This is a genomic window from Nocardioides segetis (assembly GCF_051390595.1).
Taxonomy (GTDB): Bacteria; Actinomycetota; Actinomycetes; order Propionibacteriales; family Nocardioidaceae; genus Nocardioides.
The window spans coordinates 227,687-285,028 of sequence record NZ_JBNINR010000003.1 but is presented as its reverse complement, the minus strand read 5'-3'; the positions used below and the strand labels follow the sequence as shown (position 1 = coordinate 285,028).

General features: G+C 71.6%; 48 protein-coding genes and 1 tRNA gene (2 of these 49 only partly in view). 31 read left to right on the top strand and 18 right to left on the bottom strand.

Features of this window, described 5'->3' with window-relative positions; genetic code table 11:
• The 16 genes from ACPZVR_RS07605 to ACPZVR_RS07530 form a co-directional block, all read left to right on the top strand.
• A protein-coding gene (locus ACPZVR_RS07605; protein ID WP_436698971.1) for an ATP-binding protein crosses the window boundary here: on the top strand, window positions 1-78 show its 3' end. The gene continues 741 nt to the left of window position 1, outside the view; the window shows 78 of its 819 coding nt (coding positions 742-819); the start codon falls outside the window, past its left edge; the stop codon is at window positions 76-78.
• 195 nt (window positions 79-273) lie between these two features.
• Window positions 274-630, top strand: a complete 357-nt coding sequence (locus tag ACPZVR_RS07600; RefSeq protein WP_436698970.1) for an NADH-quinone oxidoreductase subunit A — start codon at window positions 274-276, stop codon at window positions 628-630.
• Window positions 631-679: 49 nt separating this feature from the next.
• On the top strand, window positions 680-1,234 hold the full coding sequence (locus ACPZVR_RS07595) for a NuoB/complex I 20 kDa subunit family protein (protein WP_436698968.1): 555 nt from the start codon (window positions 680-682) through the stop codon (window positions 1,232-1,234).
• Between the two features lie 28 nt (window positions 1,235-1,262).
• Entirely contained in the window at window positions 1,263-2,009 is a 747-nt protein-coding gene (locus ACPZVR_RS07590) for an NADH-quinone oxidoreductase subunit C (protein ID WP_436698967.1), read from the top strand.
• Entirely contained in the window at window positions 2,009-3,367 is a 1,359-nt protein-coding gene (locus tag ACPZVR_RS07585) for an NADH-quinone oxidoreductase subunit D (protein ID WP_436698966.1), read from the top strand. Before ACPZVR_RS07590 ends, ACPZVR_RS07585 begins: the two co-directional genes overlap by 1 nt.
• Window positions 3,364-4,074 carry an NADH-quinone oxidoreductase subunit NuoE gene (gene nuoE, locus ACPZVR_RS07580; protein WP_436698965.1) on the top strand — a complete coding sequence of 237 codons (711 nt, stop codon included), beginning with the start codon at window positions 3,364-3,366 and terminating at the stop codon, window positions 4,072-4,074. Before ACPZVR_RS07585 ends, nuoE begins: the two co-directional genes overlap by 4 nt.
• Window positions 4,071-5,381 (top strand): NADH-quinone oxidoreductase subunit NuoF, encoded by a 1,311-nt coding sequence (gene nuoF, locus ACPZVR_RS07575; protein WP_436698964.1) that lies wholly within the window; start codon window positions 4,071-4,073, stop codon window positions 5,379-5,381. Before nuoE ends, nuoF begins: the two co-directional genes overlap by 4 nt.
• Window positions 5,378-7,858: an NADH-quinone oxidoreductase subunit G gene (locus ACPZVR_RS07570; protein WP_436698963.1), complete on the top strand. Its 2,481-nt coding sequence runs from the start codon at window positions 5,378-5,380 to the stop codon at window positions 7,856-7,858. Before nuoF ends, ACPZVR_RS07570 begins: the two co-directional genes overlap by 4 nt.
• Complete coding sequence (gene nuoH / locus ACPZVR_RS07565) at window positions 7,855-9,180, top strand: NADH-quinone oxidoreductase subunit NuoH (protein WP_436698962.1); 1,326 nt, start codon at window positions 7,855-7,857, stop codon at window positions 9,178-9,180. The genes ACPZVR_RS07570 and nuoH overlap by 4 nt, the downstream gene beginning before the upstream one ends.
• Window positions 9,173-9,790 (top strand): NADH-quinone oxidoreductase subunit NuoI, encoded by a 618-nt coding sequence (nuoI, locus tag ACPZVR_RS07560; RefSeq protein ID WP_436698961.1) that lies wholly within the window; start codon window positions 9,173-9,175, stop codon window positions 9,788-9,790. Before nuoH ends, nuoI begins: the two co-directional genes overlap by 8 nt.
• Entirely contained in the window at window positions 9,787-10,599 is an 813-nt protein-coding gene (locus tag ACPZVR_RS07555) for an NADH-quinone oxidoreductase subunit J (protein ID WP_436698960.1), read from the top strand. Before nuoI ends, ACPZVR_RS07555 begins: the two co-directional genes overlap by 4 nt.
• Window positions 10,596-10,889 (top strand): NADH-quinone oxidoreductase subunit NuoK, encoded by a 294-nt coding sequence (gene nuoK, locus ACPZVR_RS07550; protein ID WP_436698959.1) that lies wholly within the window; start codon window positions 10,596-10,598, stop codon window positions 10,887-10,889. Before ACPZVR_RS07555 ends, nuoK begins: the two co-directional genes overlap by 4 nt.
• Window positions 10,890-10,899: 10 nt before the next feature.
• Window positions 10,900-12,843, top strand: coding sequence for an NADH-quinone oxidoreductase subunit L (gene nuoL / locus ACPZVR_RS07545; RefSeq protein WP_436698958.1), 1,944 nt, complete (start codon window positions 10,900-10,902; stop codon window positions 12,841-12,843).
• Window positions 12,843-14,363 (top strand): NADH-quinone oxidoreductase subunit M, encoded by a 1,521-nt coding sequence (locus ACPZVR_RS07540; RefSeq protein ID WP_436698957.1) that lies wholly within the window; start codon window positions 12,843-12,845, stop codon window positions 14,361-14,363. The genes nuoL and ACPZVR_RS07540 overlap by 1 nt, the downstream gene beginning before the upstream one ends.
• Window positions 14,363-15,964 (top strand): NADH-quinone oxidoreductase subunit NuoN, encoded by a 1,602-nt coding sequence (gene nuoN / locus ACPZVR_RS07535; RefSeq protein ID WP_436698956.1) that lies wholly within the window; start codon window positions 14,363-14,365, stop codon window positions 15,962-15,964. Before ACPZVR_RS07540 ends, nuoN begins: the two co-directional genes overlap by 1 nt.
• Window positions 15,961-16,983, top strand: a complete 1,023-nt coding sequence (locus tag ACPZVR_RS07530) for a polyprenyl synthetase family protein (protein WP_436698955.1) — start codon at window positions 15,961-15,963, stop codon at window positions 16,981-16,983. The genes nuoN and ACPZVR_RS07530 overlap by 4 nt, the downstream gene beginning before the upstream one ends.
• A gap of 37 nt (window positions 16,984-17,020) precedes the next feature.
• Here the strand turns inward: ACPZVR_RS07530 and rarD are convergent, their stop codons facing one another.
• Entirely contained in the window at window positions 17,021-17,929 is a 909-nt protein-coding gene (gene rarD, locus ACPZVR_RS07525) for an EamA family transporter RarD (RefSeq protein WP_436698954.1), read from the bottom strand.
• 115 nt (window positions 17,930-18,044) lie between these two features.
• Here rarD and ACPZVR_RS07520 point away from each other — a divergent pair, with 115 nt between their 5' ends.
• On the top strand, window positions 18,045-18,482 hold the full coding sequence (locus ACPZVR_RS07520) for a hypothetical protein (RefSeq protein ID WP_436698953.1): 438 nt from the start codon (window positions 18,045-18,047) through the stop codon (window positions 18,480-18,482).
• Window positions 18,483-18,575: 93 nt separating this feature from the next.
• Here the strand turns inward: ACPZVR_RS07520 and ACPZVR_RS07515 are convergent, their stop codons facing one another.
• Window positions 18,576-19,658, bottom strand: a complete 1,083-nt coding sequence (locus ACPZVR_RS07515; RefSeq protein WP_436699126.1) for a 2-oxoacid:ferredoxin oxidoreductase subunit beta — start codon at window positions 19,656-19,658, stop codon at window positions 18,576-18,578.
• A 26-nt stretch (window positions 19,659-19,684) separates the two neighbouring features.
• Window positions 19,685-21,637, bottom strand: a complete 1,953-nt coding sequence (locus ACPZVR_RS07510; protein ID WP_436698952.1) for a 2-oxoacid:acceptor oxidoreductase subunit alpha — start codon at window positions 21,635-21,637, stop codon at window positions 19,685-19,687.
• Window positions 21,638-22,084: 447 nt separating this feature from the next.
• On the opposite strand from ACPZVR_RS07510, the gene ACPZVR_RS07505 reads away from it, so the two are divergent.
• From ACPZVR_RS07505 to ACPZVR_RS07485, 5 genes are all read left to right on the top strand, one after another.
• Window positions 22,085-23,119, top strand: coding sequence for an extracellular solute-binding protein (locus ACPZVR_RS07505; protein ID WP_436698951.1), 1,035 nt, complete (start codon window positions 22,085-22,087; stop codon window positions 23,117-23,119).
• Window positions 23,116-23,964: a sulfate ABC transporter permease subunit CysT gene (cysT, locus tag ACPZVR_RS07500; RefSeq protein WP_436698950.1), complete on the top strand. Its 849-nt coding sequence runs from the start codon at window positions 23,116-23,118 to the stop codon at window positions 23,962-23,964. Before ACPZVR_RS07505 ends, cysT begins: the two co-directional genes overlap by 4 nt.
• Window positions 23,957-24,805: a sulfate ABC transporter permease gene (locus ACPZVR_RS07495; protein WP_436698949.1), complete on the top strand. Its 849-nt coding sequence runs from the start codon at window positions 23,957-23,959 to the stop codon at window positions 24,803-24,805. Before cysT ends, ACPZVR_RS07495 begins: the two co-directional genes overlap by 8 nt.
• The gene (locus ACPZVR_RS07490) at window positions 24,802-25,785 is read left to right on the top strand and encodes a sulfate/molybdate ABC transporter ATP-binding protein (RefSeq protein ID WP_436698948.1); all 984 of its coding nucleotides are present in this window, start codon (window positions 24,802-24,804) and stop codon (window positions 25,783-25,785) included. The genes ACPZVR_RS07495 and ACPZVR_RS07490 overlap by 4 nt, the downstream gene beginning before the upstream one ends.
• 145 nt (window positions 25,786-25,930) lie before the next feature.
• On the top strand, window positions 25,931-26,383 hold the full coding sequence (locus tag ACPZVR_RS07485; RefSeq protein WP_436698947.1) for a hypothetical protein: 453 nt from the start codon (window positions 25,931-25,933) through the stop codon (window positions 26,381-26,383).
• Here the strand turns inward: ACPZVR_RS07485 and ACPZVR_RS07480 are convergent.
• The gene (locus ACPZVR_RS07480; protein ID WP_436698946.1) at window positions 26,337-26,822 is read right to left on the bottom strand and encodes an SRPBCC domain-containing protein; all 486 of its coding nucleotides are present in this window, start codon (window positions 26,820-26,822) and stop codon (window positions 26,337-26,339) included. The two genes, ACPZVR_RS07485 and ACPZVR_RS07480, sit on opposite strands and share 47 nt — an antisense overlap.
• Before the next feature lie 43 nt (window positions 26,823-26,865).
• On the opposite strand from ACPZVR_RS07480, the gene lhgO reads away from it, so the two are divergent.
• On the top strand, window positions 26,866-28,068 hold the full coding sequence (gene lhgO / locus ACPZVR_RS07475; protein WP_436698945.1) for an L-2-hydroxyglutarate oxidase: 1,203 nt from the start codon (window positions 26,866-26,868) through the stop codon (window positions 28,066-28,068).
• On the opposite strand, the gene ACPZVR_RS07470 is transcribed toward lhgO, so the two are convergent.
• Both ACPZVR_RS07470 and ACPZVR_RS07465 read right to left on the bottom strand, forming a co-directional pair.
• Window positions 28,044-28,814: a lytic transglycosylase domain-containing protein gene (locus ACPZVR_RS07470; protein ID WP_436698944.1), complete on the bottom strand. Its 771-nt coding sequence runs from the start codon at window positions 28,812-28,814 to the stop codon at window positions 28,044-28,046. The two genes, lhgO and ACPZVR_RS07470, sit on opposite strands and share 25 nt — an antisense overlap.
• 12 nt (window positions 28,815-28,826) lie before the next feature.
• Window positions 28,827-29,318: a YajQ family cyclic di-GMP-binding protein gene (locus ACPZVR_RS07465; protein ID WP_436698943.1), complete on the bottom strand. Its 492-nt coding sequence runs from the start codon at window positions 29,316-29,318 to the stop codon at window positions 28,827-28,829.
• A 118-nt stretch (window positions 29,319-29,436) separates the two neighbouring features.
• Between ACPZVR_RS07465 and ACPZVR_RS07460 the strand changes: the two genes are divergently transcribed.
• Together ACPZVR_RS07460 and ACPZVR_RS07455 are read left to right on the top strand one after the other, a co-directional pair.
• Window positions 29,437-29,518 (top strand) — tRNA-Tyr (locus tag ACPZVR_RS07460).
• Window positions 29,519-29,733: 215 nt separating this feature from the next.
• Complete coding sequence (locus ACPZVR_RS07455) at window positions 29,734-30,309, top strand: hypothetical protein (RefSeq protein ID WP_436698942.1); 576 nt, start codon at window positions 29,734-29,736, stop codon at window positions 30,307-30,309.
• A 197-nt stretch (window positions 30,310-30,506) separates the two neighbouring features.
• Here ACPZVR_RS07455 and ACPZVR_RS07450 read toward each other — a convergent pair whose 3' ends face one another.
• The 8 genes from ACPZVR_RS07450 to ACPZVR_RS07415 form a co-directional block, all read right to left on the bottom strand.
• Entirely contained in the window at window positions 30,507-32,210 is a 1,704-nt protein-coding gene (locus ACPZVR_RS07450; RefSeq protein WP_436698941.1) for a DNA glycosylase AlkZ-like family protein, read from the bottom strand.
• A gap of 229 nt (window positions 32,211-32,439) precedes the next feature.
• Complete coding sequence (locus ACPZVR_RS07445) at window positions 32,440-34,404, bottom strand: hypothetical protein (protein ID WP_436698940.1); 1,965 nt, start codon at window positions 34,402-34,404, stop codon at window positions 32,440-32,442.
• Between the two features lie 128 nt (window positions 34,405-34,532).
• The gene (locus ACPZVR_RS07440; RefSeq protein WP_436698939.1) at window positions 34,533-35,969 is read right to left on the bottom strand and encodes an exopolysaccharide biosynthesis polyprenyl glycosylphosphotransferase; all 1,437 of its coding nucleotides are present in this window, start codon (window positions 35,967-35,969) and stop codon (window positions 34,533-34,535) included.
• Window positions 35,966-36,466 carry a glycosyltransferase gene (locus ACPZVR_RS07435; protein ID WP_436698938.1) on the bottom strand — a complete coding sequence of 167 codons (501 nt, stop codon included), beginning with the start codon at window positions 36,464-36,466 and terminating at the stop codon, window positions 35,966-35,968. The genes ACPZVR_RS07440 and ACPZVR_RS07435 overlap by 4 nt, the downstream gene beginning before the upstream one ends.
• Window positions 36,463-36,912, bottom strand: a complete 450-nt coding sequence (locus ACPZVR_RS07430) for a UDP-N-acetylglucosamine--LPS N-acetylglucosamine transferase (protein WP_436698937.1) — start codon at window positions 36,910-36,912, stop codon at window positions 36,463-36,465. The genes ACPZVR_RS07435 and ACPZVR_RS07430 overlap by 4 nt, the downstream gene beginning before the upstream one ends.
• A gap of 109 nt (window positions 36,913-37,021) precedes the next feature.
• Window positions 37,022-37,684, bottom strand: a complete 663-nt coding sequence (locus ACPZVR_RS07425; protein WP_436698936.1) for a response regulator transcription factor — start codon at window positions 37,682-37,684, stop codon at window positions 37,022-37,024.
• Between the two features lie 23 nt (window positions 37,685-37,707).
• Window positions 37,708-39,180 carry a sensor histidine kinase gene (locus tag ACPZVR_RS07420; protein ID WP_436698935.1) on the bottom strand — a complete coding sequence of 491 codons (1,473 nt, stop codon included), beginning with the start codon at window positions 39,178-39,180 and terminating at the stop codon, window positions 37,708-37,710.
• Between the two features lie 249 nt (window positions 39,181-39,429).
• On the bottom strand, window positions 39,430-44,847 hold the full coding sequence (locus tag ACPZVR_RS07415) for a PKD domain-containing protein (RefSeq protein WP_436698934.1): 5,418 nt from the start codon (window positions 44,845-44,847) through the stop codon (window positions 39,430-39,432).
• Window positions 44,848-45,192: 345 nt separating this feature from the next.
• Between ACPZVR_RS07415 and ACPZVR_RS07410 the strand changes: the two genes are divergently transcribed.
• Genes ACPZVR_RS07410 through ACPZVR_RS07390 form a run of 5 tightly spaced genes read left to right on the top strand, consistent with a single transcriptional unit; the run spans window position 45,193 to window position 51,431 of the window.
• Window positions 45,193-46,581 (top strand): hypothetical protein, encoded by a 1,389-nt coding sequence (locus ACPZVR_RS07410; protein ID WP_436698933.1) that lies wholly within the window; start codon window positions 45,193-45,195, stop codon window positions 46,579-46,581.
• Window positions 46,578-48,104, top strand: a complete 1,527-nt coding sequence (locus tag ACPZVR_RS07405) for a lipopolysaccharide biosynthesis protein (protein ID WP_436698932.1) — start codon at window positions 46,578-46,580, stop codon at window positions 48,102-48,104. Before ACPZVR_RS07410 ends, ACPZVR_RS07405 begins: the two co-directional genes overlap by 4 nt.
• Complete coding sequence (locus tag ACPZVR_RS07400; RefSeq protein WP_436698931.1) at window positions 48,101-48,976, top strand: sulfotransferase domain-containing protein; 876 nt, start codon at window positions 48,101-48,103, stop codon at window positions 48,974-48,976. Before ACPZVR_RS07405 ends, ACPZVR_RS07400 begins: the two co-directional genes overlap by 4 nt.
• A complete protein-coding gene (locus ACPZVR_RS07395) occupies window positions 48,973-50,250 on the top strand; it encodes a hypothetical protein (protein WP_436698930.1) in 1,278 nt (425 codons plus the stop codon). The genes ACPZVR_RS07400 and ACPZVR_RS07395 overlap by 4 nt, the downstream gene beginning before the upstream one ends.
• Complete coding sequence (locus ACPZVR_RS07390; protein WP_436698929.1) at window positions 50,247-51,431, top strand: hypothetical protein; 1,185 nt, start codon at window positions 50,247-50,249, stop codon at window positions 51,429-51,431. The genes ACPZVR_RS07395 and ACPZVR_RS07390 overlap by 4 nt, the downstream gene beginning before the upstream one ends.
• Window positions 51,432-51,544: 113 nt before the next feature.
• Here the strand turns inward: ACPZVR_RS07390 and ACPZVR_RS07385 are convergent, their stop codons facing one another.
• From ACPZVR_RS07385 to ACPZVR_RS07370, 4 genes are all read right to left on the bottom strand, one after another.
• Entirely contained in the window at window positions 51,545-52,909 is a 1,365-nt protein-coding gene (locus tag ACPZVR_RS07385; protein ID WP_436698928.1) for a carbohydrate binding domain-containing protein, read from the bottom strand.
• Between the two features lie 308 nt (window positions 52,910-53,217).
• Window positions 53,218-54,141 (bottom strand): glycosyltransferase family 2 protein, encoded by a 924-nt coding sequence (locus ACPZVR_RS07380; protein ID WP_436698927.1) that lies wholly within the window; start codon window positions 54,139-54,141, stop codon window positions 53,218-53,220.
• Complete coding sequence (locus ACPZVR_RS07375; RefSeq protein ID WP_436698926.1) at window positions 54,138-54,869, bottom strand: CDP-alcohol phosphatidyltransferase family protein; 732 nt, start codon at window positions 54,867-54,869, stop codon at window positions 54,138-54,140. Before ACPZVR_RS07375 ends, ACPZVR_RS07380 begins: the two co-directional genes overlap by 4 nt.
• Window positions 54,866-57,016, bottom strand: a complete 2,151-nt coding sequence (locus ACPZVR_RS07370) for a hypothetical protein (RefSeq protein WP_436698925.1) — start codon at window positions 57,014-57,016, stop codon at window positions 54,866-54,868. The genes ACPZVR_RS07375 and ACPZVR_RS07370 overlap by 4 nt, the downstream gene beginning before the upstream one ends.
• Window positions 57,017-57,304: 288 nt before the next feature.
• On the opposite strand from ACPZVR_RS07370, the gene ACPZVR_RS07365 reads away from it, so the two are divergent.
• Window positions 57,305-57,342: the 5' portion of a hypothetical protein gene (locus ACPZVR_RS07365; RefSeq protein ID WP_436698924.1), read on the top strand. It continues 775 nt past the right edge of the window; only the first 38 of its 813 coding nucleotides appear in the window; it begins with the start codon at window positions 57,305-57,307; its stop codon lies off the right edge, out of view.

The following is a 57,342-nucleotide window of genomic DNA, read 5'->3' as shown; positions in this document are numbered from 1 at the left end:
GTCCTGCACCGGGGCGAGGCGACCTTCGAGTTGGTGGACGGTGTGTGGGCGGTCCCGATCACCTCGTTCTGGACCTGACCGAGGCTGATCCCGCCGAGCGTCAATTACGCAATCCCCGCGTGCGCTAAATGCGCAGGTCAGCGGCGGTTTTGGCCTCGGCAGGCGGGCTGGCGACCGCTTTGCCGACCCCCCTGTGACGCGGCCCCACCCGGGTGGCAATATGTGCTCCACGCCACTAGTGATTCTGTTCACAAGATCACGAGAGGGAGGCTCATGGAGCTCTACACGCCGGTACTGGTGCTGGCGGCGCTGGCCGCGCTGTTCGCGGTCGGGTCGGTCGCGATGAGCGCCGTGGTCGGGCCGCGGCGCTACAACCGCGCCAAGTACGACTCCTACGAGTGCGGCATCGAGCCGACGCCCCAGGCGCTGACCGGCCGCTTCCCGGTGAAGTACTACATCACCGCGATGCTCTTCATCGTCTTCGACATCGAGATCATCTTCCTCTACCCGTGGGCCGTGCGCTTCGACGCGATGGCCTGGTTCGGGCTGATCGAGATGGTCCTGTTCATCGCCACCGTCTTCGTCGCCTACGCCTACGTCTGGCGCCGCGGCGGGCTCGACTGGGATTGAGGACCACGATGCACTGCGGCGGATCGCGACCCTCAACGGGAGGAAACTGATGGGTGTCGAGGAGAAGCTCCCGAGCGGAGTCCTGCTGAGCACGGTCGAGGGGCTGGCCGGCTACATGCGCAAGGCCAGCTTCTGGCCGGCGACCTTCGGCCTCGCCTGCTGCGCGATCGAGATGATGACCTCGGGCGGCCCGAAGTACGACCTCGCCCGCTTCGGCATGGAGGTCTTCCGGGCCAGCCCGCGTCAGGCCGACCTGATGATCGTGGCCGGCCGGGTCAGCCAGAAGATGGCCCCGGTCCTGCGCCAGATCTACGACCAGATGGCCGAGCCCAAGTGGGTGCTGGCCATGGGCGTGTGCGCCAGCAGTGGCGGCATGTTCAACAACTACGCGATCGTCCAGGGTGTCGACCACGTGGTCCCCGTCGACATGTACCTCCCCGGCTGCCCGCCGCGCCCGGAGATGCTCATCGACGCGATCCTCAAGCTCCACGACAAGGTCCAGGCCACTCCGTTCGGCGTCAACCGCCAGGCCCAGATCCGCGAGCTCGAGGCCGAGGGGCTCGCCGCGCTGCCGACCAGCGACATGAGGGGGATGCTCCGGTGAAGCGCCTGACGACCTCGAGGGGACCGCGATGAGCGACGAGAAGGCCGAGAAGCCGGAGCCCGCCGTCGAGCAGCCCGCCGTCGAGCAGCCCGCCGTCGAGCAGTCGCCCGAGAACGCCCCCGAGGCCCTCGGGGAGCCGGCCCTGGAGGTCCGTGCGGTCGGCGAGCGCCAGGGCATGTTCGGCGTGAAGGGCACCGGCGACACCAGCGGGTACGGCGGCCTGGTGGCCCCGGTCGTGCTGCCCGGCGCCGCGCAGCGGCCCTACGGCGGCTGGTTCGACGCCGTGGCCGACCGGCTCGACCCGCTGATCGAGCAGGTCGTCATCCACCGCGGCGAGATCACCTTCCACATCCACCGCGACAACCTGGTGGCCGCGGCCCGCAAGCTCCGCGACGACCCCGACCTGCGCTTCGAGCTGCTCTCCGGCGTCAGCGGCGTGCACTATCCGGGCGACGCCGGCCGCGAGCTGCACGCCGTCTATCACCTGATGTCCTTCACCTGGAACCGCCGGATCCGCGTCGAGACCGCGGTGCCCGACAGCGACCCGCACGTCCCCAGCCTGGTCCCGGTCTACCCCGCGGCCGACTGGCACGAGCGCGAGACCTGGGACATGTTCGGCATCCAGTTCGACGGCCACCCGGCGCTGACCCGGATCCTGATGCCCGACGACTGGCCGGGCCACCCCCAGCGCAAGGACTACCCGTTGGGCGGCATCCCCGTCGAGTACAAGGGCGCCAGCGTGCCGCCGCCGGACCAGCGGAGGAGCTACAACTGATGGTTTCGACAAGCTCAACCACCAACGAGGACTTCTACGCCGACGCCAGCGAGACCGCCGAGGGCAGGGTCTTCACCGTCACCGGCCAGGACTGGGACGAGATCGCCGCCGACATGGGCGACAGCGACGCCGCGGAGCGGATCGTCGTCAACATGGGCCCCCAGCACCCCTCGACCCACGGCGTGCTCCGGCTGATCCTCGAGATCGAGGGCGAGACGGTCACCGAGGCCCGGTGCGGCATCGGCTACCTCCACACCGGCATCGAGAAGAACATGGAGTACCGCTCCTGGACGCAGGGCGTCACGTTCTGCACCCGGATGGACTACCTCAGCCCGTTCTTCAACGAGATGACCTACGTGCTCGGCGTCGAGCGCCTGCTCGACATCGAGGACGACATCCCGGAGAAGGCCCAGATCATGCGGGTCCTGCTCATGGAGCTCAACCGGATCTCCTCCCACCTGGTCTGCATCGCGACCGGCGGCATGGAGATCGGCGCGCTGACGGTCATGACGATCGGCTTCCGCGAGCGGGAGCTGGTGCTCGACCTCTTCGAGCTGATCACCGGCCTGCGGATGAACCACGCGTTCATCCGCCCCGGCGGCGTCGCGCAGGACCTGCCGCCCGGCGCCCTCGATGAGATCCGCTCCTTCGTCGCGCTGATGAAGAAGCGCCTGCCCGAGTACGCCGCCCTGTGCAACGCGAACCCGATCTTCAAGGCCCGCTTGGAGAACGTCGGTCACCTCGACCTCGAGGGCTGCATGGCGCTGGGCCTCACCGGACCGGTCCTGCGCAGCACCGGCTACGGCTTCGACCTGCGCAAGGCGCAGCCCTACTGCGGCTACGAGACCTACGACTTCGACGTGCAGACGTGGGACACCGCCGACTCGTACGGACGCTTCCGGCTCCGCCTCAACGAGATGCACGAGTCGCTGAAGATCATCGAGCAGGCGGCCGACCGGCTGGCCAAGCTCGAGGGCGCGCCGGTGATGGTGGCCGACAAGAAGGTCGCCTGGCCCAGCCAGCTGTCCATCGGCAGCGACGGCATGGGCAACAGCCTCGACCACATCCGCCACATCATGGGCGAGTCGATGGAGGCCCTGATCCACCACTTCAAGCTGGTCACCGAGGGCTTCCGGGTCCCGGCCGGCCAGGCGTACGTGCCGGTCGAGTCGCCGCGCGGCGAGCTCGGCGCCCACGTCGTCTCCGACGGGGGCACCCGTCCCTTCCGGGCGCACTTCCGTGACCCGTCGTTCAACAACCTCCAGGCGATGGGCGTGATGAGCGAGGGCGGCCAGATCGCCGACGTCATCGTCGCCATCGCGAGCATCGACCCCGTGATGGGAGGCGTCGACCGATGAGCACCACCGCCCCGTTGGACGACAAGACGATCGCCGAGCTCCGTGAGATCGCGGCCCGCTACCCCGAGCCGCGCTCGGGCCTGCTCCCGATGCTCCACCTCGTGCAGTCCGCCCAGGGCCGGATCACACCCGAGGGCATCGAGACCTGCGCCGCGATCCTCGAGATCAGCGCCGCCGAGGTCAACGGCGTCGCGACCTTCTACACGATGTACAAGCGCCACGGCGTCGGCGACTACCACGTCGGCGTGTGCACCAACACCCTGTGCGCGGTGATGGGCGGCGACGCCATCTTCGCCCGGCTCAAGGACCACCTCGAGATCGGCAACGACGAGGTCGCGGTGCAGCGCCAGGGCGACTCGCACACGGTGAGCCTCGAGCACATCGAGTGCAACGCCGCCTGCGACTACGCGCCGGTGATGATGGTCAACTGGGAGTTCATGGACAACCAGACCCCCGAGTCGGCGGTCCAGCTGGTCGAGGCGCTGCGCGCCGGCCACGAGGTCAGCTCGACGCGCGGTCCGAAGCTGTGCACGTGGCGGGAGGCCGAGCGCGTGCTCGCCGGCTTCCCCGACGGCCGGGTCGACGAGGGCCCGTCCGCGGGCCCCGCCTCGTTGGCGGGCCTCGAGATCGCGCGCGAGCGCGGCTGGAGTGCGCCGGACCCGGCCGCGACGCCCGCGGTCGAGGCGCGGAAGGAGAGCGAGGCGTGAGCGACGTGCTGACCCCGGTCCTGACCGACATCTGGGACGCGGAGCAGTCCTGGAAGCTGGCCACCTACGCCGCCAGGGGCGGGTACGCCGCCCTCGACGCCGCCTTCGCGATGAGCCCCGACGACGTGATCGCGGCCGTCAAGGACAGCGGCCTGCGCGGCCGCGGTGGCGCGGGCTTCCCGACCGGGATGAAGTGGTCCTTCATCCCGCAGGACAACCCCAAGCCGAAGTACCTCGTCGTCAACGCCGACGAGTCCGAGCCGGGGACCTGCAAGGACATCCCGCTGATGATGGGCAACCCCCACGTGCTCGTCGAGGGCGTCATCGTCAGCTCCTACGCCATCCGCGCCAACAAGGCCTTCATCTACATCCGTGGCGAGGTCGTCCACGTGATCCGCCGGGTGCAGGCCGCGGTCGAGGAGGCGTACGCCGCGGGCCACCTCGGCAAGGACATCCACGGCTCGGGCTACGACCTCGACGTCGTCGTCCACGCCGGCGCCGGTGCCTACATCTGCGGCGAGGAGACCGCGCTGCTCGAGGGCCTCGAGGGCCGCCGCGGCCAGCCGCGGCTGCGACCGCCGTTCCCCGCCGTCGCCGGCCTCTACGCCAGCCCGACGGTCATCAACAACGTCGAGTCCATCGCCTCGGTGCCCGCGATCGTCAAGAACGGCGCCGCCTGGTTCGGCGCGATGGGCACCGAGAAGTCCAAGGGCCACGGCATCTTCTCGCTCTCGGGCCACGTCGCGAGGCCGGGGCAGTACGAAGCGCCGCTCGGCATCACCCTGCGTGAGCTGCTCGACCTGGCCGGTGGGGTCCGTGAGGGCCACCAGCTGAAGTTCTGGACGCCCGGCGGCTCCAGCACGCCGCTGCTGACGGCCGAGCACCTCGACGTGCCGCTCGACTTCGAGGGCGTCGGCGCCGCGGGCTCGATGCTCGGCACCCGCGCCCTGCAGATCTTCGACGAGACGGTCTGCGTGGTGCGCGCGGTGCTGCGCTGGACGGAGTTCTACAAGCACGAATCCTGCGGCAAGTGCACGCCCTGTCGCGAGGGCACCTGGTGGCTGGTGCAGGCGCTGAGCCGGCTCGAGAACGGGCAGGGGGCCGAGGACGACCTCGACCAGCTGCTCGACCAGTGCGACAACATCCTGGGTCGCTCGTTCTGCGCGCTCGGAGACGGCGCGACGAGCCCGATCTCCAGCTCGATCCAGTACTTCCGCGACGAGTACCTCGCGCACCTGCAGCACGGCGGCTGCCCGTTCGATCCGGCGCGGTCGACTGCCTGGGCCGGGCAGGAGGTGTCGGCATGACGGCCTCGACCGGCTCGACCGGCACGAGCGTCGAGCGGACCGACCTGGTCACCGTCACCATCGACGGCGTACAGGTCAGCGTCCCCAAGGACACCCTGGTGATCCGCGCGGCCGAGCAGATCGGCGTGCAGATCCCGCGCTTCTGCGACCACCCGCTGCTCGCACCGGCCGGTGCCTGCCGGCAGTGCCTGGTCGACGTACCCGACGCCGGCAACGGACGCGGCTTCCCCAAGCCGCAGGCCTCGTGCACGCTGCCGGTCGCCGAGGGGATGGTCGTCGAGACCCAGGTGACCAGCCCGGTCGCCGACAAGGCGCAGCAGGGCGTGATGGAGCTGCTGCTGATCAACCACCCGCTCGACTGCCCGGTCTGCGACAAGGGTGGCGAGTGCCCGCTGCAGAACCAGGCGATGTCCAACGGCCGGGGCGAGTCGCGCTTCTCCGACGAGCGCAACCGCGGCGTGAAGCGGACCTTCCCCAAGCCGATCAACCTCTCGCCGACCGTGCTGCTCGACCGGGAGCGCTGCATCGTGTGCCAGCGCTGCACGCGCTTCGCCGACGAGATCGCCGGCGACCCGTTCATCGCGCTCGTCGAGCGCGGCGCGCAGCAGCAGATCGGCATCGCCGAGGATGCGCCCTTCCTGTCGTACTTCTCGGGCAACGTCATCCAGATCTGCCCGGTCGGCGCGCTGACCTCCGAGCAGTACCGCTTCCGCTCCCGGCCCTTCGACCTGGTCTCCACACCGGGCGTGGCCGAGCACGACGCGTGCGGCGCGGCGATCCGGATCGACCACCGCCGCGGCACGGTGCTGCGCCGCCAGTCCGGCGACGACCCGGCGGTCAACGAGGAGTGGATCAGCGACAAGGACCGGTTCGCCTTCGCCTACGCGCAGGCCGACGACCGGCTGACCTATCCGCAGGTCCGCGACACCGACGGCGCCCTGCGGCCCGCGTCGTGGCCCGAGGCCTTCGCGGTCGCCGCCCGCGGGCTGGCCGCCGCCACGCAGGCCGGCGGCGTCGGCGTCCTGACCGGGGGCCGGATCAGCGCCGAGGACGCCTACGCCTACAGCAAGTTCGCGCGGGTCGCTCTCGGCACCAACGACATCGACTTCCGCGCCCGGCCGCTCTCGTCGGAGGAGACGGGCTTCCTGGCCGGCTCCGTCGTGCTGACCGGCCCCGAGGCCGGCGCGGTGACGTACGACGACCTGGAGTCGGCTGCCAAGGTCGTGCTCGTCGGGCTGGAGCCCGAGGACGAGGCCGGCACCATCTTCCTGCGCCTGCGCAAGTCGGTCCGCGCCGGAGGCACCGAGGTCGTCGCGCTCGCCCCGTTCACCACCCGCGGGCTGGGGAAGCTGGCGGGTCGCCTGATCCCGACGGCGCCCGGCGACGAGCCGGCCGCGCTGCGTGCGCTCGCCGGTGAGCTGGACGCCACCGCCGTGCTCCTGGTCGGCGAGCGGATGGCCACCGTCCCCGGCGCGCTCGGTGCCGCCGCCGAGGTGGCCGCGACCAGCGGCGCCCGGCTGGCCTGGGTTCCGCGGCGAGCCGGCGACCGCGGTGCGCTCGAGGCCGGCTGCCTGCCGACGCTGCTGCCCGGCGGCCGCCCGGTCGCCGATGCCGGCGCCCGGGTCGACATCGCCACCGCCTGGGGCGTGCCGGGGCTGCCCGAGACGCCCGGGCGGGACGCCGACGCGATCGTCGCCGCCCTCGGTGCCGGCGAGCTCGCGGGACTGGTCATCGGCGGCGTCGACCCCGACGACACCGCGGACCCGGCCGCGACCCGGGCCGCGATCGACGCGGCCGGCTTCGTGGTCGCCTTCGACCTGCGCCGCACGGAGGTGACCGACCGGGCCGACGTGGTCTTCCCGGTCGCGCCGACCACCGACAAGTCCGGGACCTTCGTCAACTGGGAGGGCCGGGTCCGCACCTGGGAGGCCGCCTTGCACAACCCGGCCTCGCTGCCGGAGCTGCGCGCGCTCGCCGGCGTCGCCGACGAGCTGGCCCGACTCGGTCAGGGGAGCCCGCTCGGGTTCCGCACGGTCGACGAGGTCCGGGCCGAGATGGTCCAGCTGGGGCCGTGGGACCGGACAGACCGTGAGCGGAGCGAGGCTGGTCCGTCCGGAGCAGAAGGGCGCCCGAGCGCAGCGAGGGACGACGCACGTGGCGCCGAAGGCGCGAGGCGGCTCGCGACCTGGAAGCAGCTGCTCGACAACGGCTCCATGCAGGACGGCGACAAGTACCTCAAGGCGACCGCACGGACGCCCGTCGCCCTGGTCACCGCGGCCGACTACGACCGCTACGGGCCGACGGTCACCCTCACCGGCGACCGAGGATCGATGACGCTGCCGGCCGAGATCGGCGACGACCTCGTCGCCGGCGTCGTCTGGGTGCCGGCCAACTCCGTCGGCAACGGCGTCCTCGCCGACCTGGCCTCACCGGGCACCACGGTCACGATCGCGGGAGCGGAAGGAGTGCACGGATGAGCAATCCGCTGAGCATGTTCGGCAACGACCCGTGGTGGGTCGTCGGCCTCAAGACGCTGCTGATCTTCGTCCTCCTCGTGCTGCTGACCCTCTTCAACATCTGGTGGGAGCGCCGCGTCGTCGCCCGGATGCAGCACCGGATCGGGCCCAACGTCAACGGCCCCTTCGGCCTGCTGCAGTCGCTGGCGGACGGCGTCAAGCTGGCGTTCAAGGAGGACCTGATCCCCAAGGCCGCCGACAAGGTGGTCTTCATCCTGGCGCCCGTCATCGTCGTGGTGCCCGCGTTCGTGACCTTCAGCGTCATCCCGTTCGGGCCCGAGGTGAACTTCTTCGGGCACCAGACGCCCATGCAGCTGACGGACATGCCGGTGGCGGTGCTCTTCGTCATGGCGATCGCGTCCATCGGCATCTACGGCATCGTGCTCGGCGGCTGGTCCAGCGGCTCGACGTACTCGCTCCTCGGCGGGCTGCGCTCGAGCGCGCAGATGATCTCCTACGAGGTCGCCATGGGCCTCGCCCTCGTCGCGGTGTTCATGTACGCCGGCTCGATGTCCACCAGCGAGATCGTCGCGGCTCAGGACGACCTGTGGTTCGGGCTGATCCTGCTGCCGTCCTTCGTGATCTACGCGATCGCCATGGTCGGTGAGACCAACCGCGCGCCGTTCGACCTCCCCGAGGCCGAGGGCGAGCTCGTCGGTGGCTTCCACACGGAGTACTCCAGCCTGAAGTTCGCGCTGTTCTTCCTCGCCGAGTACATCAACATGGCCACCGTCTCGGCCCTGGCCACCACGCTGTTCCTCGGTGGCTGGCACGCGCCGTTCTGGATCGACGAGGTCTGGGCCGGCGCCAACGAGGGCTACTGGCCGGTGCTGTGGTTCTTCGGCAAGGTGCTGTTCTTCATCTTCCTCTTCATCTGGCTGCGCGGCTCGCTGCCGCGGCTGCGCTACGACCAGTTCATGGCGTTCGGGTGGAAGCGGCTCATCCCGATCTCGCTCGTGTGGATCGTCGCCGTCGCCACGATGCGGGCCGCCCGCAACGAGGGCGTCTTCGACGAGGGCTTCAGCGGGAACCCGCAGTTCTGGCTGATCGTCGTCGGCGTCGTCCTCGCGGTCCTGCTGCTGACCTTCCTCGTCCCCGAGAAGGGTTCGAAGGAGGCCGGCGAGGAGGACCTCGCGACCGCCACGCCGCGCACCGGGGGATTCCCCGTCCCGCCGATGCCGGCCGGGGGTGCGGTCCGGGGGGCCGCCGCGCCGCTCGTGTTCCGTTCGGCCCAGGACACCGTCAGTGAGACCGTCCGCGATTCAGGGGTGAGCAATGGCTGACCAGCAGGGTTCGTCGAGGGCAGGGGACAAGGGCCCGTCCCTCAAGGAGCAGCTCTGGGACCCGGTCGCCGGGTTCGGGGTGACCTTCCGGACCATGTTCCGCAAGGTCGTCACCGAGCAGTACCCCAAGGAGAAGCTGCCCACGGCACCGCGCTTCCACGGACGTCACCAGCTCAACCGCTGGCCCGACGGCCTGGAGAAGTGCGTCGGCTGTGAGCTGTGTGCCTGGGCCTGCCCGGCCGACGCGATCTACGTCGAGGGCGCCGAGAACCGCGACGACCTCCCCGACGGCGAGTCGGGCCGCTACTCGGCGGGCGAGCGCTACGGCCGCGTCTACCAGATCAACTACCTGCGCTGCATCCTGTGCGGACTCTGCATCGAGGCCTGCCCCACCCGGGCGCTCACGATGACCAACGAGTACGAGCTTGCCGACGACAGCCGCGCCAGCCTGATCTACGAGAAGTCCGACCTGCTCGCTCCGCTGCTGCCGGGCATGGAGCAGCCGCCGCACCCGCAGCTGCTCGGCAGCGACGACGACTACTACCGCGGCACCCACGGCGGCTCGGCCCCCGTGGACTCCCGGACCGCGGGCACCGGTGGTGAGGCATGACCGCCTTCTGGATCCTGGCCCCGATCATGGTGATCGCCGCCCTCGGCCTGCTGTTCGTCCGCAAGGCGGTCCATGCCGCGCTGCTGCTGGCGGTCGTGATGATCAGCCTCGCCGTGCTGTACGCCGTCCTCGAGGCGCCCTTCCTCTTCGCGGTCCAGATCATCGTCTACACCGGCGCGATCTTGATGCTCTTCCTGTTCGTGCTGATGCTGGTCGGCGTCGATGCCTCCGACTCGCTGGTCGAGACGATCAAGGGCCAGCGGGCGCTGGCCTGGCTGATCGGCCTGGCGTTCGTCGTGGTGCTCGTCGTCGGCCTGTCCCAGCTGACGCTGGGCACGGCCGTCGGTCTCGACGAGGCCAACCGGGGCGGCAACGTCCAGGCACTCGCCGACCTGCTCTTCTCGCGCTATGTCTTCATCTTCGAGGCCGCCAGCGCCCTGCTCATCACCGCCGCGGTCGGCGCGATGGTGCTGACCCACCGCGAGCGGCTCACGCCGAAGCGCACCCAGCCGGTCCTCGCGGCCGAGCGGGTCCGGGCCTACGGCGAGACCGGGGCCCACCTGGGTCCGCTGCCGCCGCCGGGTGTCTACGCGCGGCACAACGCGGTCGACACGCCGGCGCTGCTGCCCGACGGCAGCCCGGCGGCCGCCTCGGTCTCCCGGGTGCTCGCGGCGCGCGGCACCATGCGCCCGGCCGGTCTCACCGACATCGAGGCGATCAAGGAGCAGCTCGGCGTGGATCCCGCGGAGATGCCCGAGGAGGCCGGGAAGTCCGGCGCCACCGCATCCAGCGAGGAGGATGTGAAGTGACCGAGTACGTCGTCCTCTCCGCGATCCTCTTCACCATCGGCGGCATCGGGGTGCTCACCCGTCGCAACGCGATCGTGGTGTTCATGTGCGTCGAGCTGATGCTCAACGCCTGCAACCTCGCGTTCATCGCGTTCGCCCGCCAGCACGGCAACCTCGACGGTCAGGTGGCCGCCTTCTTCGTGATGGTGGTCGCCGCCGCCGAGGTCGTGGTCGGGCTCGCGATCATCATGACCATCTTCCGGACCCGCCGGTCGGCCTCGGTCGACGACGTGAGCCTGCTGAAGTTCTGAGGACGAGACGATGAACGCACTCACCGCGCTGACCCTCAAGGCCAGCGAGACCACCGTCCCCGTCGTCACGCCGACCGACGCCGACGGCCCGTTCACCCTGTTGTGGCTGATCATCGCGCTGCCGCTGCTCGGTGCCGCCGTCCTGCTGCTCGGCGGCCGCTACACCGACAGGTGGGGCCACCTCCTCGGCACCGCGACCTCCGCGACGTCGTTCGTGATCAGCCTGGTCCTCTTCGTCAACCTGCTCGGCCGTGACGAGGGCGAGCGCCAGATCAGCCAGCACCTCTACGACTGGATCGAGGCCGGCGGCCTCCACATCGAGCTGGACCTGCTCTACGACCCCCTGTCGGCGCTGTTCCTGCTGCTGATCACCGGCGTCGGCTCGCTGATCCACGTCTACTCGATCGGCTACATGGCCCACGACCCGCGCCGCCGCAGGTTCTTCGCCTACCTGAACCTGTTCGTCGCGGCGATGCTCATGCTGATCCTCTCGGAGAACTACGTCGGCCTGTTCCTGGGCTGGGAGGGCGTCGGCCTCGCGTCGTACCTCCTCATCGGCTTCTGGCAGCACAAGCCGTCCGCGGCCGCCGCCGCCAAGAAGGCGTTCGTCATCAACCGGGTCGGCGACATGGGCCTGGGGCTCGCCATCTTCTTGATGATCGTCACCTTCGGCACGACCAGCTTCAGCGGCATCAGCGCGCTCTCGGGCGGCGCGACCGAGACGACGCTCAACTGGATCGGCGTGCTGCTGCTCGTGGGTGCCTGTGGCAAGTCGGCCCAGGTCCCGCTCCAGGCCTGGCTCCTGGACGCGATGGAGGGTCCGACGCCGGTGTCGGCGCTCATCCACGCCGCGACGATGGTGACCGCCGGCGTCTACCTGATCACCCGCTCCAACTTCGTCTTCGAGCTGGCCCCGACCGCCCAGACCGCGGTCGTCATCGTCGCCACCGTCACGCTCCTGTGGGGCGCGATCATCGGGTGCGCCAAGGACGACATCAAGAAGGGCCTGGCCGGCTCGACGATGAGCCAGATCGGCTACATGATGCTGGGCGCCGGTCTCGGCGTCGCGGGCTACGCCTTCGCGATCTTCCACCTGCTGACCCACGGCTTCTTCAAGGCCAACATGTTCCTCGGGGCCGGCTCGGTGATGCACGCGATGGACGACGACGTCGACATGCGGCACTACGGCGCGCTCAACAAGATGCTCCCGGTCACCTTCTTGACCTTCGCGATGGGCTACCTCGCCATCATCGGCTTCCCCGGCTTCTCCGGCTTCTGGTCCAAGGACAAGATCATCGAGACCGCGCTGGTCGAGAACCCGATCGTCGGCGTGTGCGCCCTCCTGGGTGCGGGCATCACCGGCTTCTACATGACCCGGATGATGCTGATGACCTTCTTCACCGACAAGCGCTGGGAGAAGGGCGTCCACCCCCACGAGAGCCCGAAGGTGATGACGATCCCGCTGATCGTCCTCGCCGCGCTGTCGGTCCTCGGCGGCCTGATGCTCGCCGGCGACTGGATCGTCGACTGGCTGAGCCCGGTCGTCGGCCACGCCGACCACCACGAGCCGCCGGTGCCGGTCATCGTCCTCACCCTGCTCACGGTCGCGGTGGTCGCCGTCGGCGTCGCGGCGGCCTGGCTCCTCGTCGGCAAGCGGGAGGTGCCGCGCGTCGCCCCCACGGACGTCTCGATCGCGACGAGAGCCGCCCGCGCCGACCTCTACGGCGACGCCATCAACGAGGGCCTCGTCGTCACGCCCGGCAGGGCCGCGGTCAGCGGCCTCACCGCCGGTGACCGCTCGATCGTCGACGGCCTCTTCACCGGCGGCACGACCGTCCTGGCCGGCACCGGCGAGCTGCTGCGGCGGCTCCAGAACGGCTACGTCCGGTCCTACGCGCTCGGCATCCTCGGTGGCGCACTGCTCGTCGTCCTGACCCTGGTGGTGGTGAACTGATGGTGTTGTCGCTGCTCGTCTGGCTGCCGATCGCCGGCGCGGTCGCGGTCGCGCTGCTGCCCCGCACGCTCAGCAAGACCGTCGGCCTCGGTGTCGCGCTCGCGACCCTCGTCGTCGGCGTGGTCGTCGCGGCGTCGTACGAGCTCGACGGTGGGCGACAGCTGACCGAGGAGCACGAGTGGATCGAGGCGTTCGGGGTCCACTACGCCCTGGGCGTCGACGGTCTCGGCCTGCTGCTGGTGCTGCTGACGGTGCTGCTCGTCCCGCTCGTGCTCGGCGCCGAGTGGTTCAAGTCCGACGCCCCGGGCTCGGCGGGCGCGCGCTCGTTCGTCGCCTGGACGCTGGCGCTGGAGGGCCTCTCGCTCGCGGTGTTCTGCGCGACCGACGTCTTCTTGTTCTACGTCGTGTTCGAGGCGACGCTGATCCCGGCGTACTTCCTGGTCGGTGGCTTCGGCCGCGACGGCCGCGGGGCCGCCGCGCTCAAGTTCTTGATGTTCCAGCTCGCGGGCGGGCTGGTCCTGCTGGCGTCGGTGATCGGGCTGTACGTCGTCTCCGCCCAGCAGGGCGAGCCGTCGTACCTGCTCTCCGACCTCGAGAAGCTCGACATCGGCACCGAGGCCGGGCGCTGGCTGTTCTTCGGCTTCTTCATCGCCTTCGCGGTCAAGGCGCCGTTGTTCCCGCTGCACACCTGGCTGGCCGACACGACCGAGAAGGCGACGCCCGGCACCGGGGTGCTGCTCGTCTGCATCCTCGACAAGATCGGCACCTTCGGGATGATGCGGTTCTGCCTCGGCATCTTCCCCGAGGCCTCGCAGTGGGCGACGCCGCTCGTGATCACGCTCGCGCTGATCTCCGTGGTCTACGGCGCGCTCGTCGCGATCGGGCAGGACGACATCTTCCGCCTGATCGGTCTGACCTCGCTGAGCCACTTCGGTCTGATCACGCTCGGCGTCTTCACGATGACCAGTCAGGGCGGCACCGGCGCGATCCTCTACATGGTCAACCACGGACTCGGCACCGCCGCGCTGTTCCTCGTGGCCGGGTACCTCTACGACCGAAGCGGCACCGCGTCGATCCGGGAGATGCGCGGCGTCGAGAAGGTCGCCCCGATCCTGGCCGGCCTGCTCCTCGTCGCCGGCCTGGCCACGCTGGGCCTGCCCGGCCTGTCGCCCTTCATCAGCGAGTTCCTGGTGTTCGTCGCGGCCTTCGACTACGGCTGGTGGGTCGGTGCGATCGCCGTCACCGCGGTCGTGCTCTCCGCGATCTACGTGCTGTGGATGTACCAGCGCACCATGACCGGCCCGACGCCTCCGGAGATCGAGGGCACCCGTGACCTCGGCGTCCGCGAGATCGCCGCGGTCGCCCCGCTCATGGTCGCGCTGGTGTTCTTCGGGTTCTTCCCCGCGCCGCTGCTCGACGTGAGCAACCCGATGGTGGGCGACCTGATGCAGCAGGTCGGGGTGCACGACGAGGCGCCGACGGTCGTCCATGCCGGGTCCGAGGGAGAAGGTGACCACTGATGGAGTTCGTGAAGCCCGAGCTCGAGTACGCCGAGCTGCTGCCGCTCCTCATCGTCTTCGGCGGCGCCTGCATCGGTGTCGCGCTGGAGGCCTTCCTGCCCCGCGGGGCCCGTCGGGTGCCGCAGGTGGGCCTGGCCCTGGTCACCGTGGTCGCGGCGCTCGTCGCCACGGTGGTCGTCGGCATGAACCTCGACGAGCACACCGGCGCGGCCGGCGCCGAGGGACGTGGCCTGGTCGGTGCGATGGGCAGCGTCGTGGTCGACGGACCGACCGTCTACCTGTGGGGCCTGCTGCTGGTCTTCGCCCTGGGCGGCGTCGCCCTCTTCGGCGAGCAGCGCCTCGAGGGCGGCGTCTCGGCCTTCACGGGCCAGGCGGCCGCGCTGCCCGGCACCGAGGGGGAGCGGGCCGCCTCGACCCGCGGCCTGGAGCACACCGAGGTCTACCCGCTGCTGCTGTTCGCCGTCTTCGGCATGCTGCTCTTCCCGGCCTCCGGCGACCTGCTCACCATGTTCGTCGCGCTCGAGGTGCTCTCCCTGCCGCTCTACCTGCTCTGCGGCCTGGCCCGCCGCCGTCGCCTGCTGAGCCAGGAGGCGGCGATGAAGTACTTCCTCCTCGGGGCGTTCGCGTCCGGCTTCTTCCTCTACGGCGCCGCGCTGGTCTACGGCTACGCCGGCTCGGTGAGCTTCGCCGGCATCAACGAGGCGGTCCGTGCGGGAGCGGCCAACCACGGCCTGCTGCTGGCCGGCATCGGTCTGCTCGCGGTCGGCCTGCTGTTCAAGGTCGGTGCCGCGCCGTTCCAGGCCTGGACCCCGGACGTCTACCAGGGCGCACCCACCGCGGTGACCGCGTTCATGGCGGCGGGCACGAAGGTGGCCGCCTTCGGTGCGCTGCTGCGCCTGCTCTACGTCGCGTTCGGCGGGGAGCGGTGGAGCTGGCAGCCGATGCTCTGGGTGATCGCGATCGCGTCGATGATCCTCGGCGCGGTCCTGGCCATCGTCCAGAACGACGTGAAGCGGATGCTGGCCTACTCCTCCGTGGCCCACACCGGGTTCATCCTGGTCGGCGTGCTCGGAGTGCAGAGCGCCGGTGAGCTCGCCGACGGGCAGTACACCTCGCTCGAGGGCGTTCTCTTCTACCTCACCACCTACGGCTTCGCCATGATCGGCGCCTTCGCGATCGTCACGCTGGTGCGCGACGCGGGCGGCGAGGCGACGGCGTACGAACGCTGGGCCGGACTCGGGCGGACCTCGCCGCTGGTCGCGGGCGCGTTCGCCTTCTTCCTGCTGTCGATGGCCGGGATCCCGCTCACCGCGGGCTTCATCGGCAAGTGGGCGGTGTTCACCTCGGCACTCTCGGCCGGAGCCTGGCCGGTGGTCCTGGTGGCGATCGCCTGCAGCATCCTGGCGATCACGTTCTACGTGCGCCACATCCGGCTGATGTTCTTCACCGAGCCCAGCCAGGACGGCGCCGGCGTCGTCACCCGGTCCTCGCTGCTGACGTCCGGCACCATCGTGGTGTGCCTGGTGGCGACGCTCGTCCTGGGCGTCGTGCCGGGCCCGGTTCTCGATCTCGTCACCGGTGCGGGAGACTTCATCAGGTGACCTCCGCTGCGCGTCCCGCCGACCTGGCCCTGCCGATCGACGACCCTGCCCTGGCCGACCGGCTGAGGGCTCGGATGGCCACGGTCGAGGAAGCGCTCTACGCCCACGCGTCGAGCCGCGCGCCGTACGTCACGGAGGCGGCGCGCCACCTGCTGGCCGCCGGAGGCAAGCGGTTCCGGCCGCTGCTGGTCCTGCTGGCGGCCGAGGCGGGACCCAGGCCCGACGCCGAGGAGGTGCTCACCGCCGCCTGCGTCGTGGAGATCACCCATGTCGGCTCGCTCTACCACGACGACGTCATGGACGAGGCCGCGCTGCGCCGCGGCGAGGACTCGGCCAACGCCCGCTACGACAACCTGGTCGCGATCCTCACCGGCGACTGGCTGTTCGCCAAGTCGTCGGAGCTGACCTCCCAGCTCGGCCCGGAGGCCGTGCGCATCCAGGCCGAGACCTTCACCCGGCTGGTCGAGGGGCAGATCCTCGAGACCGTCGAGCCGGGACCCGAGGACGACGCGCTCGCCCACCACCTCGAGGTGGTCGCGGGCAAGACCGGATCCCTGATCGCGACGTCCGCCCACTACGGCGCCCTGTTCTCCGGTGCCTCGCCCGAGGTCGTCGCCGCCCTGACGGCGTACGGCGAGCTGGTCGGCACGGCGTTCCAGCTCTCCGACGACATCCTCGACATCGCCTCCGAGAGCGAGGAGTCGGGCAAGACCCCGGGCACCGACCTCAAGGAGGGCGTCCCGACGCTGCCGGTGCTGATGGCGCGCGCCTCCACGGACCCCGCCGACGCCCGGCTGCGCGAGCTCCTCGACCCCGCCCGCACGGACCTCGCCACGGACGCGGGTCTCCACGCCGAGGCGCTCGACCTGCTCCGCAAGCATCCCGCCATGGAGCAGGCGCGGGCCTATGTCGTCGCGCGCGCCCAGGAGGCCAAGCGGCTGCTCGAGGCGCTGCCCGAGGGCTCGGTACGCTCCGCGCTCGAGGCCTTCGCCGACGTCGTGGCGATCCGGTCCGCCTGATCTCACGGACCTGGGCCGGGCCGCGGTGCCGGCCTCCTCAGACGGCGCAGGACTCCGCGGCGAGGGCGAGCTGGCGGCGGCGGTGACGCAGGGCGTCGACGGTGAACGCGACGAGCGCCAGCCAGACGAGCCCGAACCCGACCCACCGCCCGGCCGGCATCGCCTCGCCCACGACCGTGATGCCGAGCGCGAACTGCAGGATCGGGGTGAGGTACTGCAGCAGCCCGAGACTGGTCATCGACACTCGGGTCGCCGCGGCGCTGAAGCACAGCAACGGTACGGCGGTGACGATGCCGCTCGCGACCAGGAGCGCGACGTGGCCGGCCCCCTCGCCGGCGAAGTGCCCGCGCCCGGCCGCGCCCAGCCACACGAGGTAGGACAGGGCGACGGGCGCGATCACCGTGATCTCGAAGGCCAGGCTCTCGATCGCGCCGACGCCGGCGGACTTCTTCGCGAGGCCGTAGGTGCCGAACGACATCGCCAACGCGAGCGCGATCACCGGTGGCCGGCCGTAGTCCACGGTCAGGACGACGACCGCGACGGCCCCGACGGCGAGTGCCGCCCACTGGACCGGCCGGAGCCGCTCCCCGAGCACCAGCACGCCCAGCAACACGGTCACGAGGGGGTTGATGAAGTAGCCCAGGGATCCCTCGACGACGCGGTCGCTGTTGACCGCGTAGATGTAGATGCCCCAGTTGCCGGTGATCACGACGGCCGCGGCGAGGAGCAGAGCGGTCCGGCGCCGGTCGCGCAGGACGGCGCGCAGGGCGGACCCTCGGCGCAGGGCCAGGACGAGCAGTCCCATCACGACCACCGACCAGACGATGCGATGGGCGAGGATCTCCACCGCCCCACTGGGTTTGAGCAGGGGCCAGTAGAGGGGAAAGGCACCCCAGAGCAGGTAGGCGAGGAACCCGAGAGCGAGCCCGCGACGCTGATCCGTCACACTGGGACCCTAGCGGCGTGTTCCGGCTCGTTGAGGGTGAGGTGGTTTCAGGCCGCGCCCACGCGGGCACGAAGGCCGTGTCCACCAACGATCCTGATCACGAGGGGGAGTCCCTATGCGATTCGTTCGCACCATCTCCGTCCTGGTGGCCGCCTTCACGGCTGCCCTGCTGGGACTGACGCTCGCACCGACGGCCGCCCAGGCCGATTCCATCCAGGTCCAGCCGGGCCAGGTCGTCGCCGCCAAGGGCGTCACGCCGCGCACCGTCCTGATCGGCGACTGCGGCCCGCACCCCGAGGCCGGCTGCTACGGCAAGCGTCTCTGGGCGAAGTTCGCGACCGACCCGCTCGCCGCGGGCGTCAAGATGAAGGTCTACGTCAAGCGCAACGGCCGCTGGGTCCGCATCGCCAAGGTCAAGACCAAGGGCGACGGTCTCACCAAGAAGGTCTTCGTGCGCGCCGAGAAGGGCAAGAAGACCAAGTACAAGGTCGTCGCCAAGGGCGACGCGGTCTACGCCAAGGCCAGCTTCAAGTTCACCGTCACCCGCCGCTGACCGCGGTGACACACGAAGCGCCGCCGAGCAGCTGCTCGGCGGCGCTTCGTCTTTTGTCCGCTGGTGGCGGGACCGGCCCGCCGGCCCGCACCGTCAGTCGACGGTCCAGGTGTCACCGGCGCCGATGAGCGCGGCGAGACGCTCCTCCGGGGTGCCTCGGTCGGCGACGGCGTCGGTTGCGGCGCTGACCTGGGCGCGGGCCTGGTCGTCGTAGGTGGGGCGGTCGACCTGGCGGAAGATGCCGATGGGGCTGCGGTTGAGGTAGCCGGCGTCGGTGAGTCGGCTGATGGCGAAGGCGGTCGAGGGGTCGGGGTGGTGGGCGTCGTGGACGAGGATCGCCTCGCGTGCGACGGAGGCCGTCTCGACGACCTCGACGCCGCCGGTGGCGGCGCGGACCAGGGCCTTGTCGCCCAGGCCGGTGGCCTCGTCGCGGGTGCCGAAGGTGATCGGCTCGCCGTGGACCAGCGGGATGATGGCGTGGGCCTTGGTGTCGTTGTCCTTGATCGCGTCGAACGCGCCGTCGTTGAAGATGGGGCAGTTCTGGTAGATCTCGACGAGCGAGGTGCCGCGATGGGCGGCGGCCGCGGCGAGCACCGCGGTCAGGTGCTTGCGGTCGGAGTCGATGGTGCGCGCGACGAACGTCGCCTCGGCGCCGAGGGCCAGCGAGACCGGGTTGAACGGGTGGTCGATCGAGCCCACCGGGGTGGACTTGGTGACCTTGCCGGTCTCGGAGGTGGGGGAGTACTGACCCTTGGTGAGTCCGTAGATCCGATTGTTGAACAGCAGGATCGTCATGTTCACGTTGCGGCGCAGCGCGTGGATCAGGTGGTTGCCGCCGATGGACAGCGCGTCGCCGTCGCCGGTGACGACCCAGACCGAGAGGTCCTCGCGAGCCGTGGCGATGCCGGTGGCGATCGACGGCGCGCGGCCGTGGATCGAGTGCATGCCGTAGGTGTCGAGGTAGTACGGGAAGCGGCTGGAGCAGCCGATGCCGGAGACGAAGACGATGTTCTCGCGGCGCAGGCCCAGGTCGGGGAGGAAGGACTGGACGGCTTTGAGGACGGCGTAGTCACCGCAGCCGGGGCACCAGCGGACCTCCTGGTCGCTGGAGAAGTCCTTGCCGGTCTGGGTCTCGCCCTCACCGAGCGAGGGGACCAGTTCGGTGCCGGAGCGCAGGGACGGGTTTCCGAGGTCGATGGTGGTCACTTGACCGGAGCCTCCTCGTGGTCGGCGGGGGCGTTGGTTCCGTGCTCGCCGAGGTCGACGTCGCGACCCTCGGCCTGGCCGACCAGGGCGCCGACGGCCTCGGCCAGCTCGGCGGCCTTGAGGGGCAGGCCGTAGACGTGGTTGTAGCCGATGGCGTCGACGAGGTACTCCGCGCGCAGCATCTTGGAGAGCTGGCCGAGGTTCATCTCCGGGACCAGCACCTTGTCGTAGCCCTTGAGGATCTCGCCGAGGTCCTTGGGGAACGGGTTGAGGTGGCGCAGGTGCACCTGGGCCACGTTGTAGCCGGCGCGCCGCACGCGGCGGCAGGCGGCGCCGATCGGGCCGTAGGTGGAGCCCCAGCCGATGACGAGGACCTTCGCCTCACCCGAGGGGTCGTCGACCTCGAGCGGGGGGAGGGAGTCGGCGATGCGCTGCACCTTCTCCTGGCGGATCCGCACCATCTTGTCGTGGTTGGCAGGGTCGTAGGAGATGTTCCCGTGCCCGTCGCCCTTCTCGAGCCCGCCGATGCGGTGCTCGAGGCCGGCGGTGCCCGGGATCGCCCAGGGGCGGGCGAGGGTGTCCTCGTCACGCAGGTAGGGCCAGAACTCCGCGCCCTTCGCGCCCTCGTGGTTGGTCTCGGTGGCGAAGTTCGCCTCGATCTTCGGCAGCTCGTCGACCGACGGGATGGCCCACGGCTCCGAGCCGTTGGCGAGGTAGCCGTCGGAGAGCAGGAAGACGGGGGTGCGATAGGTGATCGCGATCCGGGCGGCCTCGACCGCCGCGGCGAAGCAGTCGCCCGGCGACTGGGGCGCCACGATCGGGACCGGCGCCTCGCCGTTGCGGCCGTACATCGCCTGCAACAGGTCGGCCTGCTCGGTCTTGGTGGGCAGGCCCGTCGAGGGGCCGCCGCGCTGGACGTTGACCACGACGAGCGGCAGCTCGGTCATGACGGCCAGGCCGATGGCCTCGGACTTGAGCGCGATGCCGGGCCCGGAGGTGGTGGTGACGGCGAGCTGGCCGGCGAACGCGGCGCCGATCGCGGCACCGATGCCGGCGATCTCGTCCTCGGCCTGGAGGGTGGTGACGCCGAACCCCTTGTGCTTGGACAGCTCGTGGAGGATGTCGGAGGCCGGGGTGATCGGGTAGGAGCCCAGGAACACGGGCAGCTCGGAGCGCACGCCCGCGGCCACGAGGCCGTACGACAGGGCCAGGTTGCCGGTGATGTTGCGGTAGGTGCCCGCCTGCATGCGGGCAGGCTTGATCTCGTACTGGACGACGAAGGTCTCGGTGGTCTCGCCGTAGTTCCAGCCGGCCTTGAAGGCGGCGATGTTGGCGCCGAGGATGTCGGCGACCTTGGCGAACTTCCTCTCCAGGAACGCGATGGTCGGCTCGGTCGGCCGGCCGTACATCCACGACAGCAGGCCGAGCGCGAACATGTTCTTCGCGCGCGCGGCGTCCTTGCGGGAGAGGCCGAAGTCCTTGACCGCCTCGACGGTGATGCCGGTCAGGTCGACGGGCTGCACCTGGAAGCCGGCCAGGATGTCGTCGACCTCGCCGAGCTTGTCGAGGGGGTTGGAGGAGTAGCCGGCCTTGTCGAGGTTGCGCTTGGTGAAGTCGTGGGTGTCGACGATGATCGTCGCGCCCTTGGGCAGGTCGCCCAGGTTGGCCTTCAGCGCCGCGGGGTTCATCGCCACGAGCACGTCGGGGCGGTCGCCCGCGGTGAGGATGTCGTGGTCGGCGAAGTGGATCTGGAACGACGAGACACCGGGGATGGTGCCCTGGGGCGCCCGGATCTCGGCGGGGAAGTTGGGCAGCGTCACCAGGTCGTTGCCGAACACGGCCGACTCCTGCGTGAACCGGTCACCGGTCAGCTGCATTCCGTCGCCGGAGTCCCCGGCGAACCGGATGATCACCCGGTCCAGCTGCTTGACCTGCTTGGTCTGGCTCACACCTGCTCCACTTCTCTCGACATCGACCGCGATCGCGCGGGCGATGACAGCCTCAGGTGGGCCGATTCTAGAGCGAATCTAGAACACGTTCCACTTTTGGCCGGACGCCTGTCCCGTTCGCGCCGACCGCGCTGGACGACGCGGCTCGACGAACGCTCACCACGATAGTCCGCCGCCGTGAGGACGCGGCGGCTGAGCCGCCTGATGGGCGCCCTCGGCCGGTCGGGTCGGCGCCGCCGCGCTTGTAACTACCTGTTCGTGCCACTGCCGTACCGGTAGACGGGTGAGGTAGTGGCGCGAACAAGTAGTTGCAGGCGCCGCCTCGCTCGGTGACTCGTCGATTTGTCTGAGAGCGAGTCTCCTAACTCGCTAATATGTATTATTCCGATCTAGTTTGACTGGAACGGGCCCCCGAGAGGCCCGCCCGAACAGCAAGGAATGAGAGCGATGAAGCGAGTCATCAAGGCCGCGGCCCTGGCGGTCACGGGAGCGTTGGCGCTGACGGCCTGCGCGAGCGCCGACGGCGGCAGCGGCAGCGACGACGGGGAGACGGTCAACATCGTCGGCTTCGCCGTCCCGGAGGCGGCCAACAAGGCGGCCGCCGCGGAGTTCAACAAGACCGACGCCGGCAAGGACGTGACCTTCTCGGGCTCGTACGGTGCATCGGGCGACCAGAGCCGCAAGGTCGTCGACACCAAGGGCAAGGACGTCGACTACGTCGTCTTCTCCCTCGAGCCGGACCTGACCCGCCTGGTCGATGCCGGCCTCGTCGCCGACGACTGGAACGCCGGCCCGACCAAGGGCATCGTGTCCAGCTCCGTCGCCGTGATCGCGACGCAGGCGGGCAACCCGCTCGGCATCGAGGACTGGGACGACCTGACCCGCGACGACGTCACGATCGTCACGCCGGACCCGGCCAGCTCCGGATCGGCGAAGTGGAACATCCTCGCGCTCTACACCTATGCCAAGCAGAACGGTGCGACCGAGGAGGAGGCGGACGCCTTCTTGAAGAAGGTGTTCTCCAACGTGACCACCTGGGCGGCCAGTGGCCGCGAGGCGACCGAGGCCTTCAAGAAGGGCGTCGGCAACGTGCTGCTCACCTACGAGAACGAGGCGATCCTCGCCAAGCAGAACGGCGAGGACCTCGACTACATCGTCCCCGACCACACCTTCCTCATCGAGAACCCCGGTGCGGTCCTCGAGGACGCCAGTCCCGTGGCCCAGGACTGGCTGGACTTCATTCTCAGCGACGAGGGCCAGACCGCGTTCGTGAAGAAGGGCTTCCGTCCCGTCGGTGACCTGGACATCTCCGGCATCGAGGTCGAGGGCGCGAACGACCCGTCCGCGCCGTTCCCGGTGCCGGCGTCGCTGAGCACGGCCGCCGACCTCGGCGGGTGGAGCGCCATCAACGCGGAGTGGTTCGGCAAGGACGGAGAGAAGCTCCGCTTCGACCAGCTGTATGCCGAGGCGACCAAGCAGTGACCGACACCCTCGTCGCTCCCACTGGGCCGGCTCGCACCACGAGCCGGCCCAGCGGGCTGTTCCGCCTCACGCCCACCTCGGGCGTGGGTCTGGGGGTCGCGCTGGTCTGGTTCAGCGTCCTCGTGCTGCTGCCGCTCGCCGCGGTCGTGGGGGCTGCTGCGGAAGGCGGCTTCGACCGCTTCTGGGGCACGCTGACCGACGCCCAGACCTTCGCGGCCCTGCGACTCACGGTCGTCGAGGCGCTGCTGGTGACCGCGGTGAACGCCGTGATCGGCACCATCGTCGCGTGGGTCCTGGTCCGCGACCAGTTCCCGGGGAAGCGGGTCCTCGACGTCGTCATCGACATCCCGTTCGCGCTGCCGACCATCGTCGCGGGCCTCGTCCTGCTGAGCCTCTGGGGCCCCGAGAGCCCGGTCGGGATCAACATCGTGAACACCCGTCAGGGCATCTTCCTGGCGCTGCTGTTCGTGACCCTGCCCTTCGTCGTACGCACGGTGCAGCCGGTCCTCATCGAGCTCGACGCCGACGTCGAGGAGGCCGCGGCCTCGCTCGGCGCCTCGCGGGTCACCACCTTCCGGCGGATCATCCTGCCCAGTCTGGTGCCGGCGATCGCGGCCGGCTCGTCGCTCGGGTTCGCCCGGGCGATCAGCGAGTTCGGGTCCCTCGTCCTCATCTCCGGCAACACGCCCTACGAGACCGAGGTCGCGTCGCTGAAGATCCTGAAGTTCCTCGAGGGTGACAACCAGGCGGGTGCGGCGGCCGTCGCCGTCCTCCTGCTGGTCGTGGCGATCGTGACGATCGTGATCCTCGACCTGATCTCGAGGCGGGTGGCGCGCCGTGGCTGACACCCGATCGATCCGGAGCCGCAAGGGGCCGGTGACCTACGTCCTGCGGGCGTTCGTGATCGCCTACCTCGCGGTGCTGGTGATCTGGCCGCTCTTCGAGGTCGGCAAGCAGACCTTCGCCCCGGCCGACCGGGGCGCCGAGGGCGGGTTCGCCGCCTTCTGGGAGCGGCTCAGCGACCCGTCGGTGACCTATGCCTTCAACCTGACCGTCACGGTCGCGTTCTGGGCCGTCGTCATCAACACGCTGTTCGGCGTGGGCATCTCGCTGCTGCTCGTCCGCTACCAGTTCCCCGGCCGGCGCATCCTCTCGGTCCTCATCGACCTGCCGATGTCGGTCTCCCCGGTCGTCGTCGGCCTGGCCCTCGTACTGGCCTACAGCACCGGCAAGGGCTGGTTCGGCGAGGCGCTGGAGTCGGTCGGCTTCTACGTCATCGGCACCACGCCCGGGCTGATCATGGCGACCGCCTTCGTCAGCCTGCCGCTGGTGATCCGCGAGATCGTGCCGGTACTCGAGGAGATCGGCACCGATGCCGAGCTCGCGGCCAGCAGCCTCGGGGCGAGCGGATGGCAGACCTTCCGTCGGATCACGCTGCCCAGCATCAAGTGGGCGGTCGTCTACGGCGTCGTGCTCAGCATGGCCCGCTCGCTCGGCGAGTTCGGGGCGGTGAAGATCGTCAGTCCCGGCGCCGAGTTCCGCGGTGAGACCGCCACCCTTCTGATCCAGAACCGCTACAACAACTACGAGGAGCCCACGGCGTACGCCGCCGCGTTCGTGCTCGTGCTGGCCTCCGTGCTGGCCCTCGTCGTGGTGTCCCTCATTCGCAAGGAAGATCATTCATGAGCATCGAAGTACGCGGTGTCGGCAAGCGCTACGGCGACTTCGTCGCGCTCGACGACATCAACGTGTCCCTGCCCACCGGTCAGCTGACCGCCCTCCTGGGGCCCAGCGGCGGCGGCAAGTCCACCCTGCTGCGGATCATCGCCGGCCTGGAGTCCGCCGACGGCGGCTCGGTCGAGATCGAGGGCGTGGACGCCACGAAGCTGCCGCCGCAGAAGCGCAACGTCGGCTTCGTGTTCCAGCACTACGCCGTGTTCAAGCACATGACGGTCGCGAAGAACGTCGCCTTCGGGCTGGAGATCCGCAAGCGGCCCAAGGCCGAGGTGAAGGCGAAGGTGGCCGAGCTGCTCGAGCTCGTGCACCTCTCCCAGTTCGCCCATCGGCTGCCCTCGCAGCTCTCCGGCGGCCAGCGGCAGCGCCTCGCGCTGGCGCGGGCACTCGCCGTCGAGCCGTCGGTGCTGCTGCTCGACGAGCCGTTCGGCGCGCTCGACGCGAAGGTCCGCAAGGAGCTGCGCGACTGGCTGCGCCGGCTGCACGACGAGGTGCACGTGACGACCGTCTTCGTGACCCACGACCAGGAGGAGGCCCTCGAGGTCGCCGACGAGATCGTGGTCATCAACGAGGGCCGGATCGAGCAGATCGGTAGCCCCGACCAGCTGTACGACGAGCCGGCGAACGACTTCGTGATGGGCTTCCTCGGCGCCGTGACCCGGCTCGGGCCGCTGCGGCTGCGTCCGCACGACATCGAGGTCGCGGTCGCGCCCGGGGTCCCCGGCTCGTCGGCCGGCGTCGTGCTCCGCGCGCTGCGGGTGGGCTTCGAGGTGCGCCTCACCGTCGAGGTGGAGGGACAGGAGGAGCCGGTGCTGGTCGTCCTCTCCCGCACCCACGCGCGGGCGCTCGACCTGGAGCTCGGCAGTCGGGTGTGGCTGAGCCCGACCACGGGGGCGACGGCCGTGCCGGTGCTCGGTGTCGCCACCGCCTGAGGCCACGTCCGCCCCTTGTAACTAAGTGTTACGTCATCTACCCGGGTGCTGTGGTGCCGAAAATGGCGCAACAGCGCCCGGGTGGATGACCGAACACGTAGTTACAAGTGCGGGTCCGTCCGGTGCCGTCTCCTAGTCTGGGCGCGTGAGCTATCTGCGGGCGACCAGGGTCCTGTGCTGGCTGCTCGGGATCGCGGTGCTGGTGTCGGTCGTGCACTACGTCGACAACTACGTCAACTACGACGACTACCCGGTGCCCGATCCCGACGCGGCGGTGCCGGCCCCGTCCGCGACCCTGGTGGCGGTCGGCTGGTTCGTGTTCACGGCCTTCGGCGCGGTGGGGCTGCTGCTGTGGTTCCGCCGGCACATCACGAGCGCCGCGATCGCGCTGACCGGATACTCCCTGTCCGGCCTGGTCGGCATTGCGCACTACACCGTGCCCGGGGCGACGGACATGGCCTGGTGGCGCCAGACCCACGTCGTGGTCGACATCGCCTGCGGCGCCGCGGTGTTCGGGTTCGCGCTGTGGTCTGCGAAGAACGCCTCCGAGCTCATCCCTCCCGCCGCGAAGCAGCAGTCCGCTCCGCCCTCGCCTTGAGCCCTTCGGCGTGGCGACGGAAGCCGTCGGCCACGCGCCCCGGCCCGGCGAGGCGGACCAGCGGCCCGCGGAACTCCTCGACGGTCTCGTACGTCGTGGGCCCGCCCGGCCGCTGCGTGAGCCGCTGGTGGCGCACGCCCCTGACCAGGCCCAGCTTCGCGGGCAGGCCCTCGTAGACGTACGACATCAGCGCGGTCGTCGTACCGGTCGCGGGGTCGGTGACCGGACCGTCGAGGGCGGTGATCCGCTCGGGCGAGCGGGTGCGGCCGCCGTTCGCCCAGACCACGTGCAGCACGATCGGGTTGCCGACCGCGGGCGGCTGCGCGGTCTCGGCGCGCTCGACGAAGGGGTTCCACTCGGCGTACCGCTCGGTGTCGGTCATGACCGACCAGACGACGTCCAGGGGCGCGTCGATGTCGATCCGCGCGGAGGGGTTCATGGGCCCATCATGGCCGAGCCGTCGCGTCGGGGAGGATGGTTCCGTGGGTGCGGGCACGATCGGGATCGTCGGCGGCGGGATCCTCGGCCTCGCCGTCGGGCGTGAGCTGGTCCGTCGGCGGCCGGGCGTGCGGGTGGTGGTGCTGGAGAAGGAGGCGCGGGTCGGCGCGCACCAGACCGGCCACAACTCCGGCGTCGTGCACGCCGGCATCTACTACCGGCCCGGCAGCCTGAAGGCGGAGCTGTGCGCCCGCGGCCGGGCGCTGCTGCGCGAGTACTGCGCCGAGCACGCCATCGCGTACGACGAGTGCGGCAAGCTCGTCGTCGCGGTCGACGACGCCGAGCTGCCGCGGTTCGAGGCGCTGGCGCGAACCGCACGGGAGAACGGCGTACCGGGGCTGCGCCGGCTCGACGCCGCGGCGATCCGCGAGGTCGAGCCGCACGCCGCGGGCCTCGCCGCGCTGCACTCGCCGCGCACTGCGATCACCGACTACGTCGCGGTGGCCGAGGCGCTGGCCGCCGAGGTCGTCGCCGCCGGGGGAGAGGTGCACCTGGGCGCCCAGGTCACCTCCGTCGACCGGGTGCCCGGCGCTCTCGAGGTCGGTACGGCGACCGGGCGGCACCGGGTGGACGAGCTGGTGCTGTGCGGCGGGCTCCAGTCCGACCGGCTCGGCCGGCTCGTCGGAGGTCCGACGACGCCGCGGATCGTGCCCTTCCGAGGCGAGTACATGGCGGTCGCCCCAGCCAAGCAGGATCTCGTGCGCGGCATGGTCTACCCGGTGCCCGACCCGACGTACCCGTTCCTCGGGGTGCACTTCACCCGCCGCGTCGGAGGCGGACTGGAGGTGGGGCCGAACGCCTTCCTCGCCCTCAGCCGCGATCGCTACGGCCGCGCGTCGGTCTCGCCGCGCGATCTCGCCGACACCCTGGGCTACGGCGGCTTCTGGCGGTTCGCCCGCCGGCACTGGCGTACCGGGGTCGGCGAGCTGCGCGGCGTGCTGTCGCGCGCGGCGTACATGCGCGTGGCACAGCGCTACGTCCCCGCCATCGGCCCGGCGGATGTGACCCGCGCGGGGCTGGGCTTGCGCGCCCAGGCCGTCGAGGCGGACGGTTCGCTGGTCGACGACTTCGTCATCCACCGCGCCCATGGGGTCACCGCGGTCCGCAACGCGCCCTCGCCGGCGGCGACCTCCAGCCTGGCGATCGCGGAGTATGTCGTGGATCAGCTGGACGCGCGCGACGCGTAGACGTTCGCCAGGTCCGCGATGTCGGCGACATAGGCGTCGGAGTGGTTGAAGCTGAAGATCGCGCGGCGCCAGGTCTGGGGCGCGGCGAGGTCGCCGGCGTGGCACAGGTAGCGCGCGGCGGCGAGCGCCGCGTCGTCGATCTGGTTGGGGTCGGCCACGCCGTCCTCGTCGCCGTCGGCGCCCCAGCGCTCCCAGGTGGACGGGATGAACTGCATCGGCCCGATCGCCCGGTCCCAGGTACGGTCGCCGTCGAGGGCGCCGTCGTCGGTGTCGCGCACCGCCCCGAACGCGCCGCCGTCGAGGACCGGGCCGAGGATCGTCGGGCGTGCCACGCCGTCGTCGCCGAGGACGGAGTCGTGGACGCTGCCGTGGGTGGACTCGACCCCGCCGATCGCGGCGAGGCTGTTCCACGCCACCCGGCAGCCCGGCTGCTCGGCGGCGGCCCGCAGGTGGGCCCGCGCGTACGCCGTGAGCGCACGCAGCGGGATCCCCGTGCGCCCCGCCACCTCGGCCAGCCACACGTCGTCGGGCCGGTAGGGGTCCGGGGCCGTCGCCGGCCGGACGGGCGCGGCCGGCTGGGCCGGTGCGGCCCCGGTGACCGCGGGCGTCACCCCGGTGGCCTCCGCCAGCGGCGCGCGACGGGAGCCGGCGTCGTAGGCGAACGCCACGCCGACGCCGACCACCAGCGCGACCATGAGGACCGCGACCGTGATCGCGCCGACCAGGTAGCGGTCGGGACGGGGCATGGCGGGCCGACGTCAGCGGTAGTTGGTGAACTGCACCGCGAAGTCGTAGTCCTGCGCCTTGACCAGTGCCTGCACGGCCTGGAGGTCGTCGCGCTTCTTGGACGAGATCCGCAGCTCGTCGCCCTGGATCTGCGCCTTGACGCCCTTGGGGCCCTCGTCGCGGATCAGCTTGGAGACCTTCTTGGCGTCCTCGGAGCTGATGCCCTCCTTGAGGGTGATGCCGATCTTCGACACCTGGCCCGACTGGCGCGGCTCGGAGGCGTCGAGGATCTTCAGCGACTGGTTGCGCTTGATCAGCTTGTCCTGGAAGACGCTGAGCACGGCGCTGGCACGGTCGTCGGCGGACGCGCTGATCTCGATCGCGTGCTCGCCCTTCCACTCGATCGTGGCGCCGGTGCCCTTGAAGTCGAAGCGGGTCGCGATCTCGCGAGCGGTCTGCCCGAGAGCGTTGTCGACCTCCTGGCGGTCGATCTTGCTCACGATGTCGAAGGAGGAGTCGGCCATGGGTGTCACCTGCGCTGTTTTCGGTCCGGCGGGTCTGCTGCGCTATTGTTTCGCGTCGTCGCCCGCGCGCCAACTCAGGGTCCTTCGAGGGTCCCGGAAGTGGCCGTGACGACAGCCCGGCAGGTTGCCCGAGCGGCCAAAGGGAGCTGACTGTAAATCAGCCGGCATTGCCTACAGTGGTTCGAATCCACTACCTGCCACGGCACGAGAAACCGCCCCCGACCTGCGCAGACAGCAGGAAGGGGGCGGTTCCTGCTTTCGGGGCGGATGCTACGAGCGTGCTGCCGCCAATCATCTGATGGCCGGTGGACAGGCCGCTGGCCAAGCCGTGCTTGCCATCGAGCTTGTCACGTGAGTGACAAGTTGACAGCGTTCTCGGGACGGCGGGTGAGTCTCCGCTCTACGTTCCGATCCCATGACCGACCCGTCGCCCCTCGGGCCGAAGCCCACTGAACCGCCGAAGGTCGTGCCGGCCACAGGACCCAGCCGCCGCAGCCGCCCGCTACTGCTCGTCAACCTCGGACTGGTCGCGATCATCGCCTCGATCGCCCTCGGGTTCGCGATCGGTCGCTCTACTGCACCCGACGCGGATTCGAGCAGCGAGACGCGGTCGACGAAGGCCAGCGATGACGTCTCGGACTACTGGGCAGCCAAGGAAGCCGATAGCGAGCCGGAGGAGGCTGAGGAGCCGACACTGGACCTCGGACCCGACGACTTCCAGCTCAAGGTGAAGATCGTCGAGAAGCAGTGCTTCGGCTCGGCGGGATGCAACATCCAGTACAAGGTCGAGCCCATCTACGCCGGCGAGCTCGCCGAGATCGAGGACGCACTGTTCGACATCACCTTCAGGGTGACTGGCGACGAAAGTGGACCGCAGCTCGGAACGCTCACCCTCGACGGCGGCTCCTACGACGTGGAGACACGTAGCGCCTCCACGTCGGGCAGCGGCGTCAAGCTCAAGGCCAGCGTCACCGAGGTCACCGTCTACTGAACAGCCGGCGTGCCGGCCCCCTGGCGTTGGCTGCCTAGTGGAGCCCGGTTCCACAGGCCGAGCTGGAGCGGCAGGCGCCGCTCGGGACCGATCGTCGCGAGCACGGTCCCCATCGTGGCCACCGGCACCCTGCTCGTCCGCGCCGCCGGCGTGGCCTTCGGGCCCCGTGCCAGCCGGTCACGGTCGCCGGGTGGTGCTCACGGATGGGTGGCCGGAGATCGGCCGCCAGCAGTTTGCGCGCGAACGTAATAGGCGCCTCGCCGCTCACCTCGCAACGCCAGCTCGCCCGCTTCTGTGAGTCGCTTGAGGACCGTTCGCGCCTGGCCCGGACTGAGGTGGCAGAGTTCGGCAGCCTTTCCGCGGGTGATGCTCCCGAACTGGTCCACGTAGGCGAGAATCATGTGCTCCTGTTGGATGGGATCGGTGTCCTGGAGACGTACGTACTCGCTGGATTGCGCCAGCCGATAGAACGCTGCGGTCAGGTGGTGACGGCGGTTGCGGCCAGAGCCCCGAGACTCGACCAAGCCCATCTCGATCAGACGCGCCAGGTGTGAGCGGGCCGCCGAGTCGGACTCGTGGAGGACCTCGGACAACTCGCCCGTGGTCTCAGGTCCCATCGCCTTGAGCTCGTGGAGAATCTGCAGTTGAGGAAGATCGAGGACGTTGCCCGTCGTCTCCTCGTACTCGAGGACGAACCGGACCATCTCCAAGTCGGCGTCGCTCGTGGTGATCTGGACGATGACGGCGTGATTGTTGGTGGCTGAGTAATCCGGACCACCGTGGCCGGCTCGGAGCAGTTGGAGGTACATCTCTCGGATGCCTCGACCAGCGCGGTCGACGATCCCGGCTCTCTTGAGAGCTTCGGCGAGGATGGGGCTACGGGGCTTGGAGTCGTCGAGGAAGTTCAGGAGCGTGATGCCCGGAGGGAAGCCGCCGGGGCTACTGACGCGGAAGCGATCGTCGGTCAGTTGGATCGCTACAGGCCCGCTCTCGGAGTAGTCGCGGTGAACCAAGGCGTTCGCGACCGACTCGCGGATGGTTCCCGAAGGCAGGCGCGGCACGCCGATCCGGTGCAGCCCGACCATGAGCTCCCGTTCGGAGTTGCGGACGTCGATGAGATCGAAGATGCGCTCGGCGGCTCGGAACAGGGGGAAGCGCATCGTCTCGTTCGTCGTAACTGCGCTGCCGCGAAGTTCCTGAAAGACGACCTCAGCCGTCGGCACATGACGCTCCAGGGACGTGGGCTTTCCGAACAGGAGGATGGCTCCCAGCGTGAGCTGATTGTCCTGCTCGGGGAGGACGAGGCGGAGACTCCTGAGGATCTCCGCATTGCCCAGCTCGGCGATCGTCCGGTCTCCCTTGCCGCGAGCGCACAAGTCGCGGAAGCGGTCGAACTCCGCCTCGTCCAGGTCGTCCAGGTGTGCCCCTCGCGCTGGTGTCGCTGCGTAGTCCCGCCCTTGAGCGGTCAAGCCGACCGAGAGCATCTCGTGGAGCGGATATCCCACGCATTCGGGCTTTCCGTCGACACGCAGGGACCGCCGCAGGTACTTGCCGGTCTTCGAGCCGACCGGAACGCTGGCCTTCGGCACATCGATGACGGCGACGGTCTGCTGTGCGAGCTCCACGATGTCGACCTTGGTTGGCACCGGGGCGTCGGTCCGGTTCAGGATCATCGCCTGGAGGAGGTTCGATCGCGTCACCGAGTCATGGCGCGGCTCCAGTCCGGTGATGGTGCCGTCGTCCTCGACACCCAGGAGCAGAACGCCTCCTTCGCCGTTCGCGAGGCAGACGACTGCCTCGACGATGTCGTTGTCACTGAGCGACGAGCGCGATCCACGTTTGAACTCCACCGTCAGCGACTCGCCACTGCGGATGATGTCGGCGAGTTCGTCCGGGCTCATGACACCATAGTTATGCATAGTTATGGATTTAACAAGCCTAGAAAGGCCAGAGCTTCATAGTTATGCATTCGCATGTGCATACGCGTCCCTCCCGCAGCAGCGTCGCTCTCCGTTGGCGCCTAGGGTGGGGCGGGGCACTGCTGGCACCGGGCTCTCGGCAGAGCTCGCGCGTGGCGGAGGACGGCGGCAGAGCGGATCCGCGACGGAGCCCGCGGATCCTCGCGGTCGCTCAGGGGCCTTGGAAGAGGAACATGGCCCGCGACGACCAGCCGGAGCCGGAGGGGAGGACCGGGGTGGCGGTGCCGGCGACGGCACCGTGGACGCCCCAGTCGGCCCGCATCAGGGAGCCGTTGCCGCCGGCGAACCAGAGCTTCCCGTCGGCCACGAACGCGCCGCGCATCGTGCCGTAGCCGACCCCGGCGACCGACGGCACCGAGAAGCGCTGCTGGCCGATGACGCCGGACTCGGGCTCGAAGCCGCGGCGGTAGAGAAGCGACGAGCCGGACTTGGTGAAGTAGATCCAGCCGCGGTCGTAGAACAGGCTCGTGATCGTGGGGATGTCGCCGTTGTGCCAGTCGTCCTGGTAGACGAGCTGGTCGGCGGCGTTCACGGTCGTCGGCGGGCCGTAGGTCACGCCGTCGAAGGCGCGCCGGGTCAGGGTGCGATTGGCGTAGGCCGTGTAGAGGTCGCCGTTGACCATGAACGCGCCCACGACGGTGCCCCAGCCGGTCCCGTTGGGTGCGTCGACGGGCGGGGCCGCCTGGGTGCCGTCGAAGGCGACCCGGAGCAGCTGCGCGGCGCCGCTGGCGACGCGGTACACGTCGCCGGGCAGCTTGCCGTCCTGCTGCGCGGGCAGGACCGCGCCGGAGGAGAGGGGGACGAAGGCGACACGACGGTGGGTCTCGCCGGCGAAGACGTCCGTGTCGGAGCCGACGAACAGTCCCTCGGGGGTGGCGATCATGTCCCGGACGCCGGCGCCGAGCGTGCGCGTCGGGTTCCACGAGTACGGCATGCCGGTGCGGGTGCTGAGCGCCGCGATGCCCGGACGGGACACGGCTCCCTCGTCGGCGGCGTCACCGCGCGCCGGGTTGTTCTGCCAGCGCATGTGACCGCCGGTGTAGACGACGTCGGCGGTCACCTCGACGGTCCAGGTGGTGTCGCCGCCGGTGTACGCCGTCCACGTGGGGCGGATGCTGGTGCCGGTGGCGCCGGTCTCGAAGCGGGCCACGACGTCGCACCCGCTGGTCCCGGCCATGCTGGCGGAGTAGCCGCCGTAGGCACCGGTCGTCGAGACCACGAAGAAGCTGCCGTCTGGGGCGAACTCGACGTCGGTCATGTAGGTCTCGAAGGACGCGCTGCAGGCCGACTGGAACAGGGTCGTGTAGTAGGGCGCGAGACCGAGTGCCGGGCCTGCGATGTCGAACACCGCGAACTGGTGGCGCTTGGTGCCGTTGACCGTGTCGAAGTTGCCGATCGCCACCAGCCTTCGGTTGCTCGGGTCGGTCGCGATCTTCTGCACATTGGTCGTCGTGCCGCGGTGCACGCCCGCCAGGACGGCGGTGTAGTACGGGTCCCGGGCGCCCGTGGTCGCATTCAGCGCACCGAGGGCGCGACTCGGCTGGCCCTGGAGGTGGGTGAACTTGCCGGCGACCCAGAGCCGGCCCCCGGTCACCGAGACGTCGCGCACCTGTCCGTTGATCGTGCCGGGCTGGAAGGTGGCGATCCGGGTCCCGGTGGCGACATCGGCCCGGTAGAGCCGGCTGACCGACACCGTCGCGCCGCCCGACCGGGCACTGGTGAACGCGCCGCCCACGTAGACCGAGGTGCCGTCGGCCGCCGGCTCCAGGGTGTAGACGCGGCCGTTGGGGTCGGGCACGAAGGTCGTGCTGACCTGGCCGGTGAAGGCGTCGAAGGCGAAGAGGTTCTGGCGGGGGAGGTCGGTCGTGCTGCCCGCGTTGCGCACCCGGGTGAAGGTGCCGCCGACCACGATCGTGTCGCCGACCCGCGTCATCGTGAAGACGTCGCCGTCCATGACGTGTGGGGTGAACCCGACCGGGTCGTCGTCGACGATCCGGCCGGTCTGGGGCGCCGGGTTGCCGGTGTCGGCCGCTCCGGCCGGAGGTGTGGGCGTGCCGGCCGGAGCGGCGGTCACGAGGATGCCGACGGCCAGCAGGAGTCCGATCTTCCGACGCACGATCATCTCCTCATCCGACCCGTTCCGCGGCGTGCGCGAATGACCCGTATTGGTGAATTCCCGAGGTCAGATGTGTTGGGTCAACGGGTCAGGACCGACGACTCGAGGCAGGACGGGAATCTCGCGGCCTAGTAGGCGCCACGGCCGCGGAGCACCGCGCCGGCGGTGCGCAGCAGGATGCGCGCGTCGAGGAGGAGCGACCAGTTGTCGACGTACTGCTGGTCGAGGCGCACGGCGTCCTCCCACGAGAGGTCGGAGCGCCCGGAGACCTGCCAGAGCCCGGTCATGCCGGGGCGGACGACGAGACGATGGCGGACGTCCGGGAGATAGGCCGCCACCTCCGACGGCAGTGCCGGACGGGGCCCGACCAGGGACATGTGACCGAGGGCGACGTTGATCAGCTGGGGCAGCTCGTCGAGCGACGTGCGCCGCAGCCACCGGCCGACGCGGGTGACGCGGGGGTCCTGCTGGATCTTGAACAGCGGCCCCGCGGCCTCGTTGAGGTCGAGGAGGTCGGCGACGACCTGGTCCGCGTCGCAGGACATCGTGCGCAGCTTCCACATCGTGAAGGGGACGTCGGCGCGACCGATCCGGGTCTGCCGGAAGAACGCGGGTCCGGGCGAGTCGAGACGTACGGCCGTGGCGAGGACCAGGAGCAGCGGTGCGAGGAGCAGCAGCGCCAGGGTCGCCGCGACCCGGTCGAGGACGTGCTTGACCAGATGGGACGGGCCGAGGCGGCGGGGCGCTCCGAGATGGAGCAGCGGGAGCCGCTCGCCGACGTCGAGGTGGAGCCGGCCGGGCGGAGAGCTGTGCAGCCCCGTCCACATGAAGATGGCGACGCCGGCCTCCTCCAGGCACCAGCACAGGCGCTGCAGGTCGGCCGCGGGCAGGGCGGCGTCCGGGGCGAGGATCACCGCGTCGGCGCCGCTGACGCGCGCCGTCGGGACGCACGCGGCGAGCCCGGAGACGACCGGGATCCCGCCCAGAGGCGGCCGATCGGCGGTGTCGCCCACGGCGACGCAGGCACCGACCACGGCGAAGCGGTGCGTGCGCGACTGGCCGAGGCGTTCGACCAGCCCCTGCAGCGTGTCGGCCGCGCCCGCCACCACGACCCGGTGGGTCACGCCGCTGAGCCGGATCCCGCGCCGCGCCGCGAGGGCGACCGCTCCGCGCGTGAGCCCGCCCACGGCGGCGCTGCCGACCGACACCGAGGTCACGACGCTGGCGGAGACCGCGTAGCCGATCACCTCGGCGGTCAGCAGCGCTGCGGTGGGCAGCATCAGCGCCGCGACGGCCAGCCGCCGGGCGTGCGCGGCGAGATGCCCGGGCAGCCGGTAGTCGCCGGTCGCGGACACGGCGGCGACCCACAGCGGCACGAAGAGGAAGGCCGGCCCCGCCCGGCCGACCGCACCGGGCAGCAGGATCGCCACGAGCACGGCCACCGTCGCGGCCGCGGCGTCCGCCGCCGCGAGGACCCGGCCGGTGCGGTGCACGGTCGCCCGACCGCCAGCCTCCTCGCGCCCGGTCGTGGCCACCGCGGTCGCGCGGGCCGAGAGGACGGTCATCGGTGGACCAGATTCTCGGCCAGGGCCTCGAATCGGGCGAGCGTGGTCGACGCCCGGTGCGTCGCGCCGATGCCACGGCCGGTGAGGACGGCGAGGGAGAGCCGCGCGGCGAGCTCCTGCTCGTCGTACGCCGTGACGATCAGGCCGGTCCGGGATAGGAAGCGCGCGAAGCGCTGCTGGTGGTCGTCGACGTGCTCGCCGAGTCGCGGGTCCCGGGGTACGACGACGGGCAGGTGGCCCCGCTCCCGGGCGTCCATGATCGAGCCCGGTCCGCCGTGGGTCACGACGGCGTCAGCTCGGTCGAGCAGCTCGGCGAGCTCCGTCGGGCCCAACAGCGGCGTCCCGCTCAGCCGGGAGGGCAGCGGCGTGGCGCCGTGCTGGACGTGGAACCGGAAGGTGCCCTGCTCCTGGAGCCGCCCGGTCCACTCGACGATGCGGTCGAACCGGTGGTGGTCGGTGCCGAGGAAGACCGCGACGAGCGGTGGCTGCCGCGTCACCACAGGCCTCCGACCAGGACGGAGGAGCGGTAGAGGCGCTGCTGCTCGGGCCACTGGACCAGGAACAGGTCGCTGGCCGGGCGGCACAGCCGGCCCGTGAGCGTCGGCGTCTCGACCCGGTCGTACACCTCGAGATAGATCGATGAGGTGTGCCGGCGGTGTCGCAACCAGAAGTACGGCACGGCGACGGCGGCGCCGGTGGAGACGACGAGGTCCGGCCCGAAGCGGGCGAGCACCGCGCGTGCCTGCTTCGCGTTGCGCCCCAGGTTGACCAGGTTGCGGGTGGTCGGGTGGTGTGCCCAGGTGACGTCCTCGCCCTGGAGCTTCGCGACGGCGTCCTCGGTGTCGAAGGTGACCCAGTGCCGCTCGTGCTTCTCCCACCACGGCCGCAGGCACAGCAGCTGCGCCAGGTGGCCTCCTGAGGAGGAGACGAGAAGCACCCGCATGACGCGCTCCTGGAGCTCGGTGGCTGATGGGCGCTCCCGACCCTAAGGAGGCGTCGCAGGCCTGACATGCCCCCAATGCGGTATGTCCGTCGTTGCCGTGTCCGGCGACTCAGCCCTGCGGTGGGTGCCAGCCGACCTTGTACGCCGCGCCGACCGCGGCGAGCTGGGAGCTCATCTCCAGCTTGGCCAGGATCGACTTCACCTGGGTCCGGACCGTCGCCTCGGAAACCACGCTGGCGCGGGCGATCTCGCGGACCGGGGCCCCACGCATCAGCGCGCCGAGCACCTCCATCTCACGGCGGGTCAGCCGATCGAGCCGGGCGCGGATCTCGCGGACCTCGTCGCGGTCCTGGAGGGCGAGCTCGATGAGCGAGCCGCGCTCCTGCGCGTTCATCAGCGGCAGCCCGTCCCGGGCCCGGCGCACGGTGGTGACCACCTCGTGCAGCGGGCAGGTCTTGACCAGCACGGCCTTGGCTCCACGGCGCAGGCACTCGCCCCGCCGCGCGCCCTCGCTGCTTCCGGTCACGACCACGACCGCGACCCCGGCCGCGGTGAGCGGCGTGATCAACCGCATGCCGTCTCCGACGTGGCCGAGGTCGAGGTCGAGGAGGACCACCCGCGGGGCGCTGCGCAGGGTCGTGGCGAGCACCGTCGCGAGGGTCGTGTGCTCGTCGGTCAGGTCGATCCGCCGGACCAGATAGCCCTCGGCCTCCAAGGTGAGGGACACCGACTCGGCGAAGAGCGCATGGTCGTCGACGATGGTGATCCGCATCGGACGCGGATGCCCGGGCGTCATCAGCGGGAGCCGGCGACGGCCGGGGTCGGACCGGGCGGACGAGCGATGGCCGGCACGTCGGCCGGTGTCCGCGGTGCCCTCGGCGACCCCGATTCCTTCGGGGTCGTCGGGGCCGACGTCGCCGCGCGCAGCGTGACGACGAAGGTCGCGCCTGCGTCGCCCGACGGTGGTCGCTCATGGCGCAAGGAGCCGCCCAGCTCGAGCATCAGCCGGTGGGCGCGCTGCAGGCCGATGCCCTCCCCGGTCGACGCGCTCCCGCGCGCGCCCCACTGGAAGAGCCGGTCCTCCAGTCCGGGCTCGACGCCGGGGCCGCGATCCGACACCCGCAGCTCGACGACGTCGCCGACCGATCGCGTCGTCACCGTGGTGGCGTGCCCGCGGGCATGGCGGTGGGCATTGGTCAGCAGCACGTTGAGGACCTCCGAGAGCGCGTCGTGCCGGCCCACCGCGACGTGACCGGTCGGCCGCCACGTGACCGGGTGACCCAGCGCGTCCTGGGCGACGACGAGGGGGCCGACCACCTCGTCGACGGAGAGCACGTCGAGCTCCTCGGGGCAGTCGGCGAAGCTGCGGCCCAGACGCGCCACCTCGGCGTCCACCATGTGACTGAGCGCGGTCCGGCGCGGCCCCGGCGGCACGGTGTCGCCGGTCAGGAGATGGACGCCGGCGACGATGCCGGCCGTCGCCGCCCGCATCTCGTGGACGACCTCGCGGTCGTGCTGCACCGTCGCCTCGGCCTGGGCCGCGCGGAGCATCAGTCGGGCCTCGCGCGCCGCGGTGTCGTGGAGCGTCGTGAGGAGGAGCCCGATGACGGTCGTGGCCAGGAGGGCACTGCACAGCACCACGCCGATCATCGCCAGCGGGGGCGGCTCCGCGGCTTCGAGGAGGGTCGACCACACGCGGGCGGCGAAGAGCGCGAACATGCCGCAGCTGACCCGAACGGCTGCCCAGCGCGGCAGCGGGGAGCGGAGCAGCGCCATGGCGACCAGCGCGATGCCGACTGTGATCACCACCAGGACGGCGACGTCGGGAGCCCATCGCACCGACAGGAAGGGCGACGGGTCGAGGACCAGCAGGCCCATCCGCACGCCCAGGACGAGACAGCCCAGGATGAGCCCGCCCAGCAGGGGGCTGAACCGCGGCGGGTGCTGGTCCCGGGTCCGCACGGTGATGACGAGGAGGACGACCAGCACGGTGGCCAGGTGCCCGGTCGTCAGGCGATAGCTGTGACCGCCGTGGCTCGGATCCGCCACGGAGATGACCAGCAGCGGGAGGTCCTGGACCGCGACCAGCGTGGCCGCGGTGGCCATGCGCGCGCGGATCAGACTGCGCCGCAGCCGGGCGTCGAACGACAGCACGAGAGCGCTGCCGAGCAGGACGAGATCCGCGAGGACCATGCAGATGTGACCGGCCGTCGTCATCGGGTCGATCGAGGGGTCCTCCATGAGGAGGACCGCGTACGGGTGCAGCATCAGTCCGGCCAGGAGCAGCGCCCACCACAGGGGCGCGCGCTCGGTCGAGACTTCCAGACAAGGCGATGACCGTCGAGTGACCGCCCGAGAAACTCCCCACGGGTGACGGGACTGACGGTCCGGTTGAGGACGCGTCATGACGCGATTATGCGCGGCGCTCCGGATTCTCGCCGGTGAAGGCGGGAACGTACCCAAATTTTGACTGCGGACGAGGGCTCCTGGTGGAGCATCACCACCTCGGAGCGACTCTCAGGGCGTCGTGACCACCACCTGCCGGGTGACGGTCGTCGCGGCGCCCCAGCCGTCGGTGACCGTCAGGGTCACGGTGTAGGTCCCGGCCGCGGGGAAGGTGTGGGCGGCGGAGGCCGACGTCGTGTTCGGCGTACCGTCGCCCCAGTCCCAGCGGTAGTTGATGGTGTCCCCGGTGTCGGGGTCGGCGGATCCGACCGCGGAGAAGTTGCACGACAGGTTCGCGCAGGCCGGCGGGTTGAGGACGGCGTTGGGCGGCCGGTTGGTGGGCGGCGTCGTGATCGTCACCGTCTGGGTGGCCGTGCCGGTGACCCCCCATTCGTCGCGGGCGGTGAGGACGACCGTGTACGTCCCGGCCGCAGTGTAGGTGCGGGTCGGGACCGGCCCGGACCCGCTGCCGTTGCCGAAGCTCCACGAGTAGGTCAGCGTGGTCGCGTTCTCGTCGGTCGAGCCGCGGGCGTCGAAGCCGCAGACGTTGTTCGTGCACGAGACCGTGAAGCTGGCGACGGGCGGGTTGTTGGGTGGGTGGACGACGGTCACGTGACGCTCGTAGACCACGCTGACGAAGTCGTGCTGGTCGATGGCGCGCACCCGCACGGTGTACGCGCCGGGCGGGATGACCGGGGTCGTGTAGGAGAAGTTCGACCCGGGCGTGCCGGGGCTGTTGAGGAATGCCGTGCGCCAGCTGGCGTTCGTGCTGGTGAACGTCCCGGACGAGCTCATGTACTGGCCGGCGGCGTTCACGATCCCGACCTCGACCTCCTGCATCGCCTGGTCGTCCTCCGCGCGGCCGCTGACGAAGATCTTGCCGTCGAGGAACTCCGTGCCCTCGATCGGGTTGAGCAGCGCCTCGTTCATGACGGGCGGCTGGTCACCCGGGTAGATCGGGTAGCGCGCGGTGGCGCCGGTCGTGGACGGATCCTGCTGGCCGGCGGTGTCCCACGCGTAGGCCGTCACGGCCCAGTCGCCCTGGGTGGGCAGCGCCACGGTCAACGTCCACGAGGTGCTCGTCGCGCCTGGCGCTGCGAGCGTGGCGTCGAGCGTCGCGAAGGCGGCCGACAAGGTGCCGTTCGGCTGGAGGTAGCGGCTGGTGTCGCGGTCCTGGACGGCGACGCCGACGCGGGCCACGCCCTTGTCGTCGGTGGCCGCTCCCGTGAGGTTGAGCGCCAGCACCTGCTGGCCGGTGATCGTGCCGGTCGGTGTGATCGTCGCGTTGGGCGGGCTGTCGCCCGGGATGGCGGCGTTCAGGGTGAGCCGGCCCTGGTTGGCCGAGGAGGTGCCGAGGCCGATCTGGTCCTCGGCGCTGACGGTGAACGTGTAGGTGCCCGGGCTGAGGCTGAACGGCGTCGTGTAGCTCCAGTTGTAGCTCGCCTGGTTCAGGTTGACCGGCGAGATCCGGTAGGACCCGGCGATCACGGTCGTGCCCCATGTGCCGTCGGCGGCGAGCCGCTCGCCCGTCGAGGTGTTGCGCAGCGTGATCGAGACCTCGCGCAGCGCCTCGTCGTCGGTCGCCGAGCCCGAGAACGTCAGCGGCTGGCCGGGCGTGACCGTCACCGGCTGGGCGGTCGTCGGCGGCACCATGATCGCGGGCTGCGTGATCGAGACGGTCGGTGCCTGTCCGTTCTCGGTCACGATCCAGCGCCGGTCGGCAGTATCGAGGTCGGACTGGCCGGCGGTGTCGGTGGCTCGGGCCTGCGCCCACCACTCGTCCTCGTAGGGGACGGTGATCTCGTAGGACCAGGTGGTGCTGGTCGCGCCGACCACGTCGGGATCGACCTGGAAGGTGTTGTAGGTCCCCGAGACGGTGCCGTCGTCCTGCAGGTAGCGGTTCTGGCTGTCGCGCAGCGTGAAGCTCACCCCGTTGACGCCGAAGTCGTCGGTCGCGCTGCCGGTGATCGTGAAGGTCAGCGACGCGACCGGGCTCCCCGGGCCGGTGACGTTGGTGTTGGGCGGCTGGTCGCTCGTGCCGAACGTCTCGAACTTCTTCGTCGCCTTGGTGTTGTCGGCCGTGCCGTTGCCGGCCACGCCGCGGGCACGGACGAGCAGCTCGCGGTTGGCGGTCATCGTCACGGGCAGCCGCCAGGTCCGCGTCGACCCCGTGCCTGCGTCGAGCGTCGCGTTGATCGTGTTGCTCGCGGTCGAGCCCCAGGTGGTCAGGTCGTCGTTGAGGTAGCGACCGGAGTTGCGGTCCATGATCTCGACCTCGACCCGTTGGATCCCCGTGGCCGCGGTCGCCGTCCCGGTGATGTCGAACGACTCGTCGACCGGCTTGATGCGGCCCTCGATCGGGTCGGTGATCACGGTCTGGGTCCCGTTCTGGGCGGGCACGTTGCCGAAGTCGAAGAAGGCGATCCGGCCGACGTTGTAGCCGCCCTTGGTGTTGCCGTCGCCTCCGACGAAGAGGCCGCGCGGGGTGGCTTCGATGTGCTTGTCGCCCTCGTAGGAGTTGGACGGTGCGAACCACTCGAGGGCGTGTCCGTCCGCCGGGTCGAGGGCGGCCAGGTGGAAGCGCTTCACCACGGCGTCGCCGAGTGCGTACGCCGACAGGCCCTGCCCGGTGCCGTAGCCGACGTCGTCCAGGCCGGGCCAGGGGATCGGCGCGGTCGCCGACTCCGCCCACTGGAAGTGGCCGCCGATGTAGATGCCGGTCTCGGTCGCGGCGACCGAGTAGACGGAGTCGAAGTGGCGGGAGATCCACAGCGGCTGCGCGTCGCTGTCCTCGTCGAGTGCGTAGGCGATGACCGTGTCGTTGATGGGCGGCCGGTCGCCGCCCGAGCCGCTGGTCACGACGAAGTACGAGTCGTCCGGGCCGATGTCGCCGCCGTAGGCGCGCTGGATGCCGCCCACGAACTGGAGGTTGTCCTCCCACAGCGTGGTCCGCCACGGCGTCAGCCGGTTGGTGCGGGTGTTGATGATCGCGACGCCGTAGCGGTCCTTGCCGTTGACCTGGCGCCCCGTGTGCACGACGAGCAGCCGCCCCTCGTCGTGGGTGAGCTTGAGCCGCTGGACGGCGAGCTCGCCGTTCGTGCCGATGCCCCCGGTGATGTTGTTGACGAAGTCCGCGCGGACGGCGCCGGTCGCACCGTCCAGTGCCGCGAGCGCGCCGCGCGGCACGTTGTTGACGGTGGTGAAGCGGCCCCCGGCGTACACCGTCGTGTTGGTGACGGCGAGCTCGTTGACCTTGCCGTTGGCGTTCGCGGTGAAGGTGTCGATCGGCGCGCCCGTCGCCGGGTTGATCCGCGCGATGGCCTTGCGGCTCAGGCCGTTGACCGTCCCGAAGTTGCCCGCGATGTAGAGCCTCGTGCCGTCCGGCGACGCCTCGACGGCGTCGACCTGGCCGTTGGTGAAGGTCGGCCGGAAGGTGGTGTCGACCTGACCCGTGCTCCAGTTGTACGCCGCCAGGTAGGCCTGGTTGATCGTCGTGCCGTTGTTGGGCTGGCGGATGGAGGTGAACGAGCCGGCGACGTAGACGCGGTTGCCGACGACCTCGATGTCCCAGATCTCCCCGGAGGTGATGGTCGGCTGGTTGGTGCGCGGGGTGTCCGGCACCAGCGCCGTGTGGCCGGGCGGCGGGTTGGGCGGCACGGCGGTCGCGCTGCTGGTGGCCTGGTCGGTGTGGCCGTTGCCGTCGTCGACGGTGAGGGTGACGGTGCGGGTGCCCGGCGTGGCGTAGGTGTGCGTCGGGTTGACGCCGGTGCCGGTCTGGCCGTCGCCGTACTGCCACGTGTAGGTCAGCGGGTCCTTGTCCACGTCGAAGGAGTGGCCCGCGTCGAACTCGCAGGTGAGGCCGGCGCACCCGGTCGAGAACTCCGCGACCGGCGGCTCGTTCGTCTCCGTCGCGTCGACACCGGGATCGAGCACGATGGAGAACAGCGTCGATCGCGAGGCCGTGGTGCTGGTCGTGGCCGTGCGTCCGGCGAGCGGTCCCACGGGCACGGCTCCGTCGGAGTCGCCGAGGATCGCGCTGACCTTGCCCGTGCCGGTCGCGGCCGCCTGGGTGCGGGTGGGCGTGCCGGCCGGCAGGGTCCAGGTGGTCGGGTCGGTGGACTTCTCGCTCCACACGCTGACCAGCCACGAGTTGGCGTGGGTCGCGGTCGTGGCGGGCGTGGTGTGGCTGGTGGCCGGGGCGTCCGCACCCCCGATGGCGGACGCCCCGACCACGGCCGGCCCGGTGCTGCGGTAGGCCGCGACCGTCATCACGGACTTCACGTACGCGCTGCCGGTGACGGTGACCGTGCGGCCGGCGTCGGCCGCGGTCGCGGCGCGGGTCCAGGCCCGGCCGCGCATGCCGTTGCCGTCGCGCGACCGCAGCAGGTCCCAGCCCGGGAGCGTGTCCTCGATCGTGCTCGTGGTGGAGTTCGTGACGAGGAACAGGACCAGCCGGTCACCCGGTTCGACCGTTGTGGGGACGGTGACCGAGTGACCGGGGCGGTTGCCGGCGGTGCTGGCGGCGCCGACGTAGGTGACCTGGCCGGCCGTGACGGTGACGTCGGGGCTGACCTGGCGGGTCGCGGTGTCCTGGTGGCTCCCGTCGCTGACGGTCAGCGTCACGGTCCGCGGACCCGCGGTGGCGTAGGTGTGCTGCGACGTACTGCCGCTGGCTGTGCCGCCGTCGCCGAAGGCCCACGCGTAGGTGAGTGCGTCGCCGTCGGGGTCCTGGGACCCGGTGGCGTCGAAGGAGCAGACCAGCCCGCTGCAGCTCGCCGTGAACGAGGCGTCCGGCGGGTCGTCGGTCAGGTCGCCGGGTGCGATCACCACGGAGTACGTCGCCGAGCGGGACGCGGTCGTGCTCGTCGTCGCGGTCCGTGCGGCGGCGGTGCCGGTGGCGACGGGTCCGGCCGAGTCGCCCCAGACGCCGCTCACCTTGCCGGTGCCGGCCGCGGCGGCGGCGCTGCGCTCGGTGACGCCGGCCGGCAGCGTCCAGGTGGTGTCGGTCGAGGACTTCTCGGCCCAGATGCTCACCAGCCAGGAGCCGGCCCCCGCGACCGGCGCCGCGGGCGCCACGTGCTCGGTGCCGGAGGTGTCGGAGCCGCCGGAGACGGCCGTGACCGAGGGCGTGGCGCCGGTGCTGCGGTACGCGGCGACGGTGAGCACCGACTTGGCGGCGGCGCTGGTCGTCACCGTGACGTTGGTGTCGCCGTCGGCGGCGGTGGCGGTCCGCGACCACAGCCGGCTGCGGATGCCGTTGCCGTCCCGTGCGGCCAGGGACGTCCAGCCGGCGGGCTGGTCCGCGATGGTGCTGGTCGTCGAGTTCGTCGTGAGCGTCAGCAGCAGCACGTCGCCGGCCTGCGCCTCGACAGGGACACGCACCGTGTGAGCCGTGCGGTTGCCGGCCGTGCTGGCGGCGGCGACGAAGGAGATCTCACCGGGCGCCGCTTCGACGGGCGGCGTGAGTGGCGCGAGTGCGGGGACGATCACGAAGGCGGCGATGATGGGGACGACCGCCCGGGTGATGCGTCGCCATCGTCGGCTTGGGACCGGTTGACGCCGACTGGTGGTGGTTGAACGCATCTGCCTCACCGTCCCCGCACTCGCACGGCCCTCGGTCCCGAGGGCGTCTGGCTGGCCAGGATCGTGCCAACAGGCGGGGCCCGCGGCATGACCGATATTGGGCAGGAATCCCGCGCTCCGAGCCGGTCGTGGCGCCGCGGCCGGGGCCCATCCCACAAATTGGGGGTATCCGCGCACGTGCCCTCCCGGAGCCGTCACGGCGTCCGATAGTGGGTCGGTCGTCGTGGGGATGACCGCAGGTGGGGAGGTGCGATGGGACAGCGCCGGGTGACACGACTCGTGCTCGTCGCCGCACTGGTCGCCGGGCTGAGCGGCGCGGCCGCGGTCGCCTGGGCCCGCCATCGCCAGGGCGAGCACGTCGCGACCGCCGTCATCATGCTGCACCCGCTGGAGGGCAACGCCTACAGCCCGGGCGGGCGCGGCGACGACCTCGTCAACCTGGAGACCGAGGCGCAGGTGCTCCGGTCGGACGCGGTGGCCCGGGCGGTCCTCGACCAGCTCGGTGGCGACGGCGAGCCCGGCGACCTGCTCGACGCGGTCTCCGTCGCGGTGCCGCCGAACACGCAGCTCCTCGAGATCACCGCGCACGGACCCGACGACGCGACCGCGGTCGCCCGGGCGTCCGCCTTCGCCGACGTCTACCTCCGGTTCCGTCGATCCCGCACGGAGTCGGCCGTGTACGAGCGGACCTCGCGCGTCGAGGAGCTCGTCAGTCAGCGCGAGGACGAGCGCGACGCCGCCCTGGCGCGTCTCGACAAGCTCGCCGCCGCGGCGCCGGAACGGGAGCTGATCGAGCAGCAGGTCCAGGAGGTCGTCGTCCAGATCAGCTCCCTGCGGGCACAGCTCGCGGCCGCCCAGGCGGTGGGCCTGGACCCCGGACAGCTGGTGACGCCGGGCCAGGTCGTCGGTGCCGGTCCCTGGGCGGACCCGCTCCGCTCCGGCATCGTCGCCGCGCTCCTCGGCGCGCTCCTCGTCTTGTCGGTCGCGGTCGCGCGCACCCGTCGTCCGTCGGGGCTCGGCCTGGCCGACGTCGCTGACGGCGCGGAGGGCGGCCCCGTGCCGCTCGGCGTCCTGCGGGCCCCGGTCCGGGCCGACAGCGACGTGATCGCGCACGTGCGGTCCGTGGTGCTCGCTGTCGGCTCGGACCGGCCTCCGGTCGTGACCGTCGCGGTGCCCGGCCGGAGGTATCCGCTGGCGTTCGCCGCGCTGGCCGAGTCGCTGACCCGCGCCCGGTACGAGGTGGTCACGGTGGACCTCGCCCTCCCGGCGGTGACCGCGGCGATGGCCGAGCTGGTCCTCCAGGAGGCCGTCGTCGACGACGTCCTCGTCGCGGACGGCGAGTTCCACAGCCGGCTGCAGCCGGTGACCGAGACGACCAGGATCCGCGCCGACTTCGCCGATCTCGCGGCCTCGGCCGAGATGCGGCGCAGTCTCGCCGAGCTCGCCAAGCGCGCCGACGTCGTCCTCGTCCGCTCGCCCGGTCTCGGCACGCCTACCGGGCGGGCCATGCTGGCCGCGTCGACGGCCGTCGTCGTGGAGGTCGGGTCACGCACCTCGAGCCGCGCCGACCTCGATGCCGTGCTGACCGAGGCGCGCCGTGTCTCGACCCGGGTCGTGGGCGTCGTCGAGGTGGACTCGTGACGCACCCGCCGCCCGGCACCGACGGTGAGCGCCGGCACCTGCGGGCGGTCGCCCGCGGGAGCGCGGCCACGCTCGCGGGCGCGGTGCTCAGCACGGTCGCGGGCTTCGGGCTCGTCCTCGTGGTCACCCGGAGCGTGCCGCCCGACACGGCGGGCCGCTTCTTCGCGGCGACGGCGGTCTTCCTGGTGGCGCTCGCGACCGCGGGACTCGGCACCGACACCGGGCTCGCGCGGTTCGTGCTGCGCGACGCCCGGCCCGGCGCCGTACGCCACCTGGTGCGGGTGGCCGGCGCCCCGGTCCTGCTCGTCGCGTGCGGCCTGGCCCTCGCCCTCGCCGCCGCCCTGCCGGACACCCGGCCCCTGGTGTGGGCACTGCCGCTGGCCGCGATCGCCGACCTGTGTCTCGCGGCGGTGCGGGCCCACGCGCTGTTCCGGTCCACCGTCGTCGTGGACCGGATCGTGCGGCCCGGGCTGCAGGTCCTGCTCGTCGCCGTCGTGCTCCTGCTCGGGCTGCCGGGTGCGTGGCTGGCGGCCGCCTGGGCGACGGCGTACGCCGCGAGCGCGGTGCTCGCGGGACGCGCGCTCGTGGCACTCACCGGTCCCGTCCGGCGCGGTGGGCTCGATCGCGGCGGGGTCGATCGCGGCGGGGTCGATCGCGGCGGCGTCGGGGCCCGCGTGTTCTGGTCCTTCACCTCGCCGCGTGCCGTGGCCCGCATCGCGCAGGTGGCCGTGCAGCGTCTCGACATCGTCCTGGTCGCCTGGTTGCTCTCCCCGACGGACGCGGCGGTCTACACGGTCGCCACGCGCTTCGTCGTGTTCGGGCAGCTCGCCAACCAGGCCGTCTCGACGGTCGTGCAGCCGCGGTTCACGATGATCCTGGCCGGGCCGCCCGACGAGGCGCCCGTCCTCGTCAACCGGGTCTTCGGCGTGACGACCGGCTGGAGCATCCTGCTCGCCTGGCCCGTCTACCTCGCGGTCGCGGCGGCGCCGGCCGCCCATCTCGGGTGGTTCGGGTCGTCGTACGTCGTGGACGAGGCGGTCGCCGTCGCCGTCGTGATGGCCGTCGGCATGCTCGTCGCCGTCGCGTCGGGGCCCGTCGACACGCTGTTGCTGATGACCGGGCGCAGCGGACGCAGCCTGGCGAACACCCTCGTCGCACTGGCCCTCGACGTGGGGCTGTGCCTGGTGCTCGTGCCGCGGATGGGCATCGTCGGCGCGGCCGTGGCATGGGTGGTCGCCGTGGTCGTGCGCTGTGCGCTGGCGGTCGTCCAGCTCCGCGGCGAGATCGGGCTCGCGCCGCAGGCCGGGCGACTGCTCCTCGCGGGAGCGCTGCCGGTCGGGTGCGTCGGGCTGCCGGTCGCGCTCGCCGGGCTGGTCGGTCTCTCACCGGCGGCCTGGCTGGCGGCCAGCGGCCTGGCCGGTGCGGGATATGCCGCCGTCGTATGGCGGTTGCGCGCCCGGCTGGCCGTCGACCTGGTGATCGCCGGACTGCGGCCCGTTCGGAGGACGGCGGTCGCGGCATGATCCGCGCCCTGGCCGGCCGCCTGCGCCCCGTGCTCCCGCCGCCGCTGCTGCGCGGCGCGCGGGCCGTGCTGCTGGTCTGGGGCTGGCTGACCGCGGGGCTGCGTCAGGAGCCGGACATCATCGTGGTCGGCGCCCAGCGAGCCGGCACCACCACCCTGTTCCGTCTGCTCAGCGAGCATCCCGGCCTGTGCCGCCCCACGGTCGACAAGGGCACCGGGTACTTCGACGACAACTACCGACACGGTCGGCGGTGGTACCGCGCGCACTTCCCCCTGCGCCTGACCACGCGCGGCCGGCGGACCTTCGAGTGCAGCGGCTACTACCTCTTCCACCCGTTGGCCGCCGAGCGCATCGCGCGGGACCTGCCGGACTGCCAGGTCGTCGCGCTCGTCCGCGATCCGGTGGCCCGTGCCTACTCCGCGCACCGCCACGAGAGCGCCCGCGGCTTCGAGAACCTGCCCTTCGCCGACGCCGTGGCGCTGGAGGCGGTGCGGACCGCCGGCCAGGCCCACCTGCTCGCGACCGACCCGGGCGCGACCAGCTTCGCCCACCGTCACCACGCCTACCTGCAGCGCGGCGAGTACGCCGCCCAGCTCGCGCGCTACGTCACCGCGCTCGGCAGGCAGCGGGTGCACGTCGTCGACGCCGGTGCCCTGTTCGCCGATCCGGTCGGGGTCTATGTCGACCTCCAACGCCGGCTCGGCCTCGCCGTCCACCGCCCCGACGAGGTGGGGCGCTGGAACGAGCGGCCCGGCGACCCGCTGCCCCCCGACCTGGCGGCGACCCTGCGCCGCCGCTTCGACGAATCCGACGCGGCCCTCGCCGAGCTCCTCGGCCGGGCACCCAGCTGGCGAGAGGAAGAGACGAGATGACCGACCTGCTCCACCGTTCCCGCCCCCGACTGACCGCTCCAGCGCGCCACCGGCTCGCCCGGGTCACCCGGTGGCGACCGGGTCTGCGCGAGGTGCCGGTGGCCAAGCTCCTGCTCGGCGGCCAGAACGGCATGAGCGCCGGCGCGTTCGCCACCGCGGTGGAGGACCCGCTGTGGCCCTCGCGCCGGGTGGCCGAGGGTCCGCACGCCGGGCTGCTCGCCCTCGCGGCGCGGCACGGCGGCCTGTCCGACGCGCAGCTGCTGGCGACGCCGTACGCACGGATGGCACGGACCTGCATCCGGCGTACCGGCCGCTACTTCGGGGCCGAGGACGCGGCCGGGATCGTCGCGCAGGCACGGGAGTTCCTGGCCGGGAACACCGTGACCGCGTCGTGGGCGGGTGACGGTGGGGTTGGCGGGGACGGCGCGCCGCGGCCGGGCGACCTGCACTCACCGCCGGGCCAGCCCGTGCTCGTCGTACCCATCGCCCACTCCGACTGCTACCAGGTCCTCGACGGCCACCACCGGGTGGCGCGCGCCGCCGCCGAGGGCGCGATGACGCTGCCGGTCCGGGTGCGGCGCGGCACGGTGACCACCCCGCTGCAGGACCTGCTCCAGCGGATGTCGTGGCTCGACGGCGGTCGCCAGCTCTACCAGCCGGTCGACGCGCCGGAGCTCGCCGCGCACTGGCCGACCGTGCGCTGCTGTGTCGACCGCTTCGAGGCGATGGACGCCTTCCTGCGCCGGTTCCTCGGGCCCACGCTGTCCGGCAGCTACCTCGACGTCGCCAGCTGCTACGGCTGGTTCGTCGCGCAGATGGGCGGCCTGGGCTTCGAGGCGGAGGGCATCGAGCGGGATCCGCTGGGCGCGACCCTGGGGCGGCTCGTCTACGGCCTCGACCCGGACCGCATCCGGATCGGCGACGCCGTCGCGCTGCTGCGGGGGACGCGCGAGACCTGGGATGTCGTGTCGTGCTTCAGCCTGCTGCACCACTTCGTGCTCGGCCGGGGCAGCTGCGACGAGGTGGAGCTGGTCCGGCTCCTCGACCGGGCCACCGGACGGGTGCTCTTCCTCGACACCGGCCAGGAGCACGAGCGCTGGTTCCGCTCCTCCCTGCGGGGCTGGAACCCCGATCACATCCGGGCGTTCCTGCACGAGCACACGACCTTCGACCGGATCCTCGACCTGGGGCCGGACCGCGACGCGGTCGGTCCCTACGCCGACAACTACGGTCGGCATCTCTTCGTCTGCGTCCGCACCGGCGGCCGCGCATGAGCGCGCCCACCGGGTCCACCGACCTCCTCGACGCCGCCGCCGAGCTGTGGCCGGGCGCCGACCTGGTGCCGGCCGGGACCGCCCGCGACGGGCGACCGGTACGCGCCCGGTACGCCGTGGTCAGCCGCGGGAGCGGCCCGGTGGTCCTGGTGCCGGTCGAGTCGCCGGTGGCGGCCGGCGCGTCACTGCGCCGGATCAGCACCGCCTCGACCTGGTGGGACACCACGGCACGGGTCGCCGCCGGCGCGATGGTCCGCGCGGTGCCCGGGCTGCTGCGGCACCGGGTGGAGGTCCGTGGGGGAGCCGACGGTCTCGGCGAGCACCTGTCCGACGTCCTCGGCATGCCGGTCAGCTTCAGCATCTCCATCGGCACCGCCCGGGTGAACCGGAAGCCGGTGCTGCAGGTGTTCGACGACCAGGGACGCTGCCGGGCCTTCGTCAAGGTCGGCTGGTCCGACAACACCTGCGCCGACGTGACCGCGGAGGGACGGGCGCTGGCCGCCGTGACCGCGCGGCCCTACGAGCACCTCGTCGCGCCGGAGATCCTGGCCCGCACCTCCTGGCAGGGCCGTCCGGTGCTGGTCATCAGCCCGCTGGAGCCGTCCCCGTGGCGACGGCACCGGAGCTCGTGGACGCCGCCCTGCGCCGCGATGGACGAGCTCGCCGAGCGCTTCGCCTCCCCGGACGGCGAGCTGACGACGGCCGACTGGTGGCACCGCCAGTGGCGGGCCACCGGCGCGCTGCCGGACCCGGTGTCGCGCAGCCGGTTCGGCCGGGCCCTGGAGCGGGTGGCCGCGATCGCCGGCCGTCGCGAGCTCGCGTGGGGCGCCTGGCACGGCGACTGGACGCCGTGGAACATGGCGCCCGCGGGCGAGCGCGTCCTGCTGTGGGACTGGGAGCGGTTCGAGACCGGCGTACCCCGCGGCCTCGACGCCCTGCACTACGTGGTCAACGCCCTCAACTCCGGCGCCCCGGCCTCGGCGGAGGGGGTGCTGCGGGCGCTCGCGCTCGCGTCGTACCGCGACCGCAGCCTCGGCGGCGAGCCGCACGTGCGGAGTCTGTTGTACCTCGTCGCGATCGTGACCAGGTATCTCCGCCTCGTCGACGTCCCGGGTGGTGAGCACATCTCCTCGCGCGCCATGCAGACGCTGGTCGCGCTGGAGCACCTGGCCGACGTCTAGGGATGTTCGGACGTCGGCCAGGTGCTCGCATCTACCCGGGTGCTGTTGCTACTACCCGGGTGTTGTTGCATGCGAATTCGTGCGGTAACCCTTAGTTACCAGCGGCGGCGGCCCTACTTCAGGGAGGGCGAGCCGGCGAGGGCCTGCGCGAAGCCGGCGCGCTTCGCCGGGGTGTCCAGGGTCCACGGCGCCACGCTGTTGAGGGCGCTGTCGAAGTAGCTGTAGGCGATGCCGCCGTAGTCCTCCATCAGCCGGACCGCGTCGGCGATCGCCGTGGGCCGGGCCTCGGCGGCCACGTCAGTCACGCCGGTCTCGCCGAGGGCCCAGTCGACGCCGACGCCCCGGGCCCAGGTCGAGATCGCCCGGTAGTACTGCTCGAAGTCGGTCCACTTCGTGGTCGTGCTGCCGTTCTTCACGACGCCGTACTGCTGGTAGATGTCGAAGCCGGCCACGTCGATCTCGACGCCGCGCGGCCAGATCTGGGCGAGGCTGTACTGCTCGTCGCCGTAGAACTGGTTCCAACCCGTCATCACGACCGTGAACGCCACGTTGGCTGCGCTCGCGCGGACCAGCGGGGCGAGGTGCTCCTGCATCCGGCGCCACTCCTGGATGTCGCCGTCGCCCTCGGGCTCGTGGTGGAAGGCGACCCAGACCGGACCGCCCACCGCCGCCAGGCGCTGGGCGAGGTCGCGGGCCCAGGCGTCGCCCCGGCCGTCGGCCATCTCGGTCCACGAGTACGGCAGCTTGAAGCTCATCCACGGCAGCCGGCCGGCCGCGAGGTCCGCCTGCGCGGTGCGCACCGCGCTCGCGACGCCCGTCGAGGTGAAGTAGGTGCGCCGGACGGCCAGGCGGTCTCCGAGCTGCTGCTCCAGCGCGCTGGGGTCGGTGTTCGACCCGTGCGCGGCGCCGACGTAGGTGCCGCACGACGGGATGCCGCGGGCGGTCCGGCCGCAGCCGTTGGTCAGCGTGCCCGCCACGCCCTCGGACGCGCCGGCGCCGCCCTTCGGCGTGACGCTGAGGTCGTCGACGAGCACCTTGCCGCCGGCCGGCACGTGCGGTGCGCGGATGCGCAGCTTCAGTGCCGAGTCCCGCTTCTTCGTCGTGACCCGCACCTTCAGCCGGGTCCACGAGCCCGCCTTGGCGGCGACGCGCGTCGTGCGCGCCTGGACGTTCCTGCCCTGCTTCACCTCGCGCACCCGGAGCGCCACCTGGCGCGCGCTCGCGGAGCGCACCCACACCCGCACGACGTACGCCGTCCCGGCGGCGTGCGTCCCGGCGAACCGGCGCTTGCTCACCGTGGCCGCCTGGCCCGCGCGCGGCGTGCGGACGACCATCGCGCGGCTGTCGTTGCGTCCCGCGCCGTCGCGGGACAGGGCGACCCGACTCCCGTCCACCCCGGCGAAGCCGTCCAGGTGGGTCTCGAAGTCGCCCGTCGGCAGGCTCGCGCCCGCCGCCGAGCGGGACTGTGCCGGCGTCATGGCCGCCACGCTCCCGAGCACCACCGTGGCCAGCACGGCGGCCAGCCAGGTCCAACGTCTCCAACGTCTGTCGGCGTACTGCACGACGCCACCTCCCGGATTCCGGCCGCGGGGAGCATCTGCACGGCCCTCGTCATTCTCGTCTCGGTCGGGCTCGATTCGACCGGGCGTGGGAGGTCCGGGCCAATCCCGTCCCCCAAATGGGGGAGCGATCGTCGGTCGTGGGAGGCGCGACCCGGCGCAGATTGAAGTCGCGGGCGCGCCGAACCGGCGCGGATGGAACGACGATGCTCGCCGGGCGCCGGGGATCAGATCCCGTGGCCGCGCCGGTGGGCCAGGTCCAGCAGCCGCTCGGCACTGACCAGCCGGAGCGCGACGAGGCCGGCGAGGTAGGCGCGCGGCTCCGACGGCGAGGTGCACAGGGTGCGGGCCGCGCAGCGCAGGGCATCGCGGTCACCGAGCGCCGCGAGGGCGAACGCCTTGCGCCCCAGCAGGCGGGCCAGGGCCCGGCGGTCCTCGCGGAAGACCGGGTGCTTGGCCAGGCCGTAGTCGATGGCGGCGACGATCGTCGCCCACTGGCGCGAGAACTGCGAGCCGCCCCATCGGACGCGCACCAGCGGCGCGGGCACGACCTGGAACCCGCCCGCTCCGGCGGCGCGGATCATCCAGTCGAAGTCCTCGCCGTAGCTGCCGGGGATCTCCTCGTCGACCAGCCCGATCGAGGCGATCAGGTCGTCGCGGCGGACGAGGACGGTCGAGGGATGTGCCTCCATGACCCGCCGCCGCGCGAGGTTGCGCAGCTCGAGGTCGGCCACCGACGGGACCCGTACGGTCGTGGCGCCGGCGTAGTCGACCTCGATCCCGGTCACGCAGGTCGGGGGGCCGCCGTCGAGCAGGGCCCGGACCTGGCGGACCAGCTTGCCGGGCAGCCAGACGTCGTCGTCGTCGCAGAAGGCGACGAGCTCGCCGTCCCCCTCGAGTACGCCGCTGTTGCGGGCGCCGGCGAGCCCGGGGCTGCGGTGGTTCGCGATCACGTCGACCACGCGGCCGTCGCCGCTGTCGGCGCGGACCAGCGCCGGATCGGGGCTCGAGCGGTCGAAGACGACGATGCAGCGGATCCGGCCGGCGTACTCCTGCCCGACCACGGCCGCGATCGCCTCCCGGACCAGGACCGGCCGGTCATGGGTCGCGATCACGACATCGACGTCCGGCAGCCTGACGTGACGGCTCATGACGCCTCCTTCCCGCCCGGCACCGGGGCCGGTACGTCGTCGAGAGTCGTTGCGATCCGCCAGCTCCGGCGCAGGTTGACGACGGTGGCGACCGTGTAGAAGGCGAGTCCAACCAGCAGGCCGGCGGCCGCGGGCTCCGGCCCGGCGAGGGGGAGCAGGCCCAGCACGAGGGTCTCGGCCTCGACCGCCCAGGGCACCGGACTCATGCCCAGTCGCCGACAGACCCGCAGCCACGGGTCGAGCAGGGGAAGGTCGGTGCGCTGGAGCAGCCCGGAGCCGCCGTCGCCGAGTCCGGCGAGCGCGGCGAGGTGCTTGCGATGGGCGAGCGCCCAGCCGTAGGTGCCGAGCGCCGCCAGCAGTCCCACCGCGACCGGTACGTCCACCCGGCCGGTGCGCAGGGCCCACCAGGCGAGCCCCGCGTAGGCGCCCGTCACGCACACGACGTCGGTGCCGACGTCGAACAGGGCGCCGCGCGCGGAGCTGGAGCCCTGCAGCCGCGCGAGCTTTCCGTCGAGGCAGTCGGCGAAGAACCGGAGCAGGAAGAGCAGTCCGCCGAGCCGGAGCCGACCGGCTGCCAGGCAGCCGGCGGCGGCGACACCGAGGAGGCCGGCGAGGGCGGTCACCCGGTTCGGGGTGATCTCCGGGTGCGGGGCGAGGAGCCGGGAGAGCGGATCAGCCAGCGGGTCGACGACCAGCCGGGTCCAGACGTCGCGGGGCCGGGGACTCATCGTCGCCACCGCCCGCCGGGCGGCCGCTCCCGCCACGGACGCGGTGGGCGGCTCCGGGGCCTCCGCGGTCGCGGCGGCCGGACCCGGACGAGGGCGAGTCCGGCCAGGCCACCGAGCGCCAGGCCGCTGGTGACCGGGACGCCGCGCCCCTCATCCACGGGCTGTCCGGGACCGACGCGGATCACGCTGCCCACCTCGGGACGATGCGTGGTGAGGTGGTCGATCGCGGACCGCAGGTAGCTGCGGGTCGCCGCCCAGGCGGGGTCGTCCGGGTCGACGGCCGCCAGCCGCTCGCCGAGCCGCGCGACGAGGTCGGCCCGTCGCGCCTCGAGGAAGCGCGAGCGCTCGGCGAGATACTCCTCGGCGACGGCGAGCGCCGCGGCCGCCGCGTCGGTACGGCGAGGGGTGGTCACCGTGACGTCGAGGACGGTCGACAGCGGCGGCGCCGCCACCCCGATCCCGCCGCGGAGGACGGCGGGGGCCAGGCCGACCCGCGCCCCCGCGCGCTCCATCGCGCTCTCGGAGCGCAGCAGCGCGGCCTCCGTGTCGATCGTCGCGGGATCGGGCGATCCGACGAGGGCGTCGCCGTCGGCCTCCCGGGCGACGTCGCCGACGTCGAGGTAGGTGGGCGACGGAGTCAGGGCGACGGTGACGGTGCTCGCGACCAGGTGGTCCTCGCCCCGGGTGGAGGCGACGCCCACACCGGCGCCGAGGACCGCGACCGCGGCCGCCGTCGCCAGGGCCCGGCGCGAGGGGCCGCGCAGCGTCGTACCCGACCCTTCCTCGCGCCACGCGAGCGCCACCGCGGCCATCACGATCATCATCGGCAGCCCGAGCGTGTCGTAGACCGTCAGCTGGAGCAGGAAGATCACGAGCACGAAGGTCGCGACCGTCTGGTTCGGCGTGCGACATCGCCACGTCCGGCGCAGCGCCAGCACGAAGAAGGTCAGGAAGAACAGCGTCCCGATCCAGCCCTGCGAGAACAGCACGAGCCACAGCTGTCCCTGGGTCCCGAGCGGAGGTACGCCGCACGCGGGGCAGCTCGGCGTCGCGCCGCCGGCGATCGAGGTGAACGTGCCCGCGACGTCGCGGGTGCTGCCGAAGCCGACCACCGGCGACCCGCGGGACATCGAGTCGACCGTGGTCACCAGGAGCTGGGAGCGACGCTCGTTGCTGTGCGGGTTGTCCAGCCGCGAGGAGACCGTGTCGCCGAGCGAGGTCGAGGTGACGGCGACGCCGCCGAGGACGACGACCACGACCAGCGCGGCGAGCGCGGCGTGGTGGCGACGCAGCGCCAGCAGCACCAGGAGCCCGAGGCCGCCGACGCCGAGGGCGAGCCACAGCCCGCGGTTGAGGCTCGAGACGATCGGCACCGCGGCGGCCACGAGCACCGGGGCGGCCAGCCAGCGCGCGCGGGACCGGCTCGTCACGGCGGTCGCGACGAAGACGACGAGCGTCAGCGAGATCACGCTGCCCCAGGTGTTGGTGAACGGGAAGGGCGCCTTCGGCCGGGGATCCGGGTGGCCGAGGACCGTCTGGATGTCGGCGGTCTCGGCCGACACGAGCGTGCTCACGAAGCCGTTGCTCCGCAGCCCGCCGGGCAGGAGGCGTTCGGCCGGCGTGGTGATGGCCAGGTCCGGCGCGAGCAGCCCGAGCAGGCCGCCGGCGACGGCGACGACGAACACCCAGGACAGGATCCGGTGCACGACCCGGTCGGGGAGCCGGTCCGCGGGGGTGTTCCCGATCCAGACCAGGAGCACCGTGCAGGAGACGTACCACGCCAGCCGATAGCCGAAGACCAGCAGCCGCCCGGTGCCGCCGTCGTCCACGGCGTCGGGCGCGGCCGCCCACAGGGTGCCGACGCCGAGCAGCACCCAGAGCAGGAACAGCAGCCACCAACCGGCGTGCGGTGGCAGGCGGACCCGGCGCCGGGAGCGCAGGTCCCAGCAGAGCGGTACGGCGAGGGCGAGCGGCACCAGGGACGCGACGCCCAGGACCCACCACAGCGGGAGGCCGGCCAAGCCGACGACGAAGCAGCGCTCGGCGATCCGGCTGGGGTCGGGCCGCCCCACGGGGGAGCCGCGCCCGGGGCCGCCCCGCGGTCGCGCCTCCCGCGTGGCGCTCGCGACGGCGATGGGTGGCTGCACTCATCTAGGAGACCCCGGCGCCGACGGGTCGCGGCTCACCAATTTTGGGGGACTAACGCCGCGCGCGACGACGGCCCGCACGGTGCGTCCTACTGTCGCCTCAACCCCGGTGATCGGCCGGCGGGGAGGGGAGGCGTCATGCACCGGACAGCCGCCGGGCGCCTCCGCTGCCGCGCCCGCGAGGCTCGCTGGGCGCGGCGGGCCGCGGCCGGCTCCCGTGGCGATCGCGGTGTCGGGACCAGGGTCGGTCCCGGTGCCGGATCGGCGAGCGGACGGGGCGGCTGAGCCGTGCCGGCGCGCAAGGTCGGGCTGGTCCTGCTCGCTCT

Excerpts from the sequence above, each read along its gene's own strand:
- ACPZVR_RS07385 (WP_436698928.1), bottom strand. The coding sequence starts at position 52,909 with ATGACGCCGGCACAGTCCCGCTCGGCGGCGGGCGCGAGCCTGCCGACG.
- ACPZVR_RS07455 (WP_436698942.1), top strand. The coding sequence starts at position 29,734 with ATGACCGACCCGTCGCCCCTCGGGCCGAAGCCCACTGAACCGCCGAAG.
- ACPZVR_RS07450 (WP_436698941.1), bottom strand. The coding sequence starts at position 32,210 with ATGAGCCCGGACGAACTCGCCGACATCATCCGCAGTGGCGAGTCGCTG.
- ACPZVR_RS07505 (WP_436698951.1), top strand. The coding sequence starts at position 22,085 with ATGAAGCGAGTCATCAAGGCCGCGGCCCTGGCGGTCACGGGAGCGTTG.
- ACPZVR_RS07375 (WP_436698926.1), bottom strand. The coding sequence starts at position 54,869 with ATGAGTCCCCGGCCCCGCGACGTCTGGACCCGGCTGGTCGTCGACCCG.
- ACPZVR_RS07425 (WP_436698936.1), bottom strand. The coding sequence starts at position 37,684 with ATGCGGATCACCATCGTCGACGACCATGCGCTCTTCGCCGAGTCGGTG.
- ACPZVR_RS07410 (WP_436698933.1), top strand. The coding sequence starts at position 45,193 with ATGGGACAGCGCCGGGTGACACGACTCGTGCTCGTCGCCGCACTGGTC.
- nuoI (WP_436698961.1), top strand. The coding sequence starts at position 9,173 with ATGGCTGACCAGCAGGGTTCGTCGAGGGCAGGGGACAAGGGCCCGTCC.
- ACPZVR_RS07600 (WP_436698970.1), top strand. The coding sequence starts at position 274 with ATGGAGCTCTACACGCCGGTACTGGTGCTGGCGGCGCTGGCCGCGCTG.
- ACPZVR_RS07570 (WP_436698963.1), top strand. The coding sequence starts at position 5,378 with ATGACGGCCTCGACCGGCTCGACCGGCACGAGCGTCGAGCGGACCGAC.
- ACPZVR_RS07540 (WP_436698957.1), top strand. The coding sequence starts at position 12,843 with ATGGTGTTGTCGCTGCTCGTCTGGCTGCCGATCGCCGGCGCGGTCGCG.
- ACPZVR_RS07585 (WP_436698966.1), top strand. The coding sequence starts at position 2,009 with ATGGTTTCGACAAGCTCAACCACCAACGAGGACTTCTACGCCGACGCC.
- nuoH (WP_436698962.1), top strand. The coding sequence starts at position 7,855 with ATGAGCAATCCGCTGAGCATGTTCGGCAACGACCCGTGGTGGGTCGTC.
- ACPZVR_RS07520 (WP_436698953.1), top strand. The coding sequence starts at position 18,045 with ATGCGATTCGTTCGCACCATCTCCGTCCTGGTGGCCGCCTTCACGGCT.
- ACPZVR_RS07440 (WP_436698939.1), bottom strand. The coding sequence starts at position 35,969 with ATGACCGTCCTCTCGGCCCGCGCGACCGCGGTGGCCACGACCGGGCGC.
- ACPZVR_RS07555 (WP_436698960.1), top strand. The coding sequence starts at position 9,787 with ATGACCGCCTTCTGGATCCTGGCCCCGATCATGGTGATCGCCGCCCTC.
- ACPZVR_RS07395 (WP_436698930.1), top strand. The coding sequence starts at position 48,973 with ATGACCGACCTGCTCCACCGTTCCCGCCCCCGACTGACCGCTCCAGCG.
- nuoL (WP_436698958.1), top strand. The coding sequence starts at position 10,900 with ATGAACGCACTCACCGCGCTGACCCTCAAGGCCAGCGAGACCACCGTC.
- ACPZVR_RS07465 (WP_436698943.1), bottom strand. The coding sequence starts at position 29,318 with ATGGCCGACTCCTCCTTCGACATCGTGAGCAAGATCGACCGCCAGGAG.
- ACPZVR_RS07380 (WP_436698927.1), bottom strand. The coding sequence starts at position 54,141 with ATGAGCCGTCACGTCAGGCTGCCGGACGTCGATGTCGTGATCGCGACC.
- ACPZVR_RS07430 (WP_436698937.1), bottom strand. The coding sequence starts at position 36,912 with ATGCGGGTGCTTCTCGTCTCCTCCTCAGGAGGCCACCTGGCGCAGCTG.
- ACPZVR_RS07590 (WP_436698967.1), top strand. The coding sequence starts at position 1,263 with ATGAGCGACGAGAAGGCCGAGAAGCCGGAGCCCGCCGTCGAGCAGCCC.
- ACPZVR_RS07470 (WP_436698944.1), bottom strand. The coding sequence starts at position 28,814 with ATGCCCCGTCCCGACCGCTACCTGGTCGGCGCGATCACGGTCGCGGTC.
- ACPZVR_RS07490 (WP_436698948.1), top strand. The coding sequence starts at position 24,802 with ATGAGCATCGAAGTACGCGGTGTCGGCAAGCGCTACGGCGACTTCGTC.
- ACPZVR_RS07420 (WP_436698935.1), bottom strand. The coding sequence starts at position 39,180 with ATGCTGCACCCGTACGCGGTCCTCCTCATGGAGGACCCCTCGATCGAC.
- nuoE (WP_436698965.1), top strand. The coding sequence starts at position 3,364 with ATGAGCACCACCGCCCCGTTGGACGACAAGACGATCGCCGAGCTCCGT.
- ACPZVR_RS07480 (WP_436698946.1), bottom strand. The coding sequence starts at position 26,822 with ATGAACCCCTCCGCGCGGATCGACATCGACGCGCCCCTGGACGTCGTC.
- ACPZVR_RS07400 (WP_436698931.1), top strand. The coding sequence starts at position 48,101 with ATGATCCGCGCCCTGGCCGGCCGCCTGCGCCCCGTGCTCCCGCCGCCG.
- ACPZVR_RS07595 (WP_436698968.1), top strand. The coding sequence starts at position 680 with ATGGGTGTCGAGGAGAAGCTCCCGAGCGGAGTCCTGCTGAGCACGGTC.
- ACPZVR_RS07390 (WP_436698929.1), top strand. The coding sequence starts at position 50,247 with ATGAGCGCGCCCACCGGGTCCACCGACCTCCTCGACGCCGCCGCCGAG.
- nuoN (WP_436698956.1), top strand. The coding sequence starts at position 14,363 with ATGGAGTTCGTGAAGCCCGAGCTCGAGTACGCCGAGCTGCTGCCGCTC.